We start from the raw sequence: 57671 nt of genomic DNA, 5'->3' as shown, positions 1-57671 counted from the left end.
GGCCATGGGGCGCGGCGGTCGCGGCGGCCATGACGGCTCGGTCGACCTGCTCTTTGTCGGTGACGTCCAGCGGGTGTGTGTGCGCTTCGCCGCGGGCCGTTCTCTTGATGAGCGTCGCGGTCTCGTCGAGCCCCTGGGTGTCGCGGTCGGCGCAGTGGACGGTGGCGCCCGCCTCGGCCAGGAGCAGGGCCGACGCCCGGCCGATACCGCCGGCGGCACCGGTGACGAACGCGGTGCGTCCCGTGAGGTCGTACGCCTTGAGGGGCATGACGGGACGGTACGACCGGATCTGACGGGGCGTCAACCGGCCGGGCGGGGCGCGTGTGGGTATGCGCGCGCGTATGCGGGAGCGGGGACCGGCCGTCGGGTCAGGGGGTCGGACCCTGCTGGCAGGCCGGGCACCAGTAGGTGGGGCGGCTGCGCGTGCCGTCGCCCTGCTCCGCCACCCGGAGCGGGGTGCCGCAGCGCAGGCAGGGTTGACGCGCGCGGCCGTACACGTACAGGCGGTGGCCGGGGCGGTCACGGCCCGTGGTGGTACGGGAGGGGCGGTGGCGGTTCGCCTCCAGGAGCTTCTTGGAGAGGACGGGGAGACGGGCCGCCAGATCCTCGGAGAGCTCGCCGACGGGGAGCCAGGGAGTGACCCTCAGGAGGAAGCAGAGCTCGCTCTTGTAGACGTTGCCGATCCCGGCGAGATTCCGCTGGTCCAAGAGGGCTTCACCGAGGGCGCGTTCCGGTGTGGCCCGGAGGTTGGTCAGTGCGCGTTCGGGGTCCCAGTCCGGGCCGAGGAGGTCGGGGCCCAGGTGGCCCACGGCCTTGTCCTCGTCGGCGGTGCGGAGCAGTTCGAGGACGGGCAGGCGGTATCCGACGGCGGTGCGCTCGGCGGTGCCGAGGATGGCCCGGATCTGGTGGCCCGGGCCGCCGCGCCAGGGCTCGCCGGGGGCGTAGATCCGCCAGGCGCCGTCCATGCGGAGGTGGGAGTGCAGGGTGAGCCCGCCCTCGATCCGCGTGAGCAGGTGCTTTCCCCTCGGGGTCACGTCCAGGACGGTGCGGCCGGTGAGGTCGACCGTCGCGAGCTTGGGCACGCGGAGATCGGAGCGCGTGAGGGTGTGCCCCGCGAGGGCACTGTGCAGCCGCTGGGCTGCCTGGTGGACGGTGTCTCCTTCGGGCATGGCTCCAGGGTGGCACGGGGGTGGGCGGTACGGGGGGTGGCGGTGAGGGTGGGTGGAGTGCCTGAGGCGTGCCCGGGCTTGCTTGCCTGGCTGTCTGCCCGCTCGGCCGGGCGGGGCGGGGTGTGGAGGCCTGGCTGCCCGGCCTGGCGGGGTGGGGGTTCGCGGGTCTGGCTGCCTGCTCGGCTGGGCGGGGTGGGGGTACGCGGGTCTGGCTGTCACCCCGCTCGGCCGGGCGGGGATGTGCAGGCCTGGCTGCCCGGCCGGACAGGGTGGGGCCCGCCAGACGACGCCCGGAGCAGTGCGTCCGAGCCCGGTGGAAGCCCGCCGTTACGCGCGCAGGCGCAGGCCTCGGGGCGTGGCGAGGAAGCCGGCTCCTTCCAGGAGCGGGGCGAAGGGGGAGGTCAGTGCGGCGGCGCCGTTGACCCGCTCCACGGTGACCGTGCCGAGGGAGCCCGCTCGGGCGGCAGCGGCCAGGGCGCCGGCGGCCGCGGGCAGCCGCGTGTCTTCCGTGACCGGCTCACCGGGGGCGGCGGGCCAGGCCAGCAGGGTCTTGCCGCCGCGCTCCATGTACAGCGTCAGTTCGCCGTCGACCAGGACGACGAGGGAGCCCGCCTTGCGGCCCGGCTTGTGGCTCGCGCCGGTCGGCGGCTCGGGCCAGGGCAGCGCCGCGCCGTACGCGTTGGCCGGGTCGGCGGCGGCGAGGACGACGGCGGCCTGCGCGTCGGAGGGGCGCGCGCCCTCCGTGCGCTCCCGGGAGTTCGCCGTGGCCCGCAGGCGGTCCACCGCACCGTCCATCGCGAACTGGGCCGCGCCGAGCCCTTCCACGACGTAGCCCCGCCGGGCCTGGCCGTTGTCCTCGAAGGCCGACAGGACGCGGTACGTCGCCGAGAAGCCGCCCTCGACGCCCTCGGCCGCCACCGCGCCCCGCGTGACCACGCCGTGCCGGTCCAGGAGCGAGCGGGCCAGAGCATGCGCGCGCAGCGTCGGGTCGGGCTCGCGCGGCGGGAGCAGCGACCAGCGGCCCGCCACGGTCGGCGGGCCGGTACGGGAGGCGGTGCGCGCGGCGGCGGTCAGCGTGCCGTAGCGCCCGCGCGGGATGCCTCGTCTGGCGCGGTGGGCGGTGGCGCCCGCGGTGCGGCCCGAGCCCAGGAGCGAGCGCATCGGGGCGAGGGTGTCGTTGGTGAGCCGCCCCGACCAGGCCAGGTCCCAGATGGCGTCGGCCAGTTGCGGGTCGGAGGACTCCGGGTGGGTGGTGGCGCGGACCTGGTCGGCGATCTGCCGGAAGAAGAGGCCGTACCCCCCGGAGAGGGTGTCCAGGACGGACTGGTGCAGGGCGCTGAGTTCCAAGGGGTGCGGGGGAGGCAGGAGCAGGGGCGCGGTGTCGGCGAGGTAGAGGGAGACCCAGCCGTCCTTTCCGGGCAGGGACCCGGCGCCGGCCCAGACCACTTCCCCGGCCGCGGTCAGTTCGTCGAGCATGGCCGGGGTGTAGCCGGAGACCCGTGAGGGCAGGACGAGCTTTTCGAGCGCGGACGCCGGGACCGTGGCCCCCTGCAACTGCTCGATGGCCCGCGCGAGGCCGTCCACGCCGCGCAGGCCGTGGCCGTTCAAGTGCTGCCACTGAGGAAGGAATTGGGCGAGTGCCGAGGGAGGCACCGGTTCCAGCTCGTGGCGCAGGGCCGCCAGGGAGCGGCGGCGCAGGCGGCGCAGGACCGCGGCGTCACACCACTCCTGGCCGATGCCCGCGGGGTGGAACTCGCCCTGTACGACCCGGCCGTTCGCCGCGAGGCGTTGCAGCGCGCCCTCGGTGACCGCCGTCCCGAGACCGAAGCGCGCGGCGGCCGTGGCGGACGTGAACGGGCCGTGTGTGCGCGCGAAGCGGGCCAGGAGGTCGCCGAGAGGGTCTTTGACCGGCTCGGTGAACGCCTCGGGTACGCCCACGGGCAGGGCGGTGCCGAGGGCGTCGCGCAGGCGGCCCGCGTCCTCGATCGCCGCCCAGTGGTCGGCCCCGGCGATCCGTACGCGGATGGCGCGGCGCGCGGACGCCAGCTCGGCGGCCCACTCGGGCTCCGCAGCGCGCTCGGCCAGCTCGGCCTCCGTGAGCGGCCCGAGCAGCCGCAGCAGGTCGGCCACGCCTTCGCGGTCCTTGATCCGGCGGTCCTCCGTGCGCCATTGCAGCTCTTGCTCCAGCTCGGCCAGGACGTCCGCGTCGAGCAGCTCGCGCAGCTCGGCCTGGCCCAGCAGTTCGGCGAGCAGGTGGGAGTCCAGGGAGAGGGCCGCCGCGCGCCGTTCGGCCAGCGGAGAGTCGCCCTCGTACAGGAACTGGGCGACGTACCCGAAAAGGAGGGAGCGGGCGAAGGGAGAGGGCTCGGGGGTCGTGACCTCGACGAGGCGCACGCTGCGGGACTCGATGTCACCCATCAGCTCGGTGAGGCCCGGTACGTCGAAGACGTCCTGGAGGCATTCCCTGACGGCCTCCAGGACGATGGGGAACGAACCGAACTCGCTCGCCACTTCCAGCAGTTGCGCGGCCCGCTGACGCTGCTGCCACAACGGGGTGCGCTTGCCGGGGCTGCGGCGCGGCAGCAGCAGGGCACGGGCGGCGCACTCCCGGAAGCGGGAGGCGAACAGGGCCGATCCGCCCACCTGATCGGTGACGATCTGGTTGACCTCGCCCTTGTCGAAGGCGACGTCACCGGCCCCGATGGGCGCCTTGTCCGCGTCGTACTCGACGGCGGGCTCGGCGGGATCCTGGTCGAGCAGGTCCAGGCCCATCAGGTCGGCGTCCGGCAGGCGCAGCACGATGCCGTCGTCGGCGTGCATGACCTGCGCGTCCATGCCGTACCGCTCGGTCAGGCGCGCGCCCAGGGCGAGCGCCCACGGGGCGTGCACCTGGGCCCCGAAGGGGGAGTGCACGACGACCCGCCAGTCACCCAGCTCGTCGCGGAACCGCTCGACCACGATCGTGCGGTCGTCCGGGATGTGCCCGCAGGCCTCGCGCTGCTCCGCGAGGTACGTCAGGACGTTGTCGGCGGCCCAGGAGTCGAGTCCCGCGGCCAGCAGCCGCTCGCGCGCGGCCTCCGGCGACAGGGCACCGACCTCCCTGAGGAAGGCGCCGAGCGCACGGCCCAGTTCGAGCGGGCGGCCCAGCTGGTCACCCTTCCAGAAGGGCAGGCGGCCCGGGACGCCGGGGGCGGGGGAGACGAGCACACGGTCACGGGTGATGTCCTCGATGCGCCAGGAGCTGGTGCCGAGCGTGAAGACGTCACCGATACGCGACTCGTAGACCATCTCCTCGTCCAGCTCGCCGACGCGGCCGCCGCCCTTCTTGGGGTCGGCGCCTGCGAGGAAGACCCCGAAGAGGCCGCGGTCGGGGATCGTGCCTCCGGAGGTGACCGCCAGCCGCTGGGCGCCCGGCCGTCCGGTGACCGTGCCCGCCACGCGGTCCCAGACCACGCGGGGACGCAGCTCGGCGAAGGCGTCGGAGGGATAGCGGCCCGCGAGCATGTCCAGGACGGCCGTGAACGCGGACTCCGGGAGCGAGGCGAAGGAGGCGGCCCTGCGGACGACCGTGAGGAGGTCGTCGACCTGCCAGGTGTCGAGCGCGACCATCGCCACCAGCTGCTGCGCCAGCACATCCAGCGGGTTGGCCGGAACGCGCAGCGACTCGATGGCACCGGTCCGCATCCGCTCCGTGACCACGGCGGCCTGGACGAGGTCCCCCCGGTACTTCGGGAAGACGACGCCGGTGGAGACCGCGCCCACCTGATGGCCCGCGCGGCCCACGCGCTGCAACCCGGAGGCGACGGACGGCGGCGACTCGACCTGCACGACCAGGTCGACCGCTCCCATGTCGATGCCCAGCTCCAGGCTGGACGTGGCGACCACGGCCGGCAGCCTGCCCGCCTTCAGGTCCTCCTCGACCTGCGCGCGCTGCTCCTTGGAGACCGAGCCGTGGTGGGCGCGGGCCAGGATCGGTGGGGCGCCCTTGGCGGCGCCGGATTCGGCCATCAGCTCGGCGGGCGAGTGGTCCTCGGGGAGGGCCTCGCCGGTCGCCCGCTCGTACGCGATCTCGTTGAGGCGGTTGCACAGGCGCTCCGCCAGGCGGCGGGAGTTGGCGAAGACGATCGTCGAGCGGTGCGCCTGGACGAGGTCGGTGATGCGCTCCTCGACGTGCGGCCAGATCGAGGGGCGCTCGGCCGCCGGGCCCGTGCCGTCCCCGGAGTCGGCGACCGGGGAGCCGCCCAGCTCTCCCAGGTCCTCGACGGGGACGACCACCGAGAGGTCGAACTTCTTGCCGGACGGGGGCTGGACGATCTCCACCTTGCGCTTGGGGGAGAGATAGCGCGCCACCTCGTCCACCGGCCGCACGGTCGCCGACAGGCCGATGCGGCGCGCGGGCTTGGGCAGCAGCTCGTCGAGCCGCTCCAGGGACAGCGCGAGATGGGCGCCGCGCTTGGTGCCCGCGACGGCGTGCACCTCGTCGAGGATCACCGTCTCGATGCCGGTGAGCGCCTCCCTGGTGGCCGAGGTGAGCATCAGGAAGAGCGATTCGGGGGTCGTGATCAGGATGTCCGGCGGGCGGGTGGACAGGGCGCGCCGCTCGGCGGCCGGGGTGTCACCCGAACGGATGCCCACGCGCACCTCGGGCTCGGGCATGCCCAGGCGCACGGCCTCCTGGCGGATGCCGGTCAGCGGGCTGCGCAGATTGCGCTCCACGTCGACCGCGAGGGCCTTCAGCGGCGAGACGTACAGCACCCGGCAGCGCTTCTTCGGGTCCGCCGGTGGCGGGGTCGAGGCGAGCTGGTCGAGTGCGGCCAGGAACGCGGCCAGCGTCTTGCCGGAACCGGTCGGCGCGACGACCAGCACGTCGGAGCCCTCGCCGATCGCCCGCCAGGCGCCGGCCTGGGCGGAGGTGGGCGCGGAAAAGGCCCCCGTGAACCAGCCGCGGGTCGCGGGGGAGAACTCGTCGAGGGCGCCGTGGGCACCGGACGCGGAGCTGACCATGCCCCCATCGTGCACCCCGCCACTGACAACGGCGTCGACCTGCGGAAACGGTGTCGCGGACAGGTTGCGGAATGGCTCCGGAGGGGGGTGGCGGCGGGGAGCGCTCGCGCGGCAATCATGCGCCCCTCTCCCAGCTTCCCGGCACGGCGTTGCAAGTCGCCCCTCAGCCGATGGACCGTCCGTGGGCCCGCAGTGTGCGCAGCGCCTCGATGGTCACGATCGGCCGCGATTCCAGGGCCGTGGTCGGCGCCCACTGCCGCCACCGGACGGGCCAGCCGCCGTCCTCCTGCTGTTCCCGCGCCAGGAAGTCCAGCGAGCGCTCCATCTCGGCGTCGGTGAACCAGGCGCGGGCGAGCGACTCGGGATCTCTCGCGAAGTCGTGCGCGAAGTGGTGCTCACCGGGCGCGTATCCGGGCGATACGGGATACGCGGCCAGGTTGTCGGGGTCCAGCGCGGCCAGCCGCTGCTCGCGCACGAGGCGGCCGAGGCGGTCGGCGGCGGCCTCGGCACGCGGACGGTCGGGTGCGCCGTCGAGGAAGGCGACGGCCGCCTGCACCTCGTACGGGTGCGACTTTTCCAGCGATTCGACGGCGGCCCAGCAGAAGTCGGTGGCCCGGAAGAGCCAGGCGTGCCACACCTCGTTGCGGTGCAGCAACCCGACCACGGGACCGGTGGAGAGCAGCTCGCCGGGCGGATCGTCCACGACAGGCGCGAACGGCGCCGAAGGGTAGCCGCGCTGGCTGGGATGGATCGCGGGAAGAGCACCCTCCGCCGTCGAAAGGGACGTCAGACAGCGGCAGACACGCTCCACCCGCTGCCCGCCGCAGCGCCGGATCGAGTCCAGGACCCGGAGCGCGTGCCCGGTGTGCAGCGGCTGGCTCACGGGGCCGCGCAGATCGGGTTCGAGTCCGTAGCCGTACCCCCCGTCCTCGGTGGCGTAGGCGGCGAGAGCGGTCTCCACGGCGTCCGCGGCCCGGTCGCCGCCGTCGAGGAAGTGGTACGTGAACCGCCGCTGCTCCAGGACACGCGCGGTGAGCCAGACGAAGTGCTCGGCGCGGGCGAGCGGCGAGGAGGCCGCCGTGTCGGGGGAGGGCACTGGGTCGAGGGAGGGCACTGGGTCGAGGGATGCTCCGGTTTCGGCCATGTCCCGACCGTAGGGCGAAAGAGCCCTCGCCGAGCCCCCTGCGCAGGGCTGCACTCTCAGGGGCGCGATACTGGAGGCATGCGGTTGACGGTCTTCTGGCAGCGGATGGCGGCCCACTTCGGAGCGGGGTACGCCGACTCCTTCGCGCGCGATCACGTGATGGCGGAACTGGGCGGCCGGACGGTCCACGAAGCCCTGGACGCCGGCTGGGAGGCCAAGGACGTCTGGCGTGCGGTCTGCGCGGCCATGGACGTACCGCCCGAAAAACGCTGACCACAGGCGGCTCACCGAAGCGCCGGCCACGAAGGGCACGGCGGCCGCAGGGTGGCGTCACGCGCGCGTGGGCACTCCCCGGATGGCGCGCGGGTCGTCCCAAGACGCGGGGGGCGGCGACCGATCGGCGGCGGAGTGGGCGAGACTGGCCCCGTGGCACCCACAGACGAGACCGCGCAGGTCACCCAGGACACCGCCCCGCTCGGCACGAGGCCGCCCGCTCAGCCCCCCTCCGGGGCACAGGCGGGGAACGGCGCCCGCATGCCGCGGTGGCTGCCGCGTGCCATGGTGCTCGCCCTCGCCCTCATCGCCTGCTTCCAGCTGGGCAGTTGGGCCTTCCACCAGCTGACCGGACTGCTGATCAACGTTCTGATCGCGTTCTTCCTGGCGCTGGCCGTCGAGCCGGCGGTGAGCTGGATGGCCGCGCGGGGCCTGCGCCGCGGCTTCGCCACGTTCATCGTCTTCATGAGCGTCGTGATCGCCGGCGCGGGCTTCGTGACGCTGATGGGCTCGATGCTCGCGGGCCAGATCGTGGACATGGTCGAGGACTTCCCCGACTACCTCGACAAGGTCATCAGCTGGATCAACCAGACGTTCCACACCGAGCTGTCGCGCGTCGAGGTGCAGGACAGCCTGGTCCACTCCGACTGGCTGCAGAAGTACGTCCAGAACAGCGCCAGCGGCGTCCTGGACGTCTCCGCGCAGGTCCTCGGCGGCCTCTTCCAGCTCCTGACGATCCTGCTGTTCTCGTTCTACTTCGCCGCCGACGGACCGCGGCTGCGGCGCGCCCTGTGCTCGGTGCTGCCGCCGGCCAAGCAGGCCGAAGTGCTGCGCGCCTGGGAGATCGCGGTCGACAAGACGGGCGGCTACCTCTACTCCCGCGGCCTGATGGCGCTGATCTCCGGGATCGCCCACTACATCCTGCTCCAGGCCCTCGACGTCCCCTACGCGCCCGTGCTCGCCGTGTGGGTGGGCCTGGTCTCCCAGTTCATCCCGACGATCGGCACGTATCTGGCGGGCGCCCTGCCGATGCTGATCTCCTTCACGGTCGAACCCTGGTACGCGCTCTGGGTGCTGATCTTCGTGGTGATCTACCAGCAGTTCGAGAACTACGTGCTGCAGCCCAAGCTCACCGCCAAGAGCGTGGACATCCACCCCGCGGTCGCCTTCGGCTCGGTCATCGCGGGAACGGCGCTCCTCGGCGCGGTCGGCGCGCTCATCGCCATCCCGGCCGTCGCGACCCTCCAGGCCTTCCTGGGGGCGTACGTGAAGAGGTACGACGTCACGGACGACCCCAGGGTGCACGGCCACCGGCGCCGGGTCGGGCCACCCCTCCTCGCGCGCGTGCGGCGCGCGTTGCGCGGGCCGAACGACCCGGGGGAGGCGGCGGAGTCCGAGACCCCTCCGGAACCGGACGGGCGACCGTAGGTCCCGCGGCTTGCGTGGGGCCTCGAAGGGGTCACCGGTGACGGGAGGAACTACTGGTCACAGGGGCAGCAGGCGGACCTCGGCACCGTTGAGGCGGGCTGCGGGGAACTTGGCCCACCAGTGGTGATGGCGGCCGTAGACCTTCGTGTCGCGGCCCGCGAGGAGGGCCGTGAGGGAGCGGGCCTCCGCGTCGAGCCCCTCCCAGCTCTCGGGCGACAGAGGGTGGAAGGCCGTGGCCTCGATGGCGCCGTCCACCTGCCGCCACACCCCGGCGACACGGCCGTCCACCAGGAGAGTGGGTAGCACGTCGCCGTTGTTCCTGATCACCAGAGGGCGGTAGGCCGGGGGTATCACCCGGCTGCGGTCGGCGTGGGCCAGCAGAACGCTGTCCCACATCGCCATGAGCCGAGGCGGGGCGGGCGTGCCCGCGGCCGGCCGCGGCGCGCCAGGGACGTCGAACAGCGTGCTGCCGTCCGGCCCTTGGAGCACCTCGACGGCGTCGTCCAGAGACAGGAGCGCCTCGCGGACGAGCTTGCGCCGCACCATGGAGAACTGCGCCACGTCCGCCACGGACGCGGGTCCGAACCCCGCGAGATAGCGCATGATCAGGGCGCGCAGGGCCTCTGATTCCCCTGCCCCTTCCTCTGCTCCTCCCGCAGGCGGCGGGCCTGCTCCGGCCGCCACGAAGGACGGCCGGGCGCCGAACGACCACGGCGCGCCGGTCGGGGCGTGGTGGAGCGGTGCGTACGCCTTCAGCCCCCACAAGGCCCCACCGGCCTTCTCGGCGCCGAGACGCTCCTCGGCCCAGGCCAGCATCTCGCCCGAGGTCCGCGGCCGGTCGGCGAAGGCCAGCACCTCGGGCACCAGTTCCTCGGCGTCCCCGGGCGTCAGACCCGTGGCGGCGAAACGGTCGCCGAGCCGGGAGGCGCGCAGGATCGGCCGGATCGCTCCCCGGAAATCCCGGTAGTCCTCGGCGCACACGGCGTGCAGGGTGATCCGCATCAGGGTCGCCTTGACCACCGTGCGGCCGGCGAAGGCGGCGTCGAGTTCGGCCGGAGCGAAGTCGGTGAGCCGGTTCCAGAGCGCGAGGTACGGCGAGGCCGGGTGCTGTGCCTGGAGCGCGACCACACGCCGTATGCCGTCCTGGACCGTCAGCGGTTCACGTTCCAGCAGCAGCTGGCGGCTGAGGGTGGCCCGGTTGAGTTCGTCCGCGGTGATCATCACAGCGCTGGATTCTGCCCGGCGCACCTCGTCCGGGCCAGGGGTCGGGCTGCCTCGCCGCCCCGCACGAGTACACCCGCCGCCGCGGTCGCCGGGGCGGTGGGCCCCGCTTGACACTAAAATCGAACATCCATTCTCATGGGGTGTCCGGCGGCGATTTTCCGGGGGTGCGAGGGGGATCCCTGGCACGCTCCGGAGGATTTCGGTGAGGGATGGCCTCGAGTTATCCACAGGCTGGACGGGCGTCGAGGCGGATTGTCAGTGGCAGGCGTTAGCGTCTTTGACGTGAAGCGATCGACACAAGCAAATCGGGTGGAACCCATGGCAGGAACCGACCGCGAGAAGGCGCTCGACGCCGCGCTCGCACAGATTGAACGGCAATTCGGCAAGGGCGCAGTGATGCGCATGGGCGAGCGGCCGAACGAGCCCATCGAGGTCATCCCCACAGGATCGACCGCGCTCGACGTCGCGCTCGGCGTCGGCGGTATCCCGCGCGGCCGTGTGGTGGAGGTGTACGGACCGGAGTCCTCCGGTAAGACGACCCTCACCCTGCACGCGGTGGCGAACGCGCAGAAGGCCGGCGGCTCGGTGGCCTTCATCGACGCGGAGCACGCCCTCGACCCCGAGTACGCGAAGAAGCTCGGCGTCGACATCGACAACCTCATCCTGTCCCAGCCGGACAACGGCGAGCAGGCTCTCGAGATCGTCGACATGCTGGTCCGCTCCGGCGCCCTCGACCTCATCGTCATCGACTCCGTCGCCGCGCTGGTGCCGCGCGCGGAGATCGAGGGCGAGATGGGCGACTCGCACGTGGGTCTGCAGGCCCGCCTGATGAGCCAGGCGCTCCGGAAGATCACCAGCGCGCTCAACCAGTCCAAGACCACCGCGATCTTCATCAACCAGCTCCGCGAGAAGATCGGCGTGATGTTCGGCTCCCCGGAGACCACGACCGGTGGCCGGGCGTTGAAGTTCTACGCCTCGGTGCGCATGGACATCCGGCGTATCGAGACCCTGAAGGACGGCACGGACGCGGTGGGCAACCGCACCCGCGTCAAGGTCGTCAAGAACAAGGTCGCGCCGCCCTTCAAGCAGGCCGAGTTCGACATCCTCTACGGCCAGGGCATCAGCCGTGAGGGCGGTCTGATCGACATGGGCGTGGAGCACGGCTTCGTCCGCAAGGCCGGCGCCTGGTACACGTACGAGGGCGACCAGCTCGGCCAGGGCAAGGAGAACGCCCGTAACTTCCTGAAGGACAACCCCGACCTCGCCAACGAGATCGAGAAGAAGATCAAGGAGAAGCTGGGCGTCGGCGTGCGGCCCGAGGCCCCGGCCGTCGAGCCGGGCGTGGACGCGGCGGCTGTGACCCCGGTCGAGGACGCCGCCAAGACGGTGCCCGCGCCGGCGGCCAAGGCCACCAAGTCCAAGGCCGCGACAGCCAAGAGCTAGCCCGTGACGCGACGAACCGACTGGGCGGACCACACCGCCCCCGAAAGCCGCCCCGGCACGGTGGGACGGGGCCGCGGGGACGGTGTGGATCAGGACGGCGCCGGGCAGGGCGCCGACCGTGACTTCCATGAGGGGGACGGCATCGGCTTCCGGGGCGGTGACGCCCACGAGGAGGACGGCACCGGCCGGCGCGGCGGGCGCCGACGACGCCGTGGCGGCTTCGGTGACCACCAGGACAGCGGCTCCCCTCCCTCGTCGAGGGCCGAGAAGGGGGAGCCGCCCACGGGGGACCCGGCTGAGCGGGCGCGGGCGATCTGTCTGCGCCTGCTCACCGGTACCGCTCGCACCCGCAAGCAGCTCGCCGACGCGCTGCGCAAGCGGGAGATCCCCGACGATGTGGCGGAAGAAGTCCTCTCCCGCTTCGAAGAGGTCGGTCTGATCAACGACAGCGCCTTCGCGGACGCCTGGGTGGAGTCCCGGCACCACGGCCGGGGCCTGGCCCGCCGCGCGCTCGCCAGGGAGCTGCGCACCAAGGGCGTGGAATCCACGCTGATCGACGAGGCCGTGGGGCAGCTCGACCCGGAGCAGGAGGAGGCGACCGCGCGCGAGCTCGTCGCCCGCAAGCTTCGTTCCACACGCGGCCTCGACCGGGACAAGCGGTTGCGCCGCCTTGCGGGCATGCTCGCCCGCAAGGGCTACGGGGAGGGCATGGCGCTCAGAGTGGTCCGTCAGGCTCTGGAGGAAGAGGGCGAGGAGACGGAGGACTTGGGGTACGAGGCGTTCTGAGCAGGCCGCTCCCACGGGGGTGGGGCGGCAACCGGAACGGTCCACGTACCCCGACCAGCGCTCCGCGGGGTGGGGTTAACCCCCCTGCGGGGACGCCGGGCCACCGCAGTGCACAGGAACCTGTGCACAGGCGACTGTGTACGCATGGCACAGGCACCCGGCACCACTGACACGGCGCAGGCCCCCGACGCGGCCTCCGGCTCGGCCCCGGACACGGCCTCCGACCGGGTTCTGATGGCCCCGGCCCCGTCGCCCGTCCCGGGGCGGCCCCCGCCCCCGGAAGAACTGTCCGACCTCCGCGTGCTCAAGGCACTCGCACAGCCGCGGCGGCAGCAGATGCTGCACCACCTCACCGTGCACGGCCCGGCCACCTCGGCGACGCTCGCCAGGGCCCTCGGCCTCAACACCGGCGCCACCAGCTACCACCTGCGCGAGCTGGCACGCTACGGCTTCGTCGAGGAGACACACGGCTCCGGGCACGGACGTGAGCGCTGGTGGCGGGCCCTCCCCGGCGACCGCCGCTTTCCGCCGCGAAGTCGGCAGAGCGGCGCGACACGGCTCGTCATGGACGAACTCAACCGCCTCTCGTACGCCGCCGACCTCGACCTCTTCGAGCAGGCGCAGCGGGACGCGGGCACCGAACCGGGCGAGTGGGCCGACGCGTTCCCCTATGCGCGCGGCACGATCCGGCTGACCCTCCCCGAACTCCGCGCGTTCTTCGAGGAGTACATCGCGCTGCTCAACCGCTACAAGCGGCCCGACGCCGACACCCCGAACCGCGCCCACACGGTGCTCACCCGCTTTCTGGCCTTCCCCGCACCCGCACCCGCTCCCGCCTTCGCGCCAGCCACACCTGCCGCACCCGCCGTGCCCGCCGCCTCCGGCGACAACCGAAGAGAGACCGAACCCTCATGATGCTGCGCTACGCCTTGCAGACCGTCAGAGACCGCAAAGGCGGATTTCTGGGCGCCTTCCTCGCGCTGATGTGTGCGGCCGCTCTGATCACGGCCTGCGGCACTCTCCTGGAGACCGGCCTGCGCGGCACCATCAAGACCGAGCGCTACGCCGCCGCCCCCGTGCTCGTCTCCGCCGATCAGAACGTCCACCGGACCATCGTCAAGCACAAGAAGGGCAAGACCAAGGTCAAGCACAAGGCGAAACCCCTCGCGGAACGGGCGTGGCTGCCGGCCGCCGCCATCGGGGACAGGATCGAGAAGACCCCGGGAGTCAAGAGTGTCGTACCCGAACTGACCTTCCTCGCGCAGCCGTTGGCGCCCGCCGCGGCGAGAGGCCCGCGTACGGGCACGCCTGGAGTTCCGCCGCGCTCACCCCCTTCCGTCTCGTCGCGGGCGGCGCCCCACGGGCGGCCGGTGACCTCGTCATCGACCGTGCCCTCGCCGACCGCGCGGGACTGACGCCCGGCGACCGGCTCACCGTCCAGTCGACGCGAAGCCCCCGCAGCTACCGCGTCACGGGCATCGCCGCCCCCGCGGACGGCGCCCTCGCCCACCAGACCTCGCTCTTCTTCTCCTCCGCGGAGGCGGAGCGGCTCGCGGCGCACCCCGGCAAGGTCACCGCGTTCGGTGTCGTCCCGGCCAAGGGCACCGACGCCGCCGACCTCAAGGAGGCCCTCCAGCACGCTCTGGACAGCACGACCGCGAGGGTCAGCACGGGCGACGACCGCGGTCCCGTCGAGTTCCTGGACGCGGCCGGAGCCCGCGTCAAGCTCGTCAGCATGGGCGGCGCCATGGGCGGCACGTCCCTCCTGGTCGCCGTCCTTGTCGTCGTCGGTACCTTCGCCCTCTCCGTCCAGCAGCGCCACCGCGAACTCGCCCTGCTGCGTGCCGTCGCCGCGACGCCGAAGCAGATCCGCAGGCTTCTGGGGCGCGAGGCGCTGCTCATCGGAGCCGTGGCGGGCGTCATCGGATCGCTCGCCGGGCTTCCGCTCGGCGGCTGGCTGTACCTCCGGTTCGTGGAGACGGGGACCGTGCCCGCCACCCTCGAACACACCGTCAGCGTCCTCCCGCCCTTCGCCGCCATCGGCGCGACCCTGCTCGGCGCCTGGGCCGCCGCCCGCGTCGCCGGGCGCCGGATCGTCCGCATCCGGCCCGCCGAAGCCCTCGCCGAGGCCCGCACCGAGCCGGCACGGCCGGCCTGGAGCCGGATCATCGCCGGTCTGCTCCTGTTCGTCGGCGGCACCGTCCTGATCGTCGTGCTGAGCATGCTGCGCACCGAGGCCGCGTCCACTCCCGTGACCTTCCTGGCCGTCGTGGTCTTCGCCTGCGCCATCGCACTCCTCGGCCCGTTCGCCGTCCGGGCGGCGGCCGCCCTGCTGCGCGGACCCCTCCGGCTGACGGGCCCCGCGGGCAAGCTCGCTCACGCCAACCTGCGCGGCAACGCGGCCCGACTGGCCGCCGCCGTCACCCCGCTCGCCCTCCTCACCGGCATGACGTGCACCGTCTTCTTCGTCCAGCCCACCTTGGACACCGCGGCCGGCGCCGAGGCCCGCGCCGGCACCCGCGCGAACTGGGTGCTCGCCGCGCAGGGGCCGGGCATCCCGGCGCAGGCCGCCCGGGAACTTCGTAGGACCGAAGGCGTCGAGGCCGTCACCGAGGTCGTCCGCACCACCGTGCGCGTGGGGCTCGACAAGTACCCGGCGCAGGGCGTCACGCCCGAAGGCCTCCAGAGGACCTGGGATCCCGACGTCACCGCCGGCTCCCTGAAGGGCTTCGGCGAGGGCAGCGCCGCCGTCAGCGAACTGGCCGCCGACCGCCTGGGACTGAAGCCGGGCAGCAGGCTCACGTTCACGCTGGGAGACGGCACGAAGGCCGAACTGACCGTCCGCGCCGTGTACGCCCGCGGGCTCGGGTTCGGCGATCTGACCATGGCGCACGACCTGGTCGCCCGCCACGTCGACAACCCGCTCGCCGCCACGGCCCTCGTCAAGAGCGACCGTACGCGGGAACAACTCGCGGCAGTCGTGCAGAAGTTCCCGGGCATCGACGTTCTGGACCCGGCTGCCGCCGACAGCCTTCGGGCGGAGCGCCGGCAGGCCAACGCCGACGTGAACCTCATCGCCATGGGCCTCGTCCTGGCCTTCACCGCCATCGCGGTCGTCAACACCCTCGCGATGTCGGTGTCCGAGCGCGTCCGTGAGTTCGCGATGCTCCGGCTCGCGGGCGCCACGCGCCGCCAGGTGCTGCGGATGCTGCGCACGGAGGCGCTGGCGGTGCTGCTCATCGGCACGGCCCTCGGCAGCGGGGTGGCCCTCGCCGTCCTGACCGCGTTCAGCGTGGGCATGACGGGCAGCGCGGCGCCGACGGTCACGCCACTGGTGTACCTGTCCGTGCTCGCGGTCGCCGGGCTGCTCGCCCTGGTGGCGACCGCGCTGCCCGGCCGCGCCGCCCTGCGGCCGCTCCCCGTCACGGTGGCGACGGCCAAGGAGTAGCGCGCCCAGGCGGTACGCAGGGGTGGGCGCATCCGGCCGGCGACGGCCGGATGCGCCCACCGGTCGCGTTCACGGTGTGACCGGGAGTCCCGACGCTCGCCACGCCTGGAAGCCGCCGATCAGATCGGTCGCGTGCCGCAGCCCCAGCTGCCGCAAAGATGCCGCCGCGAGGCTCGACGCGTACCCCTCGTTGCAGATCACGACGGTACGCAGGTCGTGACCGGTGGCCTCCGGAGCGCGATGGGAGCCCTGGGGGTCGAGGCGCCACTCCAGTTCGTTGCGTTCGACGACCAGCGCCCCGGGGATCAGCCCGTCCCGCTCGCGCAGGGCCGCGTACCTGATGTCGACCAGCAGGCCACCGCCTTCGGAGAGGGCGTACGCCTCCTCGGGGGTGACCCGCTCGAGGTCGAGCCGTACGCGCTCCAGCAACGCGTCGATGCCGAGCGGCTGTTCACTCACTGCCAGTCCTCCGGGCGTTCCACGGACTCCAGGCGGAGCACTTCGCCGGTGCGGCTGTAGCGGCGGATCCGAGGCAGGGGCGGGTAGTAGGCGTGTACGGAGATGGCGTGCTCGGTGGTCGACTCGTTGAGCACCTCGTGTACGTGGTTGCGGCCGAAGGCACGACCCTGACCACGCGCCAGTTCCCGTTCCCGGTCGACGTCTTCGGAGAGCTCCAGGGTCTTCCAGCCGTCGGTGGGCAGACGTACGGCGAGGGAGTTCTCCTTGAGCGTGCCGGCCGCGGTGAGGAACGCGCCGACCGACTCCGCGTGATCGTGCCAGCCGGTGCCGGTGCCCGGCGGCCAGCCGATCAGCCACGCCTCGCTGCCGCCCGGCCCCGCGAGGCGCACCCAGGTGCGGCCCTCGGGGTCCAGTGGCAGGGAGGCGATGAGCCGGGCGTCGGCCGCGCTGCGGCGTACGAAGTCGAGGAGTTCGGCGGCGGTGGGAGCCGTCGGGCGCGCGGGCGTGCGCGAGGAGGTGATGGCGGAAACAGACACGGGTACCGTCCAGGAAGTTCGCTGAAGAGCGCGCGAGCAGGCCGCGGGAAGGCGCTCAGCGCGCAGATGACAGACGCGGCATCAGCAGGACGGGAGACACACGCAGCCCGCGTAGCGGACGAGGTCCATGTGGACCCTCCGCCACAGGCGCACATCGGTGTCGGTCACGATCCGGAGTAGACCATGGAGGTGGGAGGCGGTCAACTGCTGCTCAGCATGCGGTCGCCAGGGTCCCGGCGACCGGTCGTCGCCCCGCTCCCCACGTCACCGCCCGCCCCGTCCCCGCCCCTCACTTCGCCGGGCGCCCGGCCCGGGCCTTCGCCCCGCTGCTCCCCTCCGCGCTCACTCGGGCCGCCCCGCCACCGCCACCGTCCCGGTGCGCGTCGCCACCGGCGTCCGCCGCTTCACCGGTCCCGTCCTTGGCGGCGCGCCTCACCGGCTTCGCGCCGCCCACCGCCGCCTCGGCCGCCGTGTACAGCTCGGCGGGGCGCACTCCGGAGAGCGCGGTGACCAGGTGACCGTCGGGGCGGATGAGCAGGACGGAGTGCGCGGCGGCCCCGGGGTAGCTCTCCGCGACGAGCAGTTCGGCAGGGTGCGGCAGCGCCGTGACGGCGGCGGCGAGGCGCGGCATGATCCCGGCCGTCACCCAGTGCCGCCGCTCCCACACCACGGTGCCCGGCGCGACCAGGAGGACGAGGAGCCGGCCGAGCCCGAGCCGCTCCCGCAGCTGGACGAACGAGCCGTCGGGCGCCGTCACCTGCACATCGGCCACGGGCGCACCCACCTCCGTGCCCACCGCCACCTCGGACTCCGAGGGGGCGGGCGCCAGCGGCGAGTCCGCGTACGACGAGGGCGCGCCGAGCGGCCCGCGCCCCACGTGGCCGTCCGTGAGGAGCGCGTCGTGCCCGCGCGCGGATCCCGGCACGTAGGAGCGCAGGCCCTTGCCGCCCCGCAGTACCGGCAGCGACTGGTCGGCGGCGCGCAAACGCGCGGCCACGCCCGCCCGCCGCTCGGCCTGGTAGCTGTCGAGCAGCGCGTCGCGCTCGCCGTGGTGCCAGGCGAGCGCCAGTTTCCACGCGAGGTTGTCGGCGTCCCGCAGCCCCTCGTCCAGCCCCTGCGTGCCGAGCGCGCCGAGCAGATGCGCGGCGTCCCCGGCGAGGAAGGAGCGGCCGACCCGCCACCGGCGGGCGAGCCGGTGGTGGACGAGGTGGACGCCGGTGTCGAGCAGTTCGTACGGCGGTGTGGAGCCCCCGCACCAGCCGGCGAGGGTCTCCCGGATCCGCTGGACGAGGGCGTCGGGGGTCACCAGCTCGCCGCGCGGCGGCAGCAGCCAGTCGAGGCGCCACACCCCGTCGGCCAGCGGGCGCCCCGTCACCTCGGCGCCCGCGCCGCGCCACGGAGGCATCCGGTGCAACAACGCCTCACCGGGCCAGGGAAGTTCCGTCCGCAGTGCTGCCACGGCGTGTCGCTCGACGGCCGTACGGCCGGGGAAGCGGACGTCGAGCAGCTTGCGCACCGTCGAGCGGGACCCGTCGCAGCCCACCAGGTAACTGCCCCGCCACCATGTGTCCTTTGGTCCGCGCGTGTGGGCGCTCACTCCGGAGGAGTCCTGTTCCAGGGCGTCGAGCTTGCTCTCCGCCGCGATCTCGACCAGGCGCTCGTGGGCGATGGCGTCGCGCAGCGCGCCGATCAGTACGTGCTGCGGCACGTGCAGCGGGGCGGGCACGTCGTCCCCGAAGGAGAGCTCCCGCATCACCTGCTTGCGCCGAAGGGACCGCCAATTGGTCCAGCGCGCACCCGACCGCGGATCGCCGAGCGAGTGGCCCACCAGCCGTTCCACGAAGCCGGCGGTGTCCTCCCGGAGCACGACCGTCCGCGCGAGGCGCTGTTCGTCCTTGCCGGGACCTTCGTCCAGGACCACCGTGGGCACCGAGTGGCGGGCGAGGGCGAGAGCCAGTGCGAGGCCGACGGGGCCCGCGCCGACGACGATCACCGGGTCCACGGCGCACACCCTCCGGCCCGTCGGGATCCGAGGGTCCGGGCTGCCCGGAGGCGCTGGACGTACCTACAGGAGCTGGCAGTTGGAGCCCGGTGCACGATCACAGAACGTATGCAACCCATTGCCGGTGCTTGCGTCAAGTGACGACGGCAGTGGCGTTCACCAGGAAGTAACAGCGGAGCGGCCTACCGGGAGGGGGATACGGGCCGGGGGAAACGAGTGTGGGGGGCGACTCGGTGGCCACCCCCCCCACACACTACGTCGACGCTACGTCAGTTGGGTTTCCCAACGGAGCCGTCGGTGTCGTCGGTCGGGCCCTTGTCCGCCTCCGTGGCCACCGTCGGGCCGAGCGGCGTGGCCGCGTCCAGTACGGCGGGCGTCTCCGCGGGCTCCGCCGCGGCGGCCACCACGATGCCGGTCTTGGCGCGGCGCCCGCGCTTCTCGATCCAGGTGGCCAGCGAGGAGAGCGCCAGGCAGAGCCCGATGTAGATGGCACCCACGACCGCGACCGTCTGGACGAAGGGGTACGTGCCGTTCACGGGGGTGTTGTTGGCGATCAGCCGCGCCGAGTACAGCAGCTCCGGGTAGAGGATGATGTAGCCGAGCGAGGTGTCCTTGAGCGTCACCACGAGCTGGCTGATGATCGTCGGCAACATGGAGCGCACGGCCTGCGGGAACAGGATGCCGGCCGTCACCTGCGTCTTGCTCATGCCCAGGGCGTAGGCGGCCTCCCGCTGGCCCTTCGGCACGGCGTTCACGCCCGCGCGCAGGACCTCGGCCTGGACACAGCCGTTGTAGATCGACAGGCCGAGGACCAGCGCCCAGAACGGCGTCACGTCGCCGACGATGCCGACCCACAGGGCGAAGATCGTGATCAGCAGCGGGATCGACCGGAAGAGGTCGATGAAGATCACCGAGGCCCAGCGCACCACCCGGTGCTCGGACAGCCTGCCGACACACAGCACGACCGCGAAGGCCAGCGAGAGCACCGCGGCGAGCGCGAAGGCCTTGAGCGTGGCCAGGAGCGCTTCGAAGATGTTCTCGCGGATGCCGGAGTAGTTGAAGATGTCCCACAGGGCGCCTTCGAACTCGCCCTTCTCGTTGAGCCGCAGGACGGCCCAGACGATCAGGCCGAGGACCGCCGCGGTGCCGGCGATCGAGTAGATCCGGTTGCGGACCTTGGCCTTGGGCCCGGGTGCGTCGAAGAGGACACTGGCACTCATCGGGCGACCTCCATGCGGTGCTCCAACAGCCGGAAGGCGCCGTTGATGGCGTACGTGATGATCAGGTACGCGACCGTGATCCAGACGAAGATCATGGCTATGTCGTAGCCCTCGTTGCTGAGGGTCTTGGCGACGTTGAACAGGTCGACGTTGTCGAAGCTGCCCGCGATGGCGGAGTTCTTCGTCAGCGCGATGAAGATCGACCCCATCGGGGCGACCACCGCGCGGGTGGCCTGCGGGAGCACCACCACCCGCATGACCTGCGTGAAGCTCATGCCGATCGCGCGGGCCGCCTCGGCCTGGCCCATCGGCACGGTGTTGATGCCGGAGCGCAGTGCCTCGGCCACGAACGACGAGGTGTAGAACCCCAGCGCCACGACGCCGAGCACGAAGGAGTCCATGTCCGGGAAGAGGATCTTCGGAAGGATGAAGAAGGCCACCAGGAACAGCAGCGTCAGCGGGGTGTTCCTGAGGATGTTCACCCACAGGGTGCCGAAGACGCGCAGCGGCGGCACCGGGGAGACGCGGAATGCGGCGATGATCACGCCGAGCACCATGGCGATGACCCCGCTGACCACGGTCAGCTCCACGGTGCCGATGAACCCCTCGCGGAACAGCGACAGGTTGTCGGTCAATACGTTCATGAATTCTCCGCGAGAGGGCGGTCGGGCGGCGATGGGCTCACAGGACGCCCCGCCCCGTACGGACGTGTCGGCCGTACGAAGCGGGGCGCGGGGGTCCTACTTGGGGTCGGTGAAGGCCGGCGGGTCCTTGTACTCGGAGCCGGACTTGCCGAGGGTGGCCTCGAAGGCCTTCTTGTAGTCGCCGTTCTCCTGGTGCGCCTTGATGGCGTCCGCGACGGCCTTCTGCAGGGCCTTGTCGCCCTTCTTGAGGCCGACGCCGTAGGGCTCGTCGGAGAAGGGCTTGCCGACGACCTTGAGCTTCTTCGGGTTCTGCGCCGCGTAACCCATCAGGATGGCGTCGTCGGTGGTGACGGCGTCGACCTGGTCGTTGAGCATCTGCGCCACGCACTCGGAGTACTTGGACAGCTCGGTCACCTTGGCGCCGTACTTCGGCTTCTTGATGTTCTGCAGCGGCGTGGAGCCGACGATGGAACAGACCTTCTTGCCGCGGACGGTCTCCGGGCCCTTGATGTCCTTCTCGTCCTTGCGGACCAGCAGGGAGGCGCCGGCGTGGTAGTACGGCCCGGCGAAGTCGATCTGCTTCTTGCGCTCGTCGTTCATCGTGTACGTGCCGATCATCAGATCGACGTCGCCCTTGGAGACCGCGGTCTCACGGGCGCCGGAGTCGACCGTCTTGTACTCGATCTGCTTCGCCGAGAAGCCCAGGTCCGCCGCGATCATCTTCGCGATCTCGATGTCGAAACCGGACCGCTCCTTGGTCGACTGGTCCTCGAAGCCCAGGTACGGCTGGTCGGCCTTGGCGCCGACGATCAGCTTGCCGCGCTTCTTGGCCGCCTTGAAGACGGACGAGTCGACCGACGCGTCCTTCTTGACCGTGTAGCTGAGGGCCTTGGTGTCCTTGCTGTCCGGGCCCTGCGGCTTGTCGCCGGCGGAGCCCTCCTTGCCGCCGCAGGCGGTGGCGGTCAGCGAGAGCGCGGCGACGGCCGCCGCCACGGCAACGGACTTACGGAGCTTCATGGGGAACATCCTTTGTTTCGACTGGAGTTGAGACGGCGTGAAGCCTCAGTGTTTAAGGATCTTCGACAGGAAGTCCTTGGCCCGGTCGCTGCGCGGGTTGCTGAAGAACTGGTCCGGCGTGGCCTCTTCGACGATCCGGCCGTCCGCCATGAAGACGACACGGTTCGCCGCCGACCGGGCGAAGCCCATCTCATGGGTGACGACGATCATCGTCATCCCGTCGCGGGCGAGCTGCTGCATCACCTCGAGGACCTCGTTGATCATCTCCGGGTCGAGCGCCGACGTGGGCTCGTCGAAGAGCATCACCTTGGGGTCCATCGCCAACGCGCGTGCGATGGCGACGCGTTGCTGCTCACCGCCGGAGAGCTGCGCGGGGTACTTGTCGGCCTGTGAGGCGACACCCACGCGGTCCAGCAGGGCGCGGGCCTTCGTCTCGGCCTCCGCCTTGCCGGTCCTGCGCACCTTGGTCTGGCCCAGCGTCACGTTCTCGAGCACCGTCTTGTGCGCGAAAAGGTTGAACGACTGGAAGACCATGCCCACGTCCGCACGGAGACGGGCCAGCTCCTTGCCCTCCTGGGGCAGCGGCTTGCCGTCGATCGAGATGTCTCCCGAGTCGACCGTCTCCAGGCGGTTGATGGTGCGGCACAGGGTCGACTTGCCCGACCCGGAGGGGCCGATCACCACGACGACCTCGCCGCGGGCGATGGTCAGGTCGATGTCCTGGAGGACGTGCAGAGCGCCGAAGTGCTTGTTGACGTTCTTCAGCACGACCAGGTCGTCCGCCCCGGGCGGTATGGCGTCCTTGGTCACCGATACTTCGGTCACGGCTTGTTGCTCCATCCTCCTCGGTTGGGGAGGACAGTAATCACCCAGTGCGACCAGCGTCATTACATCTGAGGGGAAATTGAGCATAACGATCCGGCCGCAACCGGACACTCCGTGTGAAGAGGGCCCACGATGTCCGTACCGGCTGGATAACGGAACGTGTCCGTGACCCGAACCCTCTTGACGCGGTCCTTATTCATCGGCGTGGATGCCTTGGTGCGCTCGCGCGACTACCGGCCACGGTCGAACCACGGATGAATTGGAGGGGGCCCGTATGAGACTGCTTCTTGTCGAGGACGACGATCACGTGGCCGCCGCCCTGTCCGCGATCCTGGCCCGCCACGGCTTCGACGTCGTGCATGCCCGCAGCGGCGAGGAGGCGCTGCAGGCCCTGCTCCCCGCGCAGGCGCCCCCCTTCGGAGTGGTGCTCCTCGACCTCGGCCTGCCCGACCAGGACGGCTACGAGGTGTGCGGCAAGATCCGCAAGCGGGGCTCGACGCCGGTGATCATGGTGACGGCCCGCTCGGACGTGCGCTCCCGGATCCACGGCCTCAACCTCGGAGCCGACGACTACGTAGTGAAGCCCTACGACACCGGAGAACTCATCGCCCGCATCCACGCGGTCATCCGGCGACCCACCCCCGGCGGCGCGGCGGTACCGGGCGACAGCGAGTTGCGGCTGGGAGCCGTGCACATCGAACTGCCCACCCGGCAGGTCAGCGTGGACGGTTCGGTCGTCCAACTGACCCGCAAGGAGTTCGACCTGCTCGCCCTCCTCGCCCAGCGCCCCGGCGTGGTGTTCCGCCGCGAGCAGATCATCAGCGAAGTCTGGCGCACCAGTTGGGAAGGGACGGGACGCACGCTGGAAGTGCACGTGGCGTCCCTGCGGGCCAAGCTGCACATGCCGGCGTTGATCGAGACGGTGCGCGGCGTCGGCTACCGCCTCGTCGCCCCGGCCACGTAGCAAGAGCGAGGACCGGTGCGCTCACGCCTCCTCCCGTTGCTGATCGTCCTCATGGCGGGCGTCCTGCTCGCGCTCGGCTTCCCGCTGGCCGTCAGTGTCGCGGCGGCGCAGCAGCAGAAGGTGGTCGTCGACCGGATCGACGACACGGCACGCTTCGCCTCCCTCGCGCAGTTCGTCACCAAACGGCCCTCGGGATCCCGCGTCAAGGGCGACACCGACGAGCGCCGCGAGACCCTGCAGAAGGAACTCGACGACTACTACGACGTCTACGGCATCAGGGCAGGCGTCTTCTACCGCGACGACAGCCCCATGGCCCACGCCCCCGCCACCTGGTACCTGCCCACCGAGGGAGACATCCGCGGCGCTTTCCGGGAAGCCCTGCGCTCCCGGGGCAGCCACGACCCCGAGCAGGTGTGGCCGTGGCGGCGCGGCCGCCTCGCCGTCGCGTCCCCGGTGATCAAGGACGGGGACGTCATCGCCGTCGTCGTCACCGACTCGCCGACCGGGCGGATGCGTTCCAAGACGCTGTACGGCTGGCTGCTGATCGCCGCCGGGGAGTCCGCGGCCATGCTCCTGGCCGTCGGAGCGGCCCTGCGGCTCACGGGCTGGGTGCTGCGCCCCGTGCGCGTCCTGGACGCCACCACGCACGACATAGCCACCGGACGCCTCAAATCGCGTGTCGCGGCCGCCGGCGGACCACCGGAACTCAGGCGCCTCGCCCGGTCGTTCAACGAGATGGCGGACCACGTCGAGGACGTGCTCGAACAGCAGCGCGCCTTCGTCGCCGACGCCTCCCACCAATTGCGCAACCCCCTCTCCGCCTTGCTGCTGCGCATCGAGCTGCTCGCCCTCGAACTGCCCGAGGGCAACGAGGAGATCGCCTCGGTCCGCACCGAGGGCAAGCGCCTCGCCCAGGTCCTCGACGACCTGCTCGACCTGGCGCTGGCCGAGCACGCCGCGGCGGACCTGCGCCTCACCGACATCGGCGAACTGGCCGCCGAGCGCGTCGCCTCCTGGCGGCCGCTCGCCGAGCAGCGGGGGGTACGGCTGACGGGCGAGTGCCCGGCGACCACCGGCTGGGCCGACCCGGTCGCCCTCTCCAGCGCGCTGGACGCGGTGATCGACAACGCCTTGAAGTTCACCCCCGAAGGCGGACCGGTCCACGTGGAGGTCTCCTCGGGCAACGGCTCGACGACCGTCGTGGTAACCGACGGCGGCCCCGGGCTCACCGACGACGAGCTGGCCCGCGTCGGCGACCGCTTCTGGCGCAGCAACCGCCACCAGAACGTCAAGGGCTCGGGCCTCGGCCTGTCCATCTCGCGGGCCCTGCTCACGGCGGGCGGCGGCTCCATCGCGTACGCGCGGAACGAACCGCACGGCCTGAAGGTGAGCGTCAGCGTCCCCCGCAGCGAGCCGTCAACGGGCCCCTGAGGGCCGTTCCGCGGCCCTGCCAGGGGCACCGCTCACGGCTTGACCGAGCGGTAGTAGCGGCGCGCCCCCTCGTGCAGCGGCAAGGGGTCGGTGAACAGGGCGGTGCGCAGGTCCACCAGCTGGGCCGCGTGCACCTGATCGCCGATGTGGTCCCGGCTGTCGATGACGGTGCGGGTCAGCCCGGCGGTGAGGTCGGCGTCGGCCCGGTCGGTGGTGACCAGGAGGTTGGCCACCGCCAGGGTCGGCACGGCGGAGCCCTGCTGGGCGTGCGGATAGGCGTCGGCCGGCATGGTCGCGGCCCGGTAGTAGCGCGAGGCGCCACCCTGCTCGTGCAGCTTGTCGACGAGGTAGCCGAGTCCGACGAGGCGAATGTCCGTCTTCTTCGAAAGCACCCGCACAGAGGTGGTCGGCAGCCCGCCCGACCAGAAGAAGGCGTCGATCGAACCACTCCGCAACAAATCCGGCATGGTGTCGATGCCCGCCGACACCGGCTCGATGTCCGCCCGCGGGTCGAGCCCCGCGGCGTCCAGCACCCGGTCCGCTATCAGCCGCACGCCGGAGCGGCCCTGCCCCACCGCCACCCGCTTGCCCCGCAGATCCGCCACGGAGTGGATGTCGGAGCCCCGGGGCACCACGAGCTGCACGTAGTCGTCGTAGAGGCGCGCGCAGCCGCGCAGGCGGTCCGCCCCGGGCGCGCCCTCGAGGCGGTACTTCTCCACGGCGTCGGCGGCCGCGATGGTGAAGTCGGCCTCCCCCGTGGCCACCCGCTCGACGTTCTGCGGCGACCCCTGGCTGTTGCGGAGATCGACGTCCACCTCCGGCATGTCCTGCGAGATCGCCGTGCGCAAGAGCTTGCCGTACCGCTCGTACACGCCGTTGCGCACGCCCGTGCTGAACGTGATCCGGCCGCTCGGGGAGCTCTCGCCCATGGGCATCAGCCACCACACCAGCAGCCCGAACACCACGAGCGCGGCGGCCGCGCCCTGAAGGGCGCGGCGCCTGCCGATGCGGGGGAGTGCCTGGAGCATGCGCGCGATCCTGCCAGCACCCTCCCCGGGATGACCAGGGGCGAGGTCACACCTCGCGGCCCTGACGGCCGCCCCGGGGGGCCCCGGCCGCCGTCCCCGGCCACGCGCGCGTGGCGACCCCGTACCCTGGGGGGCGAGATGAGCGCGAAGACTTATGAGGTGCGCACCTACGGGTGCCAGATGAACGTCCACGACTCCGAGCGGCTCTCCGGGCTGCTGGAGGACGCCGGCTACGAACGTGCGCCCGAAGGAGCCGACGGCGACGCCGACGTCGTCGTCTTCAACACGTGCGCCGTGCGGGAGAACGCCGACAACCGCCTGTACGGCAATCTCGGCCGCCTGGCCCCGATGAAGACCAAGCGGCCCGGGATGCAGATCGCCGTCGGCGGCTGTCTCGCCCAGAAGGACCGGGACACCATCGTCAAGAAGGCGCCCTGGGTCGACGTCGTCTTCGGCACGCACAACATCGGCAAGCTGCCGGTCCTCCTGGAGCGCGCCCGCGTCCAGGAAGAGGCGCAGGTCGAGATCGCGGAGTCCCTGGAGGCGTTCCCCTCGACGCTGCCCACGCGCCGCGAGAGCGCGTACGCCGCGTGGGTCTCCATCTCCGTGGGCTGCAACAACACCTGCACCTTCTGCATCGTCCCCGCCCTGCGCGGCAAGGAGAAGGACCGCAGGACCGGCGACATCCTCGCCGAGATCGAGGCGCTCGTCGGCGAAGGCGTCAGCGAGATCACCCTCCTCGGGCAGAACGTGAACGCGTACGGCTCGGACATCGGCGACCGGGAGGCCTTCAGCAAGCTGCTGCGCGCCTGCGGTGGGATCGAGGGCCTGGAGCGCGTGCGCTTCACCTCCCCGCACCCCCGCGACTTCACCGACGACGTCATCGCCGCCATGGCCGAGACGCCCAACGTGATGCCCCAGCTGCACATGCCGCTGCAGTCCGGCTCCGACCCGATCCTCAAGGCGATGCGCCGCTCCTACCGCCAGGACCGCTTCCTGGGGATCATCGAGAAGGTCCGCGCGGCCATGCCGGACGCTGCCATCTCCACCGACATCATCGTGGGCTTCCCAGGCGAGACCGAGGAGGACTTCGAGCAGACCATGCACGTCGTCCGTGAGGCCCGCTTCGCCAACGCCTTCACCTTCCAGTACTCCAAGCGCCCCGGGACCCCGGCCGCGACCATGGAGGACCAGATCCCCAAGGAGGTCGTCCAGGCGCGCTACGAGCGTCTGGTGGCCCTTCAGGAGGAGATCTCCTGGGAGGAGAACAAGAAGCAGGTCGGCCGCACCCTGGACCTGATGGTGGCCGAGGGCGAGGGCCGCAAGGACGGCGCCACGCACCGGCTCTCCGGCCGCGCTCCCGACAACCGCCTGGTGCACTTCACCAAGCCGGACACCGAGGTGCGCCCCGGCGACGTCGTGACGGTCGAGATCACCTACGCCGCCCCGCACCACCTGCTCGCCGAGGGCGCCGTGCTGAACGTACGCCCCACGCGCGCGGGTGACGCGTGGCAGAAGCGCAACACCGAGGCGGCCGCGAAGCCCGCGGGCGTCATGCTGGGCCTGCCGAAGATCGGCGCCCCGGCACCGCTGCCGGTGGCCACGGGGAGCGGCTGCGGCTGTGACTGACCTTCGGGCCGGTCGGCCCCCGGGTGCGCGTTAGTCTGCGGATCATGCTTGTCGCCGCAGCCGTCTGCCCTTGTGCGCCCCTGCTCGTCCCCGCCGTCGCCGCGGGAGCCGCCCCGGAACTGGACGCCGCGCGCGCGGCGTGCACCGACGCCATAGGGGTGCTCGCCGCTTCCCGGCCCGATCGCCTCGTCGTGGTCGGGCCCGCCGACGGACCGGGCGAAAAGGAGCCGTATCCGCAGGGCGCCCGCGGCTCCTTCAGGAGCTTCGGGGTGGACCTCGACGTACGGCTCGGGTCCGACGGCCCCGCGACCGGCGAAGGTACGCCGGCCGAGCGAGAGCTGCCGCCCTCGCTCGCCGTGGCCGCCTGGCTGCTCGCGCGCACCGGGTGGTCCACCGCCCCGCTGGAAGGCCTGGCCGTGGGGGAGTCCCTCGCCGCCGAGCGCTGTCTCGAAGCGGGCGCGGAGATCGGGGCGCGGGCCGACCGGGTGGCCCTGCTGGTGCTGGGCGACGCCAGCGCGTGCCGCACGCTGAAGGCCCCCGGGTACCTCGATGAGCGAGCGGCCGGTTTCGACGCGGAGGCCGGGCGGGCCCTCGGCGCGGCGGACGTCGGCGCACTGAAGGCACTGGACGCGGAATTGGCGCACGAACTGAAGGCGGCGGGCCGCGCCCCCTGGCAGGTGCTCGCCGGGGCGGCCGACGGTGCGGCGCTGAGCGGAGAGCTGCTCTACGAGGACGCGCCCTACGGCGTCGGGTACCTCGTGGCCGCCTGGTCCTGAAGAAGCCGCGCCGGCCGCCCGCACCGGGCCCGGGCAACGGCCCCACACACGGCGACGGCCGCGAAGCAGGATGCTTCACGGCCGTCCGCCGATGCGGTTCAGGGAGCCGGAGGAGGCGTCGGGGGTGGGGGAGGAGCGGCGCTGCCACCCGTGCCCCCGCCGTGCCCGTCCGTGCCGTGCGCCGGGCCGGCGAGACGGTCGACGGCGTCCTTCGCCTTTCCCGTTCCCGCGTGGATCTTGTCGCTGTACTTGCCCCTGGTCTTCGCGTCGACGACCTTCGCGGCCTTGTCCAGCCCCTGGTCGATCTTGTCCCCGTGCTGCTGGGCGAGGTCGGAGACCTTGCCCTTGGCGGGGGCCAACTTGTCCTTCAGGCGGTCCAGAAAGCCCATGCATTCACCTTCCCTCACCGGGAGTTCGCCGGGGCGCTACTTCCGGGCGCCCTCACCGGCTTCGTTGTCGGCCGCTTCGCCGGCCGACTGCTGCTTCGGGATGTCCACGCCGTCCGCCGCGTCGGCGGACTCCGCGGACTCGCCCTCGTCGACGGCCTCGGTGTCCGCATCGGCCTTGACGGCGGGCTCGGCCTCGGCAGGGGACTCGGCGGCTCCCGCGCGCGCGACGGACCCCTCGGTCCCGGAGGACTTCACCGCCGCCTCCACCGCCTCGGGCGTCAGCGCGTCGGCGGCTGCCTCGGCAGGCGCCGCCTCCTCGCTGTCCTTGGCCTTCCGGCGGAACCTTGCAAAAACGCCCATATCTACTCCATACGTTACTCGTGTGGGCGAAACCCCGCCCCACCCGGTGCGCCCCATTGCGTCGCCCGGGGCGTCGGTCCTCGAAACCGGCGGCCGAGACCTCGCAACAGGCAACGACCTGGGAGGCGTGCCGTCACGTAGCTCGTTCGGGAAGACGTGCGGGTGTTTGCGAGACTGGTGCGGTGAGTAGTGCAGCTCCCGCCCCGCGGGTCATCGCCGTCGTCGGTCCCACCGCGGCAGGAAAGTCCGATCTGGGCGTTTTCCTCGCCCAGCGCCTTGGCGGCGAAGTCGTCAACGCGGACTCCATGCAGCTCTACCGAGGGATGGACATCGGCACCGCCAAGCTGACGCCCGAGGAGCGCGGCGGTGTGCCCCACCAACTGCTCGACATCTGGGACGTCACGGAGGCGGCCAGCGTCGCCGAGTACCAGCGACTGGCCCGCGCGCAGATCGACCGCCTCCTCGCCGAAGGCCGCTGGCCGATCCTCGTCGGCGGCTCCGGGCTGTACGTCAGGGGGGCCGTCGACCGCCTGGAGTTCCCCGGTACCGACCCCGCCGTACGGGCCCGCCTGGAGGAGGAGCTCACCCTGCGCGGCCCCGGCGCCCTGCACGCCCGCCTCGCCGCCGCCGACCCCGGGGCGGCCCAGGCGATCCTGCCCGGCAACGGCCGCCGGATCGTGCGCGCCCTGGAGGTCATCGAGATCACCGGCAAGCCCTTCACCGCCAACCTCCCCGGCCACGACTCCGTGTACGACACGGTCCAGATCGGCGTCGACGTGGCGCGCCCCGAACTGGACGAGCGCATCGCCACGCGCGTGGACCGCATGTGGGACGCCGGCCTGGTGGACGAGGTGCGCGCGCTGGAGGCGCGGGGGCTGCGCGAGGGACGCACGGCGTCCCGGGCCCTCGGCTACCAGCAGGTGCTCGCCGCCCTCGCGGGGGAGTGCACCGAGGACGAGGCGCGCGCCGAGACCGTGCGCGCCACCAAACGCTTCGCACGCCGTCAGGACTCGTGGTTCCGGCGCGACCCCCGGGTGCACTGGCTGAGCGGCGCCATGGCCGACCGGGGGGAACTTCCCGCCCGTGCCCTCGCGTTGGTCGAACGACCGGTCACAGCCTGATCACGTGATGGCATCGGGACGCCCCGCGGGTCATCCGCGCACCTGACGCCGTGCCATCATCGACCATCGATCGACAGGTGGAGTCCGGAGTGGGAGGGCGCGTGGCGATGGAGGCCGGCCCTCGTGACACCGCGCATGACGGCGGAGAGCAGCTGAGTCCCGACGGTCCCGACGAGAGCGGGAGCGGCGTGACGGACGACGGACCCGGGGCGGACGAGATGTCCGCGCAGGCCGAGGTCGAGGTCGAGCTGCGCCCGCAGCGGCGGCTGCGCGTCTGGCAGCTCGCGCCCATCGTGATCCTCGCCGCGGTCGGCTCCCTGATGTTCGCCTTCCCGCTGGCCTTCGAGTTCGGCGACGGCGGCGCGGTGGTCGCCATGCTCGGCCTGCTGATCAGCTGCTGCGCGGCCGGCTGGGGCATGATGGCCGCCCGCCGCGTCGGACACACCTGGCCCGGACTGCCCGAGCGGGGCTCGGGGCGCCGCCCGGACTGGCGGGTCGTCTGCGGCTACGCCCTGCTGTTCCTCGGCGCCGCGGTCCTCGCCGTGTGGCGGGTGGCCCGCCTCCGCTGACACCGGCCGGCGTCGCGCCGCTGTCGGGACCGCTCCGCCGGCGCCTTCGCGGCACCGCGCGGACCGCCTGTCGTACCCACCCCGTACGATCGAGGAATGAGCACGCGGATCGCCTTCCTCAAGGGGCACGGGACCGAGAACGACTTCGTGATCATCCCGGACCCGGACAACGCCATCGAGCTGTCCCCGGCCGCCGTGGCCGCCCTGTGCGACCGCCGCGCGGGCATCGGCGGTGACGGCGTGCTGCACGTCGTGCGCTCCGCCGCCCACCCCGAGGCCCGTCATCTCGCCGACCGTGCCGAGTGGTTCATGGACTACCGCAACGGCGACGGCTCGATCGCCGAGATGTGCGGCAATGGAGTGCGCGTCTTCGCCCGCTACCTCCAGTACGCCGGCCACATCGGCGCGGGCGACCTGACGGTGGCCACCCGCGGCGGCGTGAAGAGCGTGCACATCGCCAAGGCGGAATCCGGCGGCGAGATCACCGTCGGGATGGGCAAGGCGCTGCTCCCCGGCGGGGACGTCACCGTCTCCGTCTCCGAGCGCCAGTGGCCCGCGCTCAACGTGAACATGGGCAACCCGCACGCGGTCGCCTTCGTGGACGACCTCTCCGAGGCGGGCACCCTCTACGAAGCCCCACTCTTCAGCCCCGCCTCCGCCTACCCGGACGGGGTGAACGTCGAATTCGTCGTCGACCGCGGCCCGCGCCACGTCGCCATGCGCGTGCACGAGCGCGGCGCGGGCGAGACCCGCTCGTGCGGCACGGGCACGTGCGCCGTGGCCGTCGCGGCGGCCCGCAGGGACGCCGTGGACCCGGCCGTCACCGGGGCCCCCGTGACGTACACCGTCGATGTCCTCGGCGGTCGCCTGGTGATCACCGAGCACCCCGACGGCGAGATCGAGATGACCGGCCCCGCCGTCATCGTCGCCGAAGGCGAGTTCGCGTCCGAATGGCTCGAAACGGCAATCGCATGAAGTGTCGCTCGAATGGGTGATCCGTTTCACGCTCGGCGAGAGGCGGTCAGTGCCGCGTGATGGGCTCGGTAGCATCAAGCACCGGCCCGGACGGAGTACGTCACCGTCCGTTCACCGCCGGTCGACGCAGCCGGAGGTGCCCATGAGCGCGGAGGCCACGAACCCTGCCACGCCCGTCCCCCTGACGACCGGGGGGCAGCGCAGGCGCGGCCGCGCCCGGCTCGACCTGCGCAGGCTCGGCAGGGCCGCCCTGCTGGGGCCCGGCGCCCGCGACCGCCTCCCCGACGCGATCGGCCACGTGGTGGAGGCCCACCGCGCCCACTACCCCGACGCCGACCCCGACCCGCTGCGCCGGGCGTACGTCCTCGCGGAGTCCTCGCACCGCGGCCAGACGCGCAAGAGCGGCGAACCGTACATCACGCACCCCCTCGCGGTGACCCTGATCCTCGCCCAGCTCGGCGCCGAGATCACCACGCTGACCGCCTCCCTGCTCCACGACACCGTCGAGGACACGGACGTCACGCTCGACCAGGTGCGGGCCGAGTTCGGCGACGACGTCTGCTATCTCGTCGACGGCGTCACCAAACTGGAGAAGGTCGACTACGGAGCGGCGGCCGAGCCGGAGACCTTCCGCAAGATGCTCGTCGCCACCGGCAACGACGTGCGCGTCATGTCGATCAAGCTCGCCGACCGGCTGCACAACATGCGCACCCTCGGCGTCATGCGCCCCGAGAAGCAGGCCCGCATCGCCAAGGTGACCCGGGACGTGCTCATCCCGCTCGCCGAGCGCCTCGGCGTCCAGGCGCTCAAGACCGAGCTGGAGGACCTCGTCTTCGCGATCCTGCACCCGCAGGAGTACGCCGAGGTCCAGGCCCTCATCACCGCCAACGCCCAGAGCGAGGGCGACCCGCTCGGAGACATCGCGAACGAGGTGCGCGGCGTACTGCGCGAGGCCGGCATCACGGCCGAAGTGCTCATCAGGCCGCGCCACTTCCTCTCCGTCCACCGGGTGCACCGCAAACGCGGCGAGCTGCGCGCCTCCGACTACGGCCGCCTCCTGGTGCTCGTCGGCGAGGACGCGGACTGCTACGGAGTCCTCGGCGAGCTGCACACCTGCTTCACGCCCGTCGTCTCGGAGTTCAAGGACTTCATCGCCGTACCGAAGTTCAACCTCTACCAGTCGCTGCACACGGCCGTGGCCCGGCCCGACGGCGAGGTGGCCGAAGTCCTCATCCGGACGCACCAGATGCACCAGGTCGCCGAGGCGGGCGTCGTCGCCCTCCGCAACCCTTACGCGCCTCCTTCGGAGGAGCACTCCGGGGCCGACGACGAGCGCGTGGACCCGACCAGGCCCGGCTGGCTCTCCCGGCTCCTCGACTGGCAGCAGGCCGCCCCCGACCCCGACACGTTCTGGTCGACGCTGCGCGAGGACCTCGCCCAGGACCGCGAGATCGCCGTCTTCCGGTCCGACGGCGGCACACTCGGCCTGCCCGCCGGCGCCAGCTGCGTGGACGCCGCCTACGCCCAGTACGGGGAGGACGCGCACGCCTGCATCGGCGCCCGCGTCAACGGCCGCCTCGCGACGCTCAGCACCGTCCTGCGGGACGGCGACACCGTTCAGCTGCTCATGAGCCAGGACGCCACCTCGGGCCCCTCGCGCGAGTGGCTGGAGCACGCCCGCACGCCGGCCGCCCGCATCGCCATCCGGCGCTGGCTCACCACCCACCCCGCCACCGCGACATCCGCCCCCACGGCCACCCCGCGGCGCCCGCCCGAGCAGGCGCCGGCGGCCGCGCCCCGACCCGAGGCCCCCGAGGCACCCGACGCCTCCCGCCCCGCCGCCGCGACCGCCGTGGTCGACCGCGAGGGGGCCACCGTGCGGCTCGCGGGGTGTTGTACGCCGGTGCCGCCGGACGCCATCACCGCCTTCGCCGTCCGCGGGGGTGCCGTGACCGTCCACCGCGTCGGCTGCCCCTCCGTGGAGCGCATGAAGGAGGTCGGGCGCGCGGAGGTGGGCGTGCGCTGGGGCGACAGCGCCGAGTGCCGCGTCACCCTCACCGCCGAATCGTTCGGCCGCGCGCACCTCCTCGCCGACCTCACCGAGGCGATCGCCCTGGAGGGCGTCGCCATCGTCTCCGCGACCGTGGAACCACCGACCCAGCAGCGCGTACGCCACACCTACACGCTCCAACTGCCCGACGCCGCCCACCTCCCGGGGCTGATGCGGGCCATGCGGGCCGTGCCGGGCGTGTACGACGTGAGCCGCGCCCAGCACCCGGCGGCCGCCGCCCACTGACCCGCGTCGGCCCACCGCCGAGGCGGCCCGGCCCATCAGGAGGGCCCCGAAGCGACACGTTCGAGTGGCCCGGCGCGCGGCGTCGCACGGGGACGGGCGCGCGCTGATAGCGGTAAGTCCATGCTGCTCACCCCTCGGACCTCGGCCCCGCGGCCGAAGGCCCTTCGCACCCACCGCCTCGCCGTGGCACTGGTCGCGGCGACCGCCTCCGCGGCCCTCGTCGCGGCGAGCGCACCGTCGCCGGCCACCCCCCTCGGCATCGGCGACCCGCTCTTCCCGCACCTGGGCAACCCCGGGTACGACGTGGAGTCGTACGACATCGACTTCACCTACCACGGTGACAACCGCAAACCGCTGGACGCCATCACCAAGATCGACGCCCGGGTCACGGCTCCGCTGGAGCAGGTGAACCTGGACTTCGCCCACGGCAAGGTCCGCTCCGTCGAGATCAACGGCGAGGCCGCCCGGTTCGACAGCTCCGGAGAGGACCTGGTCCTCACGCCGTCCGCACCGCTCTGGCCCGGCGAAGCACTGCGCATCAGCGTTCGGCACACCAGTGACCCCGTCTCCACCAAGGAGGCCCAGAGCGGCTGGCTGCCCACCGACGACGGGCTCGCCATGGCCAACCAGGCGGACGCGGCCCACCTTGTCTTCCCCTGCAACGACCACCCCTCGGACAAGGCGGTGTTCACGTTCCGCGTGACCACCCCCAAGGGGCTCACCGCCGTCGCCAACGGCCTGCCGAGCGCCGAGCCCCGGCACACCGGGAAGACCACCACCTGGGAGTACCGCACCCACCACCCCATGGCGACCGAGCTGGCACAGGTGTCGATCGGCCGCTCCACCGTCCTGCACCGCGAGGGCCCGCACGGCCTCGTCGTCCGCGATGTGGTGCCCACCAAGGACCGCAAGGCCCTGGAGCGCTGGCTGAAGAGGACACCGGGCCAGATCGACTGGATGGAGAAGAAGGTAGGCCGCTACCCCTTCGAGGCCTACGGCGTCCTGGTGGCCGGCGCCCGCACCGGCTTCGAACTGGAGACACAGACGCTCTCGCTCTTCGAGAGGGAGCTGTTCGTCCACCCCGGAATCCCCGAGTGGTACGTCGACGCGATCATGGTGCACGAACTGGCCCACCAATGGTTCGGCGACAGCGTCAGCCCCCGGAACTGGTCGGACGTATGGCTCAACGAGGGCCACGCCACCTGGTACGAGGCACTCTTCGCCGAGGAGAAGGCGAAGCGGCCCCTGAAGGACCGGATGCGGGCGGCCTACGGCCGGTCGGACGCCTGGCGCGCCGCTGGTGGCCCGCCCGCCAAGCCTAAGGAGCCCGCTCCCGGACAGAAGATCAGCCTCTTCAGGCCCGTCGTCTACGACGGCAGCGCCCTGGTGCTCTACGCCTTGCGCCAGGAAATCGGGCAGCGTGCCTTCGAGAGCCTGGAGCGGCAGTGGGTCCACATCCACCGCGACGGCAACGCGGAGACCGCCGACTTCATCCGGCTGGCCTCCTACCACGCCGGGCGTGACCTGCGCGGATTCTTCGACGCCTGGCTGTACGGCGAGAAGACCCCGCCGATGCCGGGCCACCCGGACTGGCGCACGACGGCGCCGGAAGCGAAAGCTCCGGGAAAGGCCGGGTAGCTCCGGGAAAGGCCGGCGGACGAGAAGCCGGGGGCGGGGAACCCCGTAGGGGAAAACACGGATGACGAGACGGGCCGTGCCGTGCGACCATCGTCAGGTCGACGACGGCACGGCCTGGCCGGTCCGGTCCGGGCTGGACACGGGAATCTCCGGGCCGTACCGGGCGTTGTCGACAGAGACGGGTGACGCATCCGTCGAGGGCGGGTCCCCGGATCCGTCCGCATTCCCATCGACGCATCGACGTAAGGATCCAATGACCTCCTCTTCTTCCCCTTCCCAGGACGCACAGAGCTTCGCGCAGAACTACCCCGAAGGTCTTCGGGCCGATGCCCTGATGGAAGAGGACGTCGCCTGGAGCCACGAGATCGACGGAGCGCGGGACGGCGACCAGCTCGACCGCTCCGAGCGCGCGGCTCTGCGCCGCGTCGCCGGCCTCTCCACCGAACTCGAGGACGTCACCGAAGTCGAGTACCGCCAGCTCCGCCTGGAGCGCGTGGTCCTCGTCGGCGTGTGGACCTCCGGGACGGTCGATGATGCGGAGAACTCCCTCGCCGAGCTCGCCGCCCTCGCGGAGACCGCGGGCGCGCTCGTCCTCGACGGCGTCATCCAGCGCCGCGACAAGCCGGACCCGGCGACCTACATCGGCTCCGGCAAGGCCCTGGAGCTGCGCGACATCGTGCTGGAGACCGGCGCCGACACGGTCGTCTGCGACGGTGAGCTGAGCCCCGGCCAGCTGATCCACCTCGAAGACGTCGTCAAGGTCAAGGTGGTCGACAGGACCGCGCTGATCCTCGACATCTTCGCCCAGCACGCCAAGTCCCGAGAGGGCAAGGCGCAGGTCGCCCTGGCGCAGATGCAGTACATGCTGCCGAGGCTCCGCGGCTGGGGTCAGTCGCTCTCCCGTCAGATGGGCGGCGGCGGCGGTGGCGGCATGGCCACCCGTGGTCCCGGTGAGACCAAGATCGAGACGGACCGGCGTCGGATCCGCGAGAAGATGGCGAAGATGCGCCGTGAGATCGCGGAGATGAAGACGGGCCGCGACATCAAGCGGCAGGAGCGCCGGCGCAACAAGGTGCCCTCGGTCGCCATCGCCGGGTACACGAACGCCGGCAAGTCCTCGCTGCTCAACCGCCTGACGGGCGCGGGCGTCCTGGTGGAGAACTCACTGTTCGCCACCCTCGACCCGACCGTGCGCCGGGCCGAGACGCCGAGCGGCCGGGTGTACACCCTGGCCGACACCGTCGGGTTCGTGCGGCACCTGCCGCACCATCTCGTCGAGGCGTTCCGCTCCACCATGGAGGAGGTCGGCGACTCCGACCTGATCCTGCACGTGGTGGACGGCTCGCACCCGGTGCCGGAGGAGCAGCTGGCCGCCGTGCGTGAGGTCATCCGTGACGTGGGCGCGACCGACGTCCGCGAGATCGTGGTGATCAACAAGGCGGATGCGGCGGACCCCCTGGTCCTCCAGCGGCTGCTGCGCAACGAGAAGCACGCGATCGCGGTCTCGGCCCGCACCGGCGCCGGCATCGAGGAGCTGCTCGGGCTCATCGACACCGAACTGCCGCGGCCCGAGGTCGAGATCGAGGCCCTCGTCCCGTACACGGAGGGCCAGCTCATCTCCCGTGCGCACGCCGAGGGCGAGGTGCTCTCCGAGGAGCACACCGGCGACGGAACGCTGCTCAAGGCGCGGGTGCACGAAGAGCTCGCCGCGGAACTCGGCCCGTACGTGCCGGCCACCCACTGACGGCGGCGCACACACGGCGAAGGCCCGCTCCCTTCCATAGGGGGCGGGCCTTCGCCGTGCCGCGTGCGGCGCTCAGGAGTGGCGCTCAGACGTGGCGTTCAGGCGTGCCGCACGGCTACTGGGAGCCGTACTTCTTGCTCATCATGTCGTAGACCCGCTCGGCGCCCTCGCCCAGCTGCGGTCCGGCCAGCCAGGTGTTCTCGGCCGGGCCGATGGACGTGTTCGACACGAGCTTCGTCTTGCCGCCCACCACACGGAACCAGCCGCCGCCGGACGAGCCACCGGTCATGGTGCAACCGATGCGGTACATCGTCGGCAGCGACGGCGAGAGCGAAAGGCGCCCCGGCTTGTCGACACACTTGTGCATGATCAGACCGTTGAACGGGGGAGCGGCCGGGTAGCCCCAAGCGCCCATCGAGCCGACGCTCCGCGCCGCTGGGGCCGAGAAGTCGACGTCGAGAGCGTTGCCGACGGTCTCCTCCAGGGACTTGCCGCCCTGCTCCGGCTTGACGTGCATGACGGCGTAGTCGTGCGTCGCGCCGGCGCCGCCCGTCGGACCGCCCTCGTCGATCCACTCGTTGGAGGTCGAGACCCAGTCCGCCCAGTACTGGCCGTAGGGCGCTATCTCCTGCGAGGTCGCTCGGCCCAGCTCGGCCTCGGACTTGCCGAGGTCGTTGTACGAGGGCACGAACGCGATGTTGCGGTACCAGCCGCCGTTCTGCCCGGCGTGCACGCAGTGGCCGGCGGTCCACACGAGGTTGGACCTGCCGGGGTTGCGCGGGTCCTTCACGACCGTGCCGGAACAGACCATCGAGCCCTCGGGGGAGTCGAAGAAGATCTTGCCGACCGGGGCGGCGTTCTCGTGGTACGGCGTCTTCTCGGCCTTGGCCGGGACCGGCGTCGGCTCGGGGTCGGTCGCGCCCTGGTCGGTGGCCGCGTCCTTCGCGGCGATCGTCTTGTCGGGGTCCTTGGCCTTCCGCATCCGCTCGGGCTTCCAGAGCCCGGCGATGACCGGGTTGACGAAGTCCTTGGACTCGCGCAGCCAGTCGTCCTTGTCCCAGTTCTTCCAGGCGCCGTTCTTCCACTTGTCCGGGTCGATGCCGTGCTTCTTGAGCTTGTCGGCGAGGTCGCCCGGCAGCTGGGAGTCGGAACCCCCGGAACCGGCCCCCGAGTTGTCGGCGCCCTGGGAGGCGGCCGCGTCGGACCGGTCGCCCGCCTTGTCGTCGTTCGGGCCGCAGGCGGTGGCGGTGAGCGCCAGGGCCGCGGCGAGCCCGGTCGTGGCGAGCGCGACGCGACGCCCGCGACGGCGGGCGAAGGGCGCAGGAGTGGAACGCATGGTGCTGTTACCCCCGATGGAGCGTGTGGTGCGAGGGCGCGCGTGGCGGCGCGGCCTCGCGGAAGTCGGAATCGTATGTAGGTGCGAGTGGGTGTGGGGCAGATGTGAGTGCAGGTACGGGTACGGGTGCCGAGGAGTTGTCATGTGCGTGTCATATGCGTGCCCCTGTGGGTCCGCGCGGCTCCGCCCTGGCACAACACCCCACTATGCCCATGAGGTCGGGGACGAACGGCGGCGGGGTCGTGAAGGTTTCCGGCGACCCCGCCGCGCACCGTCAGCGGCCGGCGAACTTCTTGCTGACCGCGCTGTAGACGCCCTTGGCCTCCTTGCCCAGGCGCGGGCCGGCCAGCCAGCCCGCCGTCACCGGGCCGATGGAGGTGTTCGACACCAGGGCGGGCTCGCCGTCCCGGCCTTGCGCCACCCAGCCGCCACCGGACGAACCGCCGGTCATGGTGCAGCCGACGCGGTACATCGTCGGGTCGGACTTGGTGAGCGAGAGCCGGCCCGGCTCGTCGGCACACTGGAACAGCTTCTGGCCGTCGTACGGCGGCGCCGCCGGGTAACCGGTCGCCGTCATGGACTTGATCTCAGGCACCGCCGGGGCGTTGAAGTCCACGGGGAGCGCCGAACCGACGGTCTCCTCGAGCGACTTGCCCTCACTGCCCTTCTCGGGCTTCACGTGCATGACGGCGAAGTCGTACGGCGCGCCCTTTCCGCCCGTCGGACCACCCTGCTCGATCCACTGGTCGGAGGTCTGCGCCCAGTCACCCCACCAGACACCGTACGGAGCGACCTCTTCCTTCGGGGCGTTCCGCAGCTCCTCGGCCGACTTGCCGCTGTCGTTGTACGAGGGGACGAAGACCATGTTGCGGTACCAGCCGCCCTTGGCGCCCGCGTGCACACAGTGGCCCGCGGTCCACACCATGTTGGACTTGCCCGGGTGGGCGGGGTCCTTGACGACGGTCGCGGAGCAGACCATCGAGCCCTCGGGCCCGTCGAAGAAGAGCTTGCCCGACTCGGCCGCCTGGCCGTGGTACGGCGCCTGCACGGCGGCCGCCTTCACCGGGGCCGGTGCCGGGTCGGTGACGCCCTGGTCACCGGAGATGTCGCTGTCGTCGACCCTGCGGTCCGGGTTCTTGTCGGCGTCCCGCATCCGGTCCGAGTCCCAGAGGTCCTCGATGATCGGGTTGACGAACTCGCCGGCCTCGCGCAGCCAGTCGTCCTTGTCCCAGTTCTTCCAGGCGCCGTTCCGCCACTTGTCCAGGTCGATCCCGTGCTCCTTGAACCGGTCCCGGAGGTCGCCCGGTATCTGGACCTTGCCGTCGCCGGCGCTGTCACCGGGCTGTGCCGACGACGTGTCACCGCCGGCGTTGTCCTCGCCGGGGCCACAGGCCGTGGCGGTCAGCGCGAGCGCCGCGCCGAGCACCACCGCGGCCGCCACGGGGGAGGTTCTGGTGCGCGCGCTCCTCCCCTCGCGGGCAGTGAAGAGCGGACGTATGGGTCGCATCGTGAGATTCCCCCTGGGCCTCGAAATCTTTCCAAAGTGCCGGACATCCGGGCGCGCGGCACCCGTCGCACACCGGCGCGCCCCCTTCCGTGACTCGATGAGCGGCGCACCTGTCCCTGGTGAACGGCACCCCACACTATGCCGGTGCCGTTGGGGACGGCCGACGGAAGGGCAACGGTTCCGTCACGGCAAGGATCTTCCGATGACCCGTGATCCTGCGGGGCCGCCGTCGTTGGTACGTACGGGGGAGTCGCGACCTGCGTTCATCTCCCCTGCCAACTTGCCCGCGCGTCCGGCCACATGGGCTCCCCGGGGTCGCCCCGGACCGGACGTGCTCGTCCACAGCGGGAGGACCAATAGTCGTGGCCGTGACCGAGCCTGCGTCCGCGGCGGCGTCCGCGGCACGTTCCGCAACGCAGTCCGTGCCGTCAGGGGCATCTGCGCCGTCCATGCCGTACGGGGCATCTGCGGCATTCGTACCTCCTGCGCCGTCCGAGCCGTGTGCGGCTTCCGTCCCACCCGCGCCGTCCGGGTCTTCCGCTCCCTCCGTGCAGGAGGGCATCCTCAGGCGGCAGGCCGCACGTGAATCGGCGGCCCGCACCTACGCGCGAGCGCTGCCGATCGTGCCCGTGCGGGCGCGCGGCATGACCATCGAAGGCGCGGACGGAAGCCGCTACCTCGACTGCCTCTCCGGTGCCGGGACCCTGGCCCTCGGCCACAACCACCCGGTCGTGCTCGAAGCCATCAGGAAGGTCCTCGACTCCGGAGCGCCGCTGCACGTCCTCGACCTGGCCACACCCGTCAAGGACGACTTCACCACCGAGCTGTTCGGCACCCTGCCGCCCGCTCTCGCGGAGCGCGCCCGGATCCAGTTCTGCGGGCCCGCCGGGACCGACGCCGTGGAGGCCGCGCTGAAACTGGTCCGCGCCGCCACCGGCCGCGACGGCGTACTGGCGTTCACCGGCGCCTACCACGGCATGACGGCCGGGGCGCTGGCCGCCTCCGGTGGCGCGCAGGACGTGCGCGTCGCGCGCCTGCCCTTCCCGCAGGACTACCGATGCCCCTTCGGTCTCGGCGGCCCGAGTGGAGCCGAGCTCTCCGCCCGCTGGACCGAGAGCCTGCTGGACGACACCAAATCCGGCGTACCGCTTCCGGGGGCCATGATCCTCGAACCGGTCCAGGGCGAGGGAGGCGTCCTCCCGGCGCCCGACGCGTGGCTGCGCCGGATGCGGGAGATCACCGCGGCCCGCGGCATCCCGCTCATCGCGGACGAGGTGCAGACCGGAGTCGGACGTACCGGCGCCTTCTGGGCCGTCGAGCACAGCGGCGTCGTACCGGACGTCATGGTGCTCTCCAAGGCCATCGGCGGCAGCCTTCCGCTCGCCGTCGTGATCTACCGGGACGACCTGGACGTCTGGCCGCCCGGCGCCCACGCGGGCACCTTCCGGGGCAACCAGCTCGCCATGGCCGCGGGCACGGCGACCCTCGCGTACGTCCGTGAGAACGGCCTCGCCGAGCGTGCCGCCTCCTTGGGCGAGCGCATGCTCACGCAGCTCCGCTCACTGGCCGACGCGCACACCTGCGTGGGGGAGGTGCGGGGCCGGGGCCTGATGCTGGGCGTCGAACTCGTCGACCCCGAGGAAGCGCCCGACGGCGCCGAGGCCCGGGGCGGCAACACCGAGCACGTATCGGGCGGCCCCTCCGTCACCGCGTACGACCTGTCCACCGAAACCCCACCCGCCCTGCCGGCGGCCGCCCGTCCGCGCCCGCCGGCACCCCGGCTGGCCGCCGCCGTGCAGCGCGAGTGTCTGCGCCGCGGCCTGATCGTCGAACTCGGCGGCCGCCACTCCAGCGTCGTACGACTCCTCCCGCCCCTGACCATCACCGACGAACAGGCGGCCGCGGTCCTCGACCGCCTCGCCGACGCGCTGGCCACCGCGGCGCGCGCCCACCACGGATAGCAAGGACGGACCCGGGCCGCCCCCGCGGCCACGAGACGCCGGGGCGCGCCCCGGCCACCGTCGCCACACGGAGCCCGAACAACCACAAGGAACCCCTCTTGAACGCCACCCCCACATCCGAAGGCCGCCCCCACCCCGACGCCCCCGGCGCGTGCGTCACGCAATCCTCACGGGTCACGGAGTCCGGCACGGTTCCCCGGCAGAAGGGTGGCGGCCACGAGGTCGAGCACCTGTGCGGCACATCCACCGACCTGCTGGAGCACCCCGATCCGCACATCGCCGCGCAGGCGGCGGCCGTGGAGAACCTCCTGCGCTGCTGGGTCAGGGAGAACGACCTCCCGGCACCGGACCACGGCGCCCTGCGCGTCCCCCTCCACGCCAGCGGCACCGCCCTGATCGTCCCCGTGCACTACTGGTCGGTCACCGGCTGGCACCGCTTCGGCCTCCCCTACCTGGAGGACGGCCCACCCGGCGCGCCCCCCGTCGACGCCGTGACGGTCGCCGCCCTCCTCGGCCGCGAAAGCGCCCGCCGCGGCGAGGAACCGGCGGGCGGTTCCGCCGGAACCGACGGCCATGCCTCCGCCTCGGAAGCGGCGTGCCCCCCGAGGGACGTGGGCGCCGAACCCCCCACCCCTTCCGAAGCGGCGAACCCCGCACGCACCGGTGACGGCGCCGACCTGGTCGGCCGGGTCGCCGACTCCGTCCGACGCACCGCCGAGTTCATCGCGGACCGCCGCGCCAGCCCGCAGGACCGGCCCGACCTCTTCCTCGCCGCCGAACAGTCCCTCCTCCTCGGGCACCCCCTGCACCCGACCCCCAAGAGCCGCGACGGGCTCTCCGACGCGGAATCCCGGCTCTACTCACCGGAGTTGCGCGGCGCCTTCCCGCTGCACTGGCTGGCCGTCGACCGCTCCGTACTCGCCTCGGACTCGGCCTGGACCGAGCGCGGCCGCGCGGTCCCCGCCGAGCAGCTCACCGCCCGCCTGACGGAAACGGAATTGCCGCTGCCGGACGGCTGCGCCGCTCTGCCCGTCCACCCCTGGCAGATCCGCGAACTGCGGCACCGCCCCGCGGCGGCCGAACTCCTCGACGCCGGGCTCCTGCGGGACCTCGGCCCGCACGGCGCGCCCTGGCACCCCACCTCTTCCGTCCGCACGCTGTACCGTTCCGGCGCGGCCGCCATGCTGAAGCTCTCGCTGGGCCTGCGCATCACCAACTCCCGTCGCGAGAACCTCCGCAAGGAACTCCACCGGGGCGTCGAGGTGCACCGGCTGCTGCGCAGCGGCCTCGGCGACCAGTGGCAGGCGATCCACCCCTGCTTCGACGTCGTCCGCGACCCGGCGTGGCTGGCCGTCGACGGCCCCGACGGCGCTCCCGTCCCCGGCCTCGACGTCATGATCCGGCACAACCCCTTCGGCCCCGGTGCCGACGCCACCTGCGTCGCGGGACTCGTCTCGCCGAGGCCCTCGGCACGGCCCGCCGGCCAGGACCTCCACCTCATGCGCTCCCGGCTCGGCGAGATCGTCACCAGGCTGGCCGGACACACGGGCCGCCCCCGAGGAGCCGTCGCCGCCGAGTGGTTCCTGCGCTACCTGGAGACCGTCGTCCGCCCCATCCTGTGGCTGGACAGCGAGGCGGGCGTCGCCCTGGAGGCCCATCAGCAGAACACCGTCCTGCTGCTCGACCCGGACGGCTGGCCCGTCGGCGGCCGCTACCGCGACAACCAGGGCTACTACTTCCGCGAGTCCCGGCGCGTCGAACTCGACCGGCGGCTTCCCGGGATCGGCGAGCACAGCGACACCTTCGTCTCCGACGAGGTGACGGACGAGCGGCTCGCCTACTACCTCGGCATCAACAACATCCTGGGACTGATCGGCGCCCTCGGCGCCGAACGGCTAGCGGACGAGCGGCTCTTGCTCGCCGCCTTCCGGCGCTTCCTCCGTGACGTCGCGACCGGCCCCGACAAGCTGCGCACCTCTCTGCCCGCCACGCTGCTCGACTCACCCGTGCTGCGGTGCAAGGCCAATCTCCTCACCCGGCTGCACGGTCTCGACGAACTCGTCGGTCCGGTCGACACCCAGTCCGTCTACGTCACCATCACCAACCCCCTCCATTCCTGAGGAACATGCCCACTTCCTCCGACTCCTGACAGGAGCGACGCCGTGCCTCCCACCGATGCGAGTACCGACGCCGGAACCGACGCGGGAACCGACGCCGGAACCGAGTCCGCGGCCGCGGGTGCCGATGGTGCCGACGGCGCAGACACTCTGGACCTGCGCCTGCCCGACGAACTCATCGCCCTCCTGGCCGAGGGCGATGAACGACCTGCGCGGGCGGCACCCATCGACCAGTCGGAGCGCGCGCCGGGCCCCGCCCTGGGCGCGGCGGTCGAGGACCTCCTGGACAACATCGCCGGCTGGGGGCCGGTCACCACCCCGGTCGGCGTCTTCCAACTCGTACCCGTCCGCCTTGAACGTGACGTTCCGCTGATCAGCCGGTGGATGAACGACCCCGCCGTGGCTGCCTTCTGGGAACTCGCCGGTCCCGAGTCCCTCACGGAGGCCCATCTGAGTCCCCAGCTGGGCGGCGACGGGCGCAGCGTGCCGTGCCTCGGCGTACTGGAGGGCGTGCCGATGAGCTACTGGGAGATCTACCGGGCCGACCTCGATCCGCTGGCCCGTCACTACCCCGCGCGCCCGCACGACACCGGGATCCACCTCCTCATCGGCGGCGTCGTCCACCGGGGCCGTGGCCTCGGGACGGCGTTGCTGAGAGCTGTCGCCGATCTCGTGTTCGACCACCGGCCCGCGTGCGCGCGCGTCATCGCCGAACCCGACCTGCGCAACAGCCCTTCCGTCTCCGCGTTTTTGAGCGCCGGCTTCCGGTTCTCCGCCGAAGTGGAGCTGCCCGACAAAAGGGCGGCGCTCATGGTCCGTGACCGCGCCCTGCGCGCTGTGCTCTGACCCGATCACTCCTGCCGCACCACTCGCCCCGACCCGGTTCCCTCACGGAGGAGTCCCCGTGCCGAATCCGTCCGCAAACCCGTCCCCCCGGCCCTTTGCCGCGCTCTACGACCCACCCGAGCTGACCGCGACCAGATGGCACGCGGCCGGACGCCGACTGCTCGCCAAGATGATCGCCGAGTTCGCGTACGAGGAGCTCATCCGACCCGTGCCGGTCATAGAGAACGGGGCGGACGGCCGTGACGCGTCCGCCGAAGGGGCCGGGCCCGGTGAAAGCACGAGGCCTGGCGGAGGGGGCGCGCCCCAGGGAGGGGGCGCGTCCGGGGGAGAGGCTGGGACCGCCGAGTACCGCCTCTACCGCCTGTTCCTCGAACCGGCGGAGACGGCGGAATCCGACGAGCCGTTCGAGCCGGCCCGGCGCGCCGCCCCCGCGGAAGCCACCGCCGCCCCCGGCAGGAGCGCCACCCGCGCGGAACCCGCCGCCCCCGGCGGGAGCACCACCCGCGCGGAACCCGCCACCCCAGGCGGGAGCACCACCCCCGCGGAACCCACCGCCCCCGGCGGCAGCGCCACGCCCGCGAAAAGCGCCGCCAGCGCTTCCGGTGGCAGCCGCAGCGGCGCCTTTCTCACCTTCCGCGCCCGCCGGGGCGCGTACGGCGGCTGGCAGGTGAGCCCGGCCGGCCTGGCCCTGTCCGAGGGTGGCGCGCCCGCCGTTCCCTTCCACGACCCCGTGCGATTCCTCGCGCTGGCCCGCCGGACCCTCGGACTCGACGGCGCCACCCTCGGCCACCTCATCCGCGAGCTGAGCATCACGCTCAGCGCCGACGCCCGTATCGACCACACCGCGCTCGGCGCGGCCCAGCTCGCCGACCTCGGGTACGCGGAGCTCGAAGGGCACCAGACCGGCCACCCCTGGCTCGTCCTCAACAAAGGGCGCATCGGCTTCTCCGCCGGCGACACGGCCCGCTGGGCCCCGGAGTGCCGCCGTTCCACGACGCTCCCATGGATCGCCGTCCACACCGACCTCGCCGTATACCGGGGCGTACGCGGGCTGGACACCGCTCGGCAGCTGTACGCGCGCGAGCTGACCGCGGCCACCCGGGAAGAGTTCGCGGAATTACTCCGCGCGCGCGGGGTGGACCCGGAGGAGTACCTCTACCTCCCCGTGCACCCCTGGCAGTGGGACGAGATCGTCCTGCCGCTCTTCGCGCCCTCCGTCGCCGCGAACGCCGTCATCCCGCTCGGGAGCGACGGCGACCTGCGTCTCCCGCAGCAGTCCATCCGTACGTTCCTCAACGCCTCCCGCCCCGACCGACACACCGTGAAACTGCCGCTGTCGGTCCTCAACACACTGGTGTGGCGGGGCCTGCCCACGGAACGCACCGTCGCCGCGCCCGCCGTCACGGCGTGGATGCACGCGCTGCGCGACGCCGACCCCTTCCTGCGCGACGAGTGCGGGGTGATCCTGCTCGGCGAGGTGGCCTCGGTGGCCGTCGAGCACCCGGTGTACGACGGGCTGCCCGAGGTCCCCTACCAGTACAGGGAGCTGCTCGGAGCCATCTGGCGCGAGCCGATCACCCGCTACCTGGCCCCCGACGAACGCGCGCGCACCCTTGCCTCACTGCTGCACGTCGACCCGGACGGCAAGGCGTTCGTCGCGGAACTCGTGGCACGCTCCGGGCTCGCCCCCGCCGTATGGCTGCGCCGGTTGTTCGCCGCCCTGCTGCCCCCGCTGCTGCACTTCCTCTACCGCTACGGAACCGTCTTCTCCCCCCACGGTGAGAACGCCATCGTCGTCTTCGACGACCAGGACGTGCCCGTCCGCCTCGCCGTGAAGGACTTCGTGGACGACGTGAACGTCAGCGCCACGCCGCTGCCCGAGCACGACTCGATGCCGGCCGACGTGCGGGACGTACTGCTCACCGAGCCGCCCGACTTCCTCACCCAGTTCATCCACTCCGGTCTCTTCGTGGGGGTCTTCCGCTACCTCGCGCCGCTGTGCGAGGAACAACTGGGCGTTCGAGAGGGCGAATTCTGGTCCGCCGTACGCGCCGAGATCCTGCGGTATCAGGCACGCGCCCCGGAGCTCAAGGAGCGATACGAGATGTTCGACCTGCTCACACCCCGTATCGAGCGACTGTGCCTCAACCGGAACCGGCTCCTCCTCGACGGGTACCGGGACCGCTCGCAGCGCCCCCACGCCGCCGTGCACGGGACGGTGCCCAACCCTCTGCACCAGCCGTGATCGCGGGATTGTCAGTGGGGCACCGTAGGGTGGTCGCGCTATGACGAAGCCCTCCCTCCCCGAGCTCCTGCACGCCGCCGTCACCGCCGTCGGCGGCACGGAACGCCCTGGCCAGGTGTCCATGGCCGAGTCCGTCGCCGAGGCGATCGACGACGGCTCCCACCTGCTGGTCCAGGCCGGCACCGGCACGGGCAAATCCCTCGGCTACCTCGTGCCGGCCCTGGCGCACGGGGAGCGCGTGGTGGTCGCCACGGCCACCCTCGCCCTGCAGCGCCAGCTCGTGGAGCGGGACCTGCCGCGCACGGTGGAGGCGCTGCACCCGCTGATGCGCCGCCGCCCTCAGTTCGCGATGCTCAAGGGCCGCTCGAACTACCTGTGCCTGCACCGCCTCCATGAAGGCATGCCCCAGGACGAGGAGGAGGGGCTCTTCGACCAGTTCGAGGCGGCCGCGCCCACCAGCAAGCTGGGCCAGGACCTGCTGCGGATGCGGGACTGGGCGGACGAGACCGAGACGGGCGACCGCGACGATCTCACCCCCGGGGTGTCCGACCGCGCGTGGGCGCAGATCTCCGTCTCCTCCAGGGAGTGCCTCGGGGCCTCGAAGTGCGCCTACGGGGCGGAGTGCTTCGCCGAGGCGGCACGCGAGCGCGCCAAGCTCGCCGACGTCGTCGTCACGAACCACGCGCTGCTCGCCATCGACGCCATCGAGGGCGCCCCCGTCCTTCCCCAGCACGAGGTGCTGATCGTGGACGAGGCCCACGAGCTGGTCTCCCGCGTCACCGGCGTGGCCACCGGCGAGCTGACCCCCGGGCAGGTCAGCCGCGCCGTCCGCCGCGCGGCCAAACTCGTCAACGAAAAGGCGGCCGATCAGCTCCAGACCGCCGCCGAGGGCTTCGAGCGGCTGATGGAGCTGGCTCTGCCGGGCCGCCTGGAGGAGATCCCCGAGGACCTGGGGTACGCGCTGATGGCCCTGCGGGACGCCGCGCGCTCGGTGATCACGGCGCTCGGCTCCACCCGCGACAAGTCGGTCCAGGACGAGGACGCCGTCCGCAAGCAGGCGCTGGCCTCCGTGGAGTCGATCCACGACGTGGCGGAGCGCATCACCAACGGCTCCGAGTGGGACGTCGTCTGGTACGAGCGCCATGACCGCTTCGGCGCCTCCCTGCGCGTGGCCCCCATGTCCGTGTCGGGCCTCCTGAGGGAGAAGCTCTTCGCCGACCGCTCGGTGATCCTCACCTCGGCGACGCTCAAGCTGGGCGGCGACTTCAACGGGGTCGGTGCCTCGCTCGGCCTGGCCCCGGAGGGCACCGAGTCCGAGGACGCGCCGCAGTGGAAGGGCCTGGACGTCGGCTCCCCCTTCGACTACGGCAAGCAGGGGATCCTGTACGTCGCCAAGCACCTGGCCCGCCCGGGCCGCGAGGGTACGCGCGACGACATGCTCGATGAGCTGGCCGAGCTGATCGAGGCGGCGGGCGGCCGCACGCTGGGGCTGTTCTCCTCCATGCGGGCCGCCCAGAGCGCGGCCGAGGAGCTGCGGGGTCGCCTCGAGATGCCGATCCTGCTGCAGGGCGAGGAGACCCTGGGCGAGCTGATCAAGGGCTTCGCGGCGGACGCGCCCACCTGCCTGTTCGGGACGCTCTCGCTCTGGCAGGGCGTGGACGTGCCGGGACCCAGCTGCCAATTGGTGATCATGGACAAGATCCCCTTCCCGCGTCCCGACGACCCGCTGATGAGCGCTCGCCAGAAGGCGGTCGACGAGGCCGGGGGCAACGGCTTCATGGCGGTCGCCGCGACGCACGCGGCCCTGCTGATGGCCCAGGGCGCCGGTCGCCTCGTCCGAGCGTCCGGGGACCGTGGGGTGGTCGCCGTACTGGACCCCCGCCTGGCGACCGCCCGCTACGGCAGCTACCTGCGGGCCTCGTTGCCCGACTTCTGGTACACGACGGACCGCAATCAGGCCCGTAGGTCCCTGGCCGCGATCGATGCTGCCGCGAAGGCGGCCGAGGCGTAGCGCCTGCGGCCGGCCCCGGACGCAGCAGGGCCCCGGAACCGGCGCAGTTGGTTCCGGGGCCCGGTCAGGGGCGGTGGCTCACACCCGCCGCAGCACCGCCACGACCTTGCCGAGGATCGTCGCCTCGTCGCCGGGGATCGGCTGGTACGCGGAGTTGTGCGGGAGCAGCCAGACGTGCCCGTCCTCCCGCTTGAACCGCTTGACCGTCGCCTCGCCGTCCAGCATGGCGGCCACGATGTCGCCGTTCTCCGCGACGGGCTGGCGGCGGACCGTGACCCAGTCGCCGTCACAGATGGCGGCCTCGATCATCGAGTCACCGACGACCTTCAGTACGAAGAGCTCGCCGTCGCCCACGAGCTGGCGGGGGAGGGGGAAGACGTCCTCCACCGACTCCTCGGCGAGGATCGGGCCACCGGCCGCGATGCGGCCGACGAGCGGGACGTACGAGGCGGCCGGCTTGCCGGTGGTGTCGGTGGGCTGGCTGCTCGGCTGGTCGGAGCCGCGCACCTCGTACGCCCGCGGGCGGTGGGGGTCGCGGCGGAGGAAGCCCTTGCGCTCCAGGGCCATCAACTGATGCGCGACCGAGGAGGTGCTGGAGAGACCCACCGCCTGCCCGATCTCACGCATCGACGGTGGGTAACCACGCCGCTGCACGGAGTCCCTGATGACCTCGATCACGCGTCGCTGCCGGTCCGTGAGTCCCGAGCTGTCGGCGCGGATGCCTGGAGGTCGGCCCGGCAGGGAGCGAGCGGGCTTGGGCCCCTCCTGGTTCGTGGCTGCGTCATTCATGGCATGCACCGGCTCGAGTCGGCTCTGGGAGCGGTCCTGGGCAGTGATGGTGGCGCTGTCTGCGGTGGTGGTCACGTCGGTCGGCCCCTCTCGAGATGTTCTCTCCCTAGCTAGCCAACGGTAGTTGCTTTCGAAAGGTTGCGCCAAACACACGTTCGAGTGAAAAACCGGCGATTACCTGACGTGATCAGGCGTGCAGGTGTATGGCCAGCGACCGGGCCGAACGGCAATTCGGTTCATTACGGTACGCTTCACCGCTGGGCCCAGGAGCCCCTCGGTGGTGCTCCCATATTGCCACCCGGTGTCCCGTCAACCCCGCACCGACCCCCGTGCCGGCTTGCCCCCGGGCCCCGGTCCCGCCTGGCCCGGGGCGTCGCGGTGGGCGACTTCGTAGGTCTGACACCCTTCGGGGCGGTGCGACACGCTAGGGGTCGAAAAAGCGGCTCAACCCCAGATCTAGTGGTTGGATTGCGGCAGCGACCCAGAAGTTGTGGTCCCTGGTCCTTCGGAGGCGCAGGGATCGCCTATGCTGGGGGCTGCTTCGAGGGGTCCCGAGGGCCCACTGAGGCTTATGAGTCGTGCCGTCAAGGAGGGTTGGAAGTTCCATGCACTGCCCCTTCTGCAGGCACCCCGACAGCCGCGTGGTCGACAGCCGCACCACCGACGACGGCACGTCGATCCGAAGGCGCCGCCAGTGCCCCGACTGCTCCCGTCGTTTCACGACCGTGGAGACGTGCTCACTGATGGTGATCAAGCGCAGCGGCGTCACCGAGCCCTTCAGTCGTACGAAGGTCATCAACGGCGTCCGCAAGGCGTGCCAGGGGCGGCCGGTCACCGAGGACGCTCTCGCTCTGCTCGGCCAGCGGGTCGAGGAGGCGGTGCGCGCCACCGGAAGCGCCGAGCTGACTACCCATGACGTCGGACTGGCCATACTCGGTCCGCTGCAGGAACTCGACCTCGTCGCCTACCTGCGCTTCGCGTCCGTGTACCGGGCGTTCGACTCGCTCGAGGACTTCGAGGCCGCGATCGGGGAGCTGAGGGAACAGCGGCTCGACGCGGAGCCGCGCGACGCGGGCGCAGAGCGCGTCGTGGATGACCGCGGGGCCGGAGGGACTGTCGAAGTCCCGGTGCCCGCCACCGCCGCCGACTGACCGGCTGACCGACCGGCCGGCGGCGAACACAGACCTGTCGTGGGTTTCGTTTGCGATGCCCGCGACGCCAGATACACATCCGTGCCACGGGAAGAACGTGGTACTTCAGGGCGTTTTAGCCTGAAACAGGGAGGCGGCATGACCGAGACGACGAGCGGCCCGGCACGAGGTTCCCGCGCCAAGGGAGCCAAGGCCAAGGGTCTGCGCATCGAGCGCATCCACACGACCCCCGGCGTGCATCCGTACGACGAGGTGGTCTGGGAGCGCCGTGACGTCGTCATGACCAACTGGCGCGACGGCTCGATCAACTTCGAGCAGCGTGGCGTCGAGTTCCCCGACTTCTGGTCGGTGAACGCGGTCAACATCGTCACCAGCAAGTACTTCCGCGGGGCCGTCGGTACCCCGCAGCGCGAGACCGGCCTCAAGCAGCTGATCGACCGCATCGTGAAGACCTACCGCAAGGCCGGCGAGGACTACGACTACTTCGCCTCGCCCGCCGATGCCGAGATCTTCGAGCACGAGCTGGCGTACGCCCTCCTGCACCAGATCTTCAGCTTCAACTCGCCGGTCTGGTTCAACGTCGGAACGCCCCAGCCGCAGCAGGTGTCCGCCTGCTTCATCCTGGCCGTCGACGACTCCATGGAGTCGATCCTCGACTGGTACAAGGAAGAGGGCATGATCTTCAAGGGCGGCTCCGGCGCCGGCCTGAACCTCTCCCGGATCCGTTCCTCCAAGGAACTGCTCTCCTCCGGAGGCAACGCCTCGGGTCCCGTCTCCTTCATGCGCGGTGCCGACGCCTCCGCGGGAACCATCAAGTCCGGTGGCGCCACGCGCCGCGCGGCCAAGATGGTCATCCTCGACGTCGACCACCCCGACATCGAGGGCTTCATCGAGACCAAGGTGAAGGAAGAGGAGAAGATCCGCGCCCTGCGCGACGCGGGCTTCGACATGGACCTGGGCGGCGACGACATCACGTCCGTCCAGTACCAGAACGCCAACAACTCGGTCCGCGTGAACGACGAGTTCATGAAGGCCGTGGAGTCTGGCTCCAAGTTCGGCCTGCGTGCCCGGATGACCGGTGACGTCATCGAGGAGGTCGACGCCAAGTCGCTCTTCCGCAAGATGGCCGAGGCCGCCTGGGCCTGCGCCGACCCCGGCATCCAGTACGACGACACGATCAACGCCTGGCACACCTGCCCGGAGTCCGGCCGGATCAACGGCTCGAACCCGTGCAGCGAGTACATGCACCTGGACAACACGTCCTGCAACCTCGCCTCGCTGAACCTGATGAAGTTCCTGAAGGACGACAGCAAGGGCACCCAGTCCTTCGACGCCGAGCGCTTCTCGAAGGTCGTCGAGCTGGTCATCACCGCGATGGACATCTCGATCTGCTTCGCGGACTTCCCGACGCAGAAGATCGGCGAGAACACCCGCGCCTTCCGCCAGCTCGGCATCGGCTACGCCAACCTCGGCGCCCTCCTGATGGCGACGGGTCACGCGTACGACTCCGACGGCGGCCGTGCCCTCGCCGGCGCCATCACGTCGCTGATGACCGGTACGTCGTACAAGCGCTCCGCCGAGCTGGCCGCGGTCGTCGGGCCCTACGACGGCTACGCCCGCAACGCCACGCCGCACAAGCGCGTCATGAAGCAGCATGCCGACGCCAACGCCTCCGCGATCCGCGTGGACGACCTGGACACGCCGATCTGGGCCGCCGCCACGGAGGCCTGGCAGGACGTGATCCGCCTCGGTGAGAAGAACGGTTTCCGTAACTCCCAGGCGTCCGTCATCGCGCCGACCGGCACCATCGGTCTCGCGATGTCCTGCGACACCACGGGCCTGGAGCCCGACCTCGCGCTGGTGAAGTTCAAGAAGCTCGTCGGCGGCGGCTCGATGCAGATCGTCAACGGCACCGTGCCGCAGGCCCTGCGTCGCCTGGGCTACCAGGAGGAGCAGATCGAGGCGATCGTCGCCCACATCGCCGAGAACGGCAATGTGATCGACGCCCCGGGCCTGAAGACCGAGCACTACGAGGTCTTCGACTGCGCCATGGGCGAGCGTTCCATCTCCGCGATGGGCCACGTCCGCATGATGGCCGCGATCCAGCCGTGGATCTCGGGCGCCCTCTCCAAGACGGTCAACCTTCCGGAGACCGCCACCGTCGAGGACGTCGAAGAGGTCTACTTCGAGGCGTGGAAGATGGGTGTCAAGGCGCTCGCCATCTACCGCGACAACTGCAAGGTCGGCCAGCCGCTCTCCGCCAAGAAGAAGGAGGCGGAGAAGACCGAGATCACCGAGAAGGCCGAGGACACGATCCGTGCCGCGGTCGAGAAGGTGGTCGAGTACCGCCCGGTCCGCAAGCGTCTCCCCAAGGGCCGTCCCGGCATCACCACCTCCTTCACGGTGGGTGGCGCCGAGGGTTACATGACCGCGAACTCCTACCCGGACGACGGTCTCGGCGAGGTCTTCCTGAAGATGTCCAAGCAGGGCTCGACCCTCGCGGGCATGATGGACGCCTTCTCCATCGCGGTCTCGGTCGGTCTGCAGTACGGCGTGCCCCTGGAGACGTACGTCTCCAAGTTCACGAACATGCGCTTCGAGCCGGCCGGTATGACGGACGACCCGGACGTGCGGATGGCGCAGTCGATCGTCGACTACATCTTCCGCCGCCTGGCGCTGGACTTCCTGCCCTTCGAGACGCGCTCCGCGCTCGGCATCCACTCCGCCGAGGAGCGTCAGCGTCACCTGGAGACCGGCTCCTACGAGCCGTCGCTGGAGGACTCCGAGGTGGACGTCGAGGGGCTGGCCCAGTCGGCTCCGCGCCAGACCGAGTCCCTGAAGGCCGTCGCCACGCCGAAGGCGGAGGCCGAGGCGGCCAAGCCCGCCCCGCAGCAGGCACACACCAGCGCCGAGCTGGTCGAGATGCAGCTGGGCATCCAGGCGGACGCCCCGCTGTGCTTCTCCTGCGGCACGAAGATGCAGCGGGCGGGCTCCTGCTACATCTGCGAGGGCTGCGGCTCCACCAGCGGCTGCAGCTGAGGTCAGCGGCCCGCTGACGGACGGCGGCCGCCGCTCACCGGTGGCGGCCGCCGACTGAGGGCATCACGGAGGGGATCGACGCGATGCGTCGGTCCCCTCCGGCGTGCACGGGGGGGCTTGTCCCAGGGCGTCAGTGCTTGCCGCCCATGGCGGCGGTGAACGTCTCCAAGTCGCCGTCGAAGCCGTGGACGACCTTGCGGAACGCCCACGCCCCGGCTTCGTTCCGGGTGAACTCGGCCACCGTCGTGGCCGTGCACGCGGCGACGTCGGCCAGATCACTCTGCGCCAGCTCCGTGTAGCCCTCGCGGATCCGCACCGCCGTGTTCGGGATGTCGCCGAAGGCCTTGGGATCTTCCTGCTGCTGGATCGCGACCCCCACCACCACGCGGGAGTACCTCGGCGCGAGGCGGTCCAGTTCCAGGACCATGACCTCGTCGAAACCGAAGCCCTGCCCCGTCCGGCTGTCACGGTTGAGCGCGATGGTGCCGTCCGGTGAGCGGCTGTCGAAGTGCACGAGGTACTCCGGGGCTCCGTACGGGTCGTCCGACGTGTAGGTCGCCGCGATGAGGTCGAGATCGTTGGACGACGAGCCGGCCGGGCTCGGGTCCCACTTCAGACCGATCTCGACCTTCCTGATTCCCTTGCTGACACTGCTCACTGGACTTCCCCCTCCTCGTGACCTGGGCGCTGCGGGACGCCAGGCATGTCCCACCCACACGCTACGACGCAGGACTGACAACGGCGTAGCGTCCCTGGTCAGGCACACCCAACGGAGCGGCCGCGCCAGCTGGTTGGCATCCGGCACTACCCCTGGAGATCATTGCGCCATGACATGGAACGGGGAAGAACTCGATTTCGACGCCTACTTGGCGAGACTCGGGCACACAGGCGGGACGAAGCCGGATCTGGGCACCCTGCGTGCGCTCCACCGAGCGCATGTGATGGCGATTCCCTTCGAGAACCTGGAAATGATGCTCGGCCGTCCCGTACCGCTGGACCTGGCCGCGCTGCAGGACAAGATGGTGCGCGGGCGGCGGGGCGGCTACTGCTACGAACAGAACCTCCTCTTCGCGGCGGCTCTCGAACGTATCGGCTTCGGCGTCAGGGGACTTGGGGCGCGCGTCCGAGGGGGAGCGTCCACCACGCGCGCGGTGACGCACATGCTCCTGAGGGTCGAGGCGGACGGCGAACAGTGGCACTGCGACGTCGGGTTCGGCGGTGACGGGCTGCTCGAACCGATCCCTATGCGTGACGGGGTGGAGGTGCGACAAGGAGAGTGGCGTTTTCGGACCCGGCAGGAGGAGGACGGGGCGCTGGTCCTGCAGACATGGCGCTCCGACGGTTGGTTCGACCTGTACGCCTACACCCAGGAGTCACGCCTTCCCGTTGACTACGTAGTGATGAATCACTACACGTCGACCCACCCCAAGTCGTCGTTCATCCGGCGCCCGGTGGTGCAGAGGGTCGCTCCGGACGCGCGCCGCAGACTGACGGGCGACCAGCTGAGCGTCACGTTCCCGGACGGCTCGGTGACTGAACGAGACGTTCCTGTGGGCGAATTGAGGGGCGTCCTCGATCGGGAGTTCGGGATCGAGCTGGACGACGCCGACTCGGCCGAGCTGATCAGGGTGCACTACGCCGGAGCGTGACCCCGGCCGCGCTCCGCGCCGTACGATGGCGCGGTGCTGGTCAAGTGGATTCGCTGCACCGTGATCGACCGTCGGGGGTTCGAGCGAGGGCAGCGAAAGTGGGCGGGGCTTCTGGGGGAGCCGGGGTTCCGGGGGCAAGGCGGGGGGTGGAGCCGAGGGCGGCCGGGCGTCGCCCATGTCTTTGCCTTCTGGGAGAGCCGCGCCTTCTACGACTCCTTCATGGCCCGCTCGCACGATCGCCTCGCGGCCGCGCAGACGGGTACGTACAAGGACCTTCAGGCCAAGCTCTTCGATCACCGTTTCGATGTGAAGACGGGCTTCGAGCCGCGGTTCACGGGCGCCGACGTCGTACGGGTCGCGCACTGCCGGGTCCGCGCAGCGCGGGTGGAGCACTTCGCCCTGATGCAGGAGAAGGTCTGGAACCCGGCGATGGCCGGCTCGCCCGGAATGGTGCGCGGGCTCTTCGGAGAGGCGCCGGGGCACGAATTCCTCGTGCTCTCCATGTGGCATTCCGCCGCCGAGCACGGGAAGTACCGGGCCGAGCGGGTGGAACGCCTTTCGCTGCGCGCGCAGACGGACGCGGATGTCTCCGCGCTCGCCGGGGACATCGTGCAGCTGGAACCGTCCTGGATCGTCTGAGTCCCGGCTCTCGCGGGTCCGGTGTCACCTGCGGGTGAAGGCACCCTCGCGGGTCGCGGCGATCGCCGCTGCCGCCGCTTGGTCGGCCAGCGCCGCGTCGATCGGCTCCCGTGTGATGAAGACGCGGAGCAGAAGGGGCGCCGACACGGCGCGGACGAGCGCCGCCGCGTCGATGTCGGGGGTGGCCTCGCCGCGCTCCACGGCCCGCGCCACGACTGCCTCACAGCGGCTGAACCGCTCGGCGTAGAAGGCGTGGAGGGCCTCGGCGGCCCGCTCCGACTGGAAGGCCGCGGCGACGAAGGCGGTGGGCGCCGCGGCCTTCGCCTCGTCGGAGAAGGAGTCGACCACCTCGCGAGCCAGCTCGCGCAGATCACCCTCCAGGCTCCCGGTGTCCGGCGGTGTCCACGTGTCCTCGCCCGCCAGGTCCAGCGCGTCGGCGACCAGCCCTTCGAGGCCGCCCCAGCGGCGGTACAGCGTGGTCTTGTGGACCCCCGAGTGATCGGCCACGTACTCGACGGTGAGCCCGGGGTAGCCGTGATCGGCCAGGCCGCTCAGCACGGCGTCGCGCACGGCGGCACGGGTGCGGGCGGTGCGGCCGCCGGGGCGGCGCGTGCCGGGCGCGGCGTTGGCCGCCGGTTCCTTCTCGCCGGTCGCGGCCACCTTGTCCGTCATGGCGTTCCTCTCCGTCGCTCCCCGTGCAGGGGAGATCGTCCTATCGGGGTCTTGCTCTCGGAGCTGAGGGGCGTGGGCGCCCGGATCCGGGTCCGGGTGAACAAGTGCAACCTCTGTTGCGTTAGCAGTGACACTGTGCCACACTCGTCGTAATGCGACATGAGTTG

Annotated in this window: 45 protein-coding genes and 1 pseudogene (1 of these 46 cut by a window edge); 25 read left to right on the top strand and 21 right to left on the bottom strand. The window is 71.6% G+C overall.

Annotation, left to right across the window (positions count from 1 at the left end; translation table 11 throughout):
* The 4 genes from ACZ5GP_RS32640 to ACZ5GP_RS32625 form a co-directional block, all read right to left on the bottom strand.
* Positions 1–268, bottom strand: partial view of an SDR family NAD(P)-dependent oxidoreductase gene (locus ACZ5GP_RS32640; protein ID WP_468754275.1) — the 5' portion only. It extends 566 nt beyond the left edge of the window; the window shows 268 of its 834 coding nt (coding positions 1–268); the start codon lies at positions 266–268; its stop codon lies beyond the left edge, outside the window.
* Between the two features lie 100 nt (positions 269–368).
* A complete protein-coding gene (locus ACZ5GP_RS32635; protein ID WP_468754274.1) occupies positions 369–1169 on the bottom strand; it encodes an Fpg/Nei family DNA glycosylase in 801 nt (266 codons plus the stop codon).
* A gap of 327 nt (positions 1170–1496) precedes the next feature.
* Positions 1497–6173 carry an ATP-dependent helicase gene (locus tag ACZ5GP_RS32630; RefSeq protein WP_468754273.1) on the bottom strand — a complete coding sequence of 1559 codons (4677 nt, stop codon included), beginning with the start codon at positions 6171–6173 and terminating at the stop codon, positions 1497–1499.
* Positions 6174–6336: 163 nt separating this feature from the next.
* A complete protein-coding gene (locus tag ACZ5GP_RS32625) occupies positions 6337–7317 on the bottom strand; it encodes a hypothetical protein (protein ID WP_468754272.1) in 981 nt (326 codons plus the stop codon).
* A gap of 78 nt (positions 7318–7395) precedes the next feature.
* On the opposite strand from ACZ5GP_RS32625, the gene ACZ5GP_RS32620 reads away from it, so the two are divergent.
* Complete coding sequence (locus ACZ5GP_RS32620) at positions 7396–7590, top strand: DUF3046 domain-containing protein (RefSeq protein WP_358582006.1); 195 nt, start codon at positions 7396–7398, stop codon at positions 7588–7590.
* Between the two features lie 153 nt (positions 7591–7743).
* Complete coding sequence (locus ACZ5GP_RS32615) at positions 7744–9018, top strand: AI-2E family transporter (protein ID WP_468754271.1); 1275 nt, start codon at positions 7744–7746, stop codon at positions 9016–9018.
* A gap of 57 nt (positions 9019–9075) precedes the next feature.
* Here the strand turns inward: ACZ5GP_RS32615 and ACZ5GP_RS32610 are convergent, their stop codons facing one another.
* Positions 9076–10242 carry a winged helix DNA-binding domain-containing protein gene (locus ACZ5GP_RS32610; protein WP_468754270.1) on the bottom strand — a complete coding sequence of 389 codons (1167 nt, stop codon included), beginning with the start codon at positions 10240–10242 and terminating at the stop codon, positions 9076–9078.
* A 318-nt stretch (positions 10243–10560) separates the two neighbouring features.
* Here ACZ5GP_RS32610 and recA point away from each other — a divergent pair, with 318 nt between their 5' ends.
* From recA to ACZ5GP_RS32590, 4 genes and pseudogenes are all read left to right on the top strand, one after another.
* Positions 10561–11685: a recombinase RecA gene (gene recA, locus ACZ5GP_RS32605; RefSeq protein ID WP_361088106.1), complete on the top strand. Its 1125-nt coding sequence runs from the start codon at positions 10561–10563 to the stop codon at positions 11683–11685.
* 3 nt (positions 11686–11688) lie between these two features.
* On the top strand, positions 11689–12471 hold the full coding sequence (recX, locus tag ACZ5GP_RS32600; protein ID WP_468754269.1) for a recombination regulator RecX: 783 nt from the start codon (positions 11689–11691) through the stop codon (positions 12469–12471).
* Positions 12472–12615: 144 nt separating this feature from the next.
* Complete coding sequence (locus ACZ5GP_RS32595; protein WP_468754268.1) at positions 12616–13386, top strand: ArsR/SmtB family transcription factor; 771 nt, start codon at positions 12616–12618, stop codon at positions 13384–13386.
* Positions 13383–15919 (top strand): annotated as a pseudogene (locus tag ACZ5GP_RS32590) (FtsX-like permease family protein). Before ACZ5GP_RS32595 ends, ACZ5GP_RS32590 begins: the two are co-directional and overlap by 4 nt.
* 69 nt (positions 15920–15988) lie before the next feature.
* On the opposite strand, the gene ACZ5GP_RS32585 reads toward ACZ5GP_RS32590, so the two are convergent.
* The 8 genes from ACZ5GP_RS32585 to ACZ5GP_RS32550 form a co-directional block, all read right to left on the bottom strand.
* Positions 15989–16384, bottom strand: coding sequence for a rhodanese-like domain-containing protein (locus tag ACZ5GP_RS32585; RefSeq protein WP_468754292.1), 396 nt, complete (start codon positions 16382–16384; stop codon positions 15989–15991).
* Positions 16375–16914, bottom strand: a complete 540-nt coding sequence (locus ACZ5GP_RS32580; RefSeq protein ID WP_468754267.1) for a cupin domain-containing protein — start codon at positions 16912–16914, stop codon at positions 16375–16377. Before ACZ5GP_RS32580 ends, ACZ5GP_RS32585 begins: the two co-directional genes overlap by 10 nt.
* An 81-nt stretch (positions 16915–16995) precedes the next feature.
* Entirely contained in the window at positions 16996–17067 is a 72-nt protein-coding gene (locus tag ACZ5GP_RS32575) for a putative leader peptide (protein WP_358701433.1), read from the bottom strand.
* Between the two features lie 136 nt (positions 17068–17203).
* A complete protein-coding gene (locus ACZ5GP_RS32570; protein WP_468754266.1) occupies positions 17204–18916 on the bottom strand; it encodes an FAD-dependent monooxygenase in 1713 nt (570 codons plus the stop codon).
* A 269-nt stretch (positions 18917–19185) separates the two neighbouring features.
* Entirely contained in the window at positions 19186–20136 is a 951-nt protein-coding gene (locus tag ACZ5GP_RS32565; protein WP_468754265.1) for an amino acid ABC transporter permease, read from the bottom strand.
* Positions 20133–20780: an amino acid ABC transporter permease gene (locus ACZ5GP_RS32560; protein WP_358582029.1), complete on the bottom strand. Its 648-nt coding sequence runs from the start codon at positions 20778–20780 to the stop codon at positions 20133–20135. Before ACZ5GP_RS32560 ends, ACZ5GP_RS32565 begins: the two co-directional genes overlap by 4 nt.
* Positions 20781–20876: 96 nt before the next feature.
* A complete protein-coding gene (locus tag ACZ5GP_RS32555) occupies positions 20877–21797 on the bottom strand; it encodes a glutamate ABC transporter substrate-binding protein (protein WP_468754264.1) in 921 nt (306 codons plus the stop codon).
* Between the two features lie 45 nt (positions 21798–21842).
* Complete coding sequence (locus ACZ5GP_RS32550; protein WP_468754263.1) at positions 21843–22622, bottom strand: amino acid ABC transporter ATP-binding protein; 780 nt, start codon at positions 22620–22622, stop codon at positions 21843–21845.
* A gap of 274 nt (positions 22623–22896) precedes the next feature.
* Between ACZ5GP_RS32550 and ACZ5GP_RS32545 the strand changes: the two genes are divergently transcribed.
* The gene (locus ACZ5GP_RS32545) at positions 22897–23586 is read left to right on the top strand and encodes a response regulator transcription factor (RefSeq protein WP_358582038.1); all 690 of its coding nucleotides are present in this window, start codon (positions 22897–22899) and stop codon (positions 23584–23586) included.
* 15 nt (positions 23587–23601) lie between these two features.
* Positions 23602–25017: a sensor histidine kinase gene (locus ACZ5GP_RS32540; protein WP_468754262.1), complete on the top strand. Its 1416-nt coding sequence runs from the start codon at positions 23602–23604 to the stop codon at positions 25015–25017.
* A gap of 32 nt (positions 25018–25049) precedes the next feature.
* On the opposite strand, the gene ACZ5GP_RS32535 is transcribed toward ACZ5GP_RS32540, so the two are convergent.
* Positions 25050–26045, bottom strand: coding sequence for a TAXI family TRAP transporter solute-binding subunit (locus ACZ5GP_RS32535; protein WP_468754261.1), 996 nt, complete (start codon positions 26043–26045; stop codon positions 25050–25052).
* A 138-nt stretch (positions 26046–26183) separates the two neighbouring features.
* On the opposite strand from ACZ5GP_RS32535, the gene miaB reads away from it, so the two are divergent.
* Positions 26184–27674, top strand: a complete 1491-nt coding sequence (miaB, locus tag ACZ5GP_RS32530; RefSeq protein WP_361076497.1) for a tRNA (N6-isopentenyl adenosine(37)-C2)-methylthiotransferase MiaB — start codon at positions 26184–26186, stop codon at positions 27672–27674.
* A 44-nt stretch (positions 27675–27718) separates the two neighbouring features.
* The gene (locus tag ACZ5GP_RS32525) at positions 27719–28450 is read left to right on the top strand and encodes a class III extradiol dioxygenase subunit B-like domain-containing protein (RefSeq protein WP_468754260.1); all 732 of its coding nucleotides are present in this window, start codon (positions 27719–27721) and stop codon (positions 28448–28450) included.
* Positions 28451–28548: 98 nt separating this feature from the next.
* On the opposite strand, the gene ACZ5GP_RS32520 is transcribed toward ACZ5GP_RS32525, so the two are convergent.
* Positions 28549–28839, bottom strand: coding sequence for an antitoxin (locus tag ACZ5GP_RS32520; protein ID WP_468754259.1), 291 nt, complete (start codon positions 28837–28839; stop codon positions 28549–28551).
* Between the two features lie 36 nt (positions 28840–28875).
* Positions 28876–29199 (bottom strand): hypothetical protein, encoded by a 324-nt coding sequence (locus ACZ5GP_RS32515; protein WP_468754258.1) that lies wholly within the window; start codon positions 29197–29199, stop codon positions 28876–28878.
* A 182-nt stretch (positions 29200–29381) separates the two neighbouring features.
* On the opposite strand from ACZ5GP_RS32515, the gene miaA reads away from it, so the two are divergent.
* From miaA to hflX, 6 genes are all read left to right on the top strand, one after another.
* Entirely contained in the window at positions 29382–30320 is a 939-nt protein-coding gene (gene miaA, locus ACZ5GP_RS32510; protein ID WP_468754257.1) for a tRNA (adenosine(37)-N6)-dimethylallyltransferase MiaA, read from the top strand.
* A 107-nt stretch (positions 30321–30427) separates the two neighbouring features.
* The gene (locus ACZ5GP_RS32505) at positions 30428–30889 is read left to right on the top strand and encodes a hypothetical protein (protein ID WP_468754291.1); all 462 of its coding nucleotides are present in this window, start codon (positions 30428–30430) and stop codon (positions 30887–30889) included.
* A 96-nt stretch (positions 30890–30985) separates the two neighbouring features.
* Complete coding sequence (dapF, locus tag ACZ5GP_RS32500; RefSeq protein WP_468754256.1) at positions 30986–31864, top strand: diaminopimelate epimerase; 879 nt, start codon at positions 30986–30988, stop codon at positions 31862–31864.
* 142 nt (positions 31865–32006) lie between these two features.
* Positions 32007–34160, top strand: a complete 2154-nt coding sequence (locus tag ACZ5GP_RS32495) for a RelA/SpoT family protein (RefSeq protein ID WP_468754255.1) — start codon at positions 32007–32009, stop codon at positions 34158–34160.
* A gap of 120 nt (positions 34161–34280) precedes the next feature.
* The gene (locus ACZ5GP_RS32490; protein ID WP_468754254.1) at positions 34281–35798 is read left to right on the top strand and encodes a M1 family metallopeptidase; all 1518 of its coding nucleotides are present in this window, start codon (positions 34281–34283) and stop codon (positions 35796–35798) included.
* A gap of 253 nt (positions 35799–36051) precedes the next feature.
* Positions 36052–37542: a GTPase HflX gene (gene hflX, locus ACZ5GP_RS32485; protein ID WP_358696521.1), complete on the top strand. Its 1491-nt coding sequence runs from the start codon at positions 36052–36054 to the stop codon at positions 37540–37542.
* Between the two features lie 115 nt (positions 37543–37657).
* Here the strand turns inward: hflX and ACZ5GP_RS32480 are convergent, their stop codons facing one another.
* Positions 37658–38878, bottom strand: coding sequence for a trypsin-like serine peptidase (locus ACZ5GP_RS32480; protein ID WP_468754253.1), 1221 nt, complete (start codon positions 38876–38878; stop codon positions 37658–37660).
* 274 nt (positions 38879–39152) lie between these two features.
* A complete protein-coding gene (locus tag ACZ5GP_RS32475; RefSeq protein ID WP_468754252.1) occupies positions 39153–40385 on the bottom strand; it encodes a trypsin-like serine peptidase in 1233 nt (410 codons plus the stop codon).
* Between the two features lie 548 nt (positions 40386–40933).
* Here ACZ5GP_RS32475 and ACZ5GP_RS32470 point away from each other — a divergent pair.
* From ACZ5GP_RS32470 to ACZ5GP_RS32450, 5 genes are all read left to right on the top strand, one after another.
* Positions 40934–42346 carry a diaminobutyrate--2-oxoglutarate transaminase family protein gene (locus tag ACZ5GP_RS32470; protein ID WP_468754251.1) on the top strand — a complete coding sequence of 471 codons (1413 nt, stop codon included), beginning with the start codon at positions 40934–40936 and terminating at the stop codon, positions 42344–42346.
* A 98-nt stretch (positions 42347–42444) separates the two neighbouring features.
* Positions 42445–44466: an IucA/IucC family protein gene (locus ACZ5GP_RS32465; RefSeq protein WP_468754250.1), complete on the top strand. Its 2022-nt coding sequence runs from the start codon at positions 42445–42447 to the stop codon at positions 44464–44466.
* 42 nt (positions 44467–44508) lie between these two features.
* On the top strand, positions 44509–45309 hold the full coding sequence (locus ACZ5GP_RS32460; protein WP_468754249.1) for a GNAT family N-acetyltransferase: 801 nt from the start codon (positions 44509–44511) through the stop codon (positions 45307–45309).
* A 58-nt stretch (positions 45310–45367) separates the two neighbouring features.
* Positions 45368–47554, top strand: coding sequence for an IucA/IucC family protein (locus ACZ5GP_RS32455; RefSeq protein WP_468754248.1), 2187 nt, complete (start codon positions 45368–45370; stop codon positions 47552–47554).
* Between the two features lie 40 nt (positions 47555–47594).
* On the top strand, positions 47595–49565 hold the full coding sequence (locus tag ACZ5GP_RS32450; RefSeq protein ID WP_468754247.1) for an ATP-dependent DNA helicase: 1971 nt from the start codon (positions 47595–47597) through the stop codon (positions 49563–49565).
* 78 nt (positions 49566–49643) lie between these two features.
* On the opposite strand, the gene lexA is transcribed toward ACZ5GP_RS32450, so the two are convergent.
* Positions 49644–50429 (bottom strand): transcriptional repressor LexA, encoded by a 786-nt coding sequence (lexA, locus tag ACZ5GP_RS32445; RefSeq protein WP_223777175.1) that lies wholly within the window; start codon positions 50427–50429, stop codon positions 49644–49646.
* A gap of 530 nt (positions 50430–50959) precedes the next feature.
* Between lexA and nrdR the strand changes: the two genes are divergently transcribed.
* Positions 50960–51505, top strand: coding sequence for a transcriptional regulator NrdR (gene nrdR / locus ACZ5GP_RS32440; protein ID WP_358583303.1), 546 nt, complete (start codon positions 50960–50962; stop codon positions 51503–51505).
* A 138-nt stretch (positions 51506–51643) separates the two neighbouring features.
* On the top strand, positions 51644–54544 hold the full coding sequence (locus ACZ5GP_RS32435; protein ID WP_468754246.1) for a vitamin B12-dependent ribonucleotide reductase: 2901 nt from the start codon (positions 51644–51646) through the stop codon (positions 54542–54544).
* Positions 54545–54674: 130 nt separating this feature from the next.
* Here ACZ5GP_RS32435 and ACZ5GP_RS32430 read toward each other — a convergent pair whose 3' ends face one another.
* The gene (locus ACZ5GP_RS32430; protein ID WP_468754290.1) at positions 54675–55256 is read right to left on the bottom strand and encodes a TerD family protein; all 582 of its coding nucleotides are present in this window, start codon (positions 55254–55256) and stop codon (positions 54675–54677) included.
* Positions 55257–55371: 115 nt separating this feature from the next.
* On the opposite strand from ACZ5GP_RS32430, the gene ACZ5GP_RS32425 reads away from it, so the two are divergent.
* The gene (locus ACZ5GP_RS32425) at positions 55372–56193 is read left to right on the top strand and encodes an arylamine N-acetyltransferase family protein (protein WP_468754245.1); all 822 of its coding nucleotides are present in this window, start codon (positions 55372–55374) and stop codon (positions 56191–56193) included.
* A 33-nt stretch (positions 56194–56226) separates the two neighbouring features.
* Positions 56227–56832, top strand: coding sequence for a YdbC family protein (locus tag ACZ5GP_RS32420; RefSeq protein ID WP_468754244.1), 606 nt, complete (start codon positions 56227–56229; stop codon positions 56830–56832).
* A gap of 24 nt (positions 56833–56856) precedes the next feature.
* Here the strand turns inward: ACZ5GP_RS32420 and ACZ5GP_RS32415 are convergent, their stop codons facing one another.
* On the bottom strand, positions 56857–57504 hold the full coding sequence (locus ACZ5GP_RS32415; protein ID WP_468754243.1) for a TetR/AcrR family transcriptional regulator: 648 nt from the start codon (positions 57502–57504) through the stop codon (positions 56857–56859).
* Positions 57505–57671 lie beyond the last annotated feature (167 nt).

Source organism: Streptomyces sp. NPDC031466, assembly GCF_055581265.1.
The sequence above is the reverse complement of the archived record's forward strand: the minus strand, read 5'-3'. Positions and strand labels throughout refer to the sequence as shown.

What these genes read in the sequence shown, in the direction of transcription:
- ACZ5GP_RS32635 (WP_468754274.1), bottom strand. Translation starts at nt 1,169, where the DNA reads ATGCCCGAAGGAGACACCGTCCACCAGGCAGCCCAGCGGCTGCACAGT.
- ACZ5GP_RS32630 (WP_468754273.1), bottom strand. Translation starts at nt 6,173, where the DNA reads ATGGTCAGCTCCGCGTCCGGTGCCCACGGCGCCCTCGACGAGTTCTCC.
- ACZ5GP_RS32625 (WP_468754272.1), bottom strand. Translation starts at nt 7,317, where the DNA reads ATGGCCGAAACCGGAGCATCCCTCGACCCAGTGCCCTCCCTCGACCCA.
- ACZ5GP_RS32620 (WP_358582006.1), top strand. Translation starts at nt 7,396, where the DNA reads ATGCGGTTGACGGTCTTCTGGCAGCGGATGGCGGCCCACTTCGGAGCG.
- recA (WP_361088106.1), top strand. Translation starts at nt 10,561, where the DNA reads ATGGCAGGAACCGACCGCGAGAAGGCGCTCGACGCCGCGCTCGCACAG.
- ACZ5GP_RS32595 (WP_468754268.1), top strand. Translation starts at nt 12,616, where the DNA reads ATGGCACAGGCACCCGGCACCACTGACACGGCGCAGGCCCCCGACGCG.
- ACZ5GP_RS32565 (WP_468754265.1), bottom strand. Translation starts at nt 20,136, where the DNA reads ATGAGTGCCAGTGTCCTCTTCGACGCACCCGGGCCCAAGGCCAAGGTC.
- ACZ5GP_RS32560 (WP_358582029.1), bottom strand. Translation starts at nt 20,780, where the DNA reads ATGAACGTATTGACCGACAACCTGTCGCTGTTCCGCGAGGGGTTCATC.
- ACZ5GP_RS32555 (WP_468754264.1), bottom strand. Translation starts at nt 21,797, where the DNA reads ATGAAGCTCCGTAAGTCCGTTGCCGTGGCGGCGGCCGTCGCCGCGCTC.
- ACZ5GP_RS32545 (WP_358582038.1), top strand. Translation starts at nt 22,897, where the DNA reads ATGAGACTGCTTCTTGTCGAGGACGACGATCACGTGGCCGCCGCCCTG.
- ACZ5GP_RS32535 (WP_468754261.1), bottom strand. Translation starts at nt 26,045, where the DNA reads ATGCTCCAGGCACTCCCCCGCATCGGCAGGCGCCGCGCCCTTCAGGGC.
- miaB (WP_361076497.1), top strand. Translation starts at nt 26,184, where the DNA reads ATGAGCGCGAAGACTTATGAGGTGCGCACCTACGGGTGCCAGATGAAC.
- ACZ5GP_RS32525 (WP_468754260.1), top strand. Translation starts at nt 27,719, where the DNA reads ATGCTTGTCGCCGCAGCCGTCTGCCCTTGTGCGCCCCTGCTCGTCCCC.
- ACZ5GP_RS32520 (WP_468754259.1), bottom strand. Translation starts at nt 28,839, where the DNA reads ATGGGCTTTCTGGACCGCCTGAAGGACAAGTTGGCCCCCGCCAAGGGC.
- ACZ5GP_RS32515 (WP_468754258.1), bottom strand. Translation starts at nt 29,199, where the DNA reads ATGGGCGTTTTTGCAAGGTTCCGCCGGAAGGCCAAGGACAGCGAGGAG.
- ACZ5GP_RS32505 (WP_468754291.1), top strand. Translation starts at nt 30,428, where the DNA reads ATGGAGGCCGGCCCTCGTGACACCGCGCATGACGGCGGAGAGCAGCTG.
- dapF (WP_468754256.1), top strand. Translation starts at nt 30,986, where the DNA reads ATGAGCACGCGGATCGCCTTCCTCAAGGGGCACGGGACCGAGAACGAC.
- ACZ5GP_RS32495 (WP_468754255.1), top strand. Translation starts at nt 32,007, where the DNA reads ATGAGCGCGGAGGCCACGAACCCTGCCACGCCCGTCCCCCTGACGACC.
- ACZ5GP_RS32490 (WP_468754254.1), top strand. Translation starts at nt 34,281, where the DNA reads ATGCTGCTCACCCCTCGGACCTCGGCCCCGCGGCCGAAGGCCCTTCGC.
- hflX (WP_358696521.1), top strand. Translation starts at nt 36,052, where the DNA reads ATGACCTCCTCTTCTTCCCCTTCCCAGGACGCACAGAGCTTCGCGCAG.
- ACZ5GP_RS32480 (WP_468754253.1), bottom strand. Translation starts at nt 38,878, where the DNA reads ATGCGTTCCACTCCTGCGCCCTTCGCCCGCCGTCGCGGGCGTCGCGTC.
- ACZ5GP_RS32475 (WP_468754252.1), bottom strand. Translation starts at nt 40,385, where the DNA reads ATGCGACCCATACGTCCGCTCTTCACTGCCCGCGAGGGGAGGAGCGCG.
- ACZ5GP_RS32450 (WP_468754247.1), top strand. Translation starts at nt 47,595, where the DNA reads ATGACGAAGCCCTCCCTCCCCGAGCTCCTGCACGCCGCCGTCACCGCC.
- nrdR (WP_358583303.1), top strand. Translation starts at nt 50,960, where the DNA reads ATGCACTGCCCCTTCTGCAGGCACCCCGACAGCCGCGTGGTCGACAGC.
- ACZ5GP_RS32435 (WP_468754246.1), top strand. Translation starts at nt 51,644, where the DNA reads ATGACCGAGACGACGAGCGGCCCGGCACGAGGTTCCCGCGCCAAGGGA.
- ACZ5GP_RS32425 (WP_468754245.1), top strand. Translation starts at nt 55,372, where the DNA reads ATGACATGGAACGGGGAAGAACTCGATTTCGACGCCTACTTGGCGAGA.
- ACZ5GP_RS32415 (WP_468754243.1), bottom strand. Translation starts at nt 57,504, where the DNA reads ATGACGGACAAGGTGGCCGCGACCGGCGAGAAGGAACCGGCGGCCAAC.